This window comes from Pirellulales bacterium (genome assembly GCA_036499395.1).
Classification (GTDB): Bacteria; Planctomycetota; Planctomycetia; order Pirellulales; family JACPPG01; genus JACPPG01.
Window position 1 is genome coordinate 1 of record DASYDW010000062.1, and the last position, 56903, is coordinate 56903.

Annotated in this window: 58 protein-coding genes and 5 tRNA genes; 54 read left to right on the top strand and 9 right to left on the bottom strand. The window is 61.0% G+C overall.

The features are described 5' to 3' along the window. Window positions 1–147 precede the first annotated feature (147 nt). The gene (locus tag VGN12_08725; protein ID HEY4309521.1) at window positions 148–996 is read left to right on the top strand and encodes a hypothetical protein; all 849 of its coding nucleotides are present in this window, start codon (window positions 148–150) and stop codon (window positions 994–996) included. A 23-nt stretch (window positions 997–1019) separates the two neighbouring features. Here the strand turns inward: VGN12_08725 and VGN12_08730 are convergent, their stop codons facing one another. Together VGN12_08730 and VGN12_08735 are read right to left on the bottom strand one after the other, a co-directional pair. Further along, a complete protein-coding gene (locus VGN12_08730; protein ID HEY4309522.1) occupies window positions 1020–1235 on the bottom strand; it encodes a BON domain-containing protein in 216 nt (71 codons plus the stop codon). 251 nt (window positions 1236–1486) lie between these two features. After that, entirely contained in the window at window positions 1487–2779 is a 1293-nt protein-coding gene (locus tag VGN12_08735) for a hemolysin family protein (GenBank protein HEY4309523.1), read from the bottom strand. A gap of 4 nt (window positions 2780–2783) precedes the next feature. Between VGN12_08735 and VGN12_08740 the strand changes: the two genes are divergently transcribed. Further along, entirely contained in the window at window positions 2784–2984 is a 201-nt protein-coding gene (locus tag VGN12_08740) for a hypothetical protein (GenBank protein HEY4309524.1), read from the top strand. A 179-nt stretch (window positions 2985–3163) separates the two neighbouring features. On the opposite strand, the gene serA is transcribed toward VGN12_08740, so the two are convergent. The 5 genes from serA to VGN12_08765 form a co-directional block, all read right to left on the bottom strand. Further along, on the bottom strand, window positions 3164–4792 hold the full coding sequence (gene serA, locus VGN12_08745; protein ID HEY4309525.1) for a phosphoglycerate dehydrogenase: 1629 nt from the start codon (window positions 4790–4792) through the stop codon (window positions 3164–3166). A 267-nt stretch (window positions 4793–5059) separates the two neighbouring features. Beyond that, entirely contained in the window at window positions 5060–5812 is a 753-nt protein-coding gene (locus VGN12_08750; GenBank protein ID HEY4309526.1) for a tetratricopeptide repeat protein, read from the bottom strand. A 271-nt stretch (window positions 5813–6083) separates the two neighbouring features. Further along, window positions 6084–6404, bottom strand: a complete 321-nt coding sequence (locus VGN12_08755) for a hypothetical protein (protein HEY4309527.1) — start codon at window positions 6402–6404, stop codon at window positions 6084–6086. Window positions 6405–6761: 357 nt separating this feature from the next. After that, entirely contained in the window at window positions 6762–7541 is a 780-nt protein-coding gene (locus VGN12_08760) for a DUF3891 family protein (protein ID HEY4309528.1), read from the bottom strand. Window positions 7542–7620: 79 nt separating this feature from the next. Beyond that, the gene (locus VGN12_08765; GenBank protein ID HEY4309529.1) at window positions 7621–9015 is read right to left on the bottom strand and encodes a hypothetical protein; all 1395 of its coding nucleotides are present in this window, start codon (window positions 9013–9015) and stop codon (window positions 7621–7623) included. 679 nt (window positions 9016–9694) lie between these two features. Between VGN12_08765 and VGN12_08770 the strand changes: the two genes are divergently transcribed. The 49 genes from VGN12_08770 to VGN12_09010 all read left to right on the top strand — a co-directional run bounded on the left by VGN12_08770 (window position 9695) and on the right by VGN12_09010 (window position 49539). Next, window positions 9695–11362: a sigma-70 family RNA polymerase sigma factor gene (locus VGN12_08770; protein ID HEY4309530.1), complete on the top strand. Its 1668-nt coding sequence runs from the start codon at window positions 9695–9697 to the stop codon at window positions 11360–11362. A gap of 465 nt (window positions 11363–11827) precedes the next feature. Continuing rightward, window positions 11828–11900 (top strand) — tRNA-Thr (locus VGN12_08775). A 79-nt stretch (window positions 11901–11979) separates the two neighbouring features. After that, window positions 11980–12061: transfer RNA gene (locus VGN12_08780), tRNA-Tyr, on the top strand. A 151-nt stretch (window positions 12062–12212) separates the two neighbouring features. Then, window positions 12213–12283 (top strand) — tRNA-Gly (locus tag VGN12_08785). A 226-nt stretch (window positions 12284–12509) separates the two neighbouring features. Continuing rightward, window positions 12510–12582, top strand: a tRNA-Thr gene (locus VGN12_08790). Between the two features lie 62 nt (window positions 12583–12644). Further along, on the top strand, window positions 12645–13844 hold the full coding sequence (gene tuf, locus VGN12_08795) for an elongation factor Tu (protein ID HEY4309531.1): 1200 nt from the start codon (window positions 12645–12647) through the stop codon (window positions 13842–13844). 73 nt (window positions 13845–13917) lie between these two features. After that, window positions 13918–13993 (top strand) — tRNA-Trp (locus VGN12_08800). Window positions 13994–14239: 246 nt separating this feature from the next. Continuing rightward, the gene (gene secE / locus VGN12_08805) at window positions 14240–14740 is read left to right on the top strand and encodes a preprotein translocase subunit SecE (GenBank protein HEY4309532.1); all 501 of its coding nucleotides are present in this window, start codon (window positions 14240–14242) and stop codon (window positions 14738–14740) included. Between the two features lie 78 nt (window positions 14741–14818). Then, window positions 14819–15580 (top strand): transcription termination/antitermination protein NusG, encoded by a 762-nt coding sequence (gene nusG, locus VGN12_08810; GenBank protein ID HEY4309533.1) that lies wholly within the window; start codon window positions 14819–14821, stop codon window positions 15578–15580. Window positions 15581–15673: 93 nt separating this feature from the next. Further along, window positions 15674–16099 carry a 50S ribosomal protein L11 gene (rplK, locus tag VGN12_08815; GenBank protein ID HEY4309534.1) on the top strand — a complete coding sequence of 142 codons (426 nt, stop codon included), beginning with the start codon at window positions 15674–15676 and terminating at the stop codon, window positions 16097–16099. A 125-nt stretch (window positions 16100–16224) separates the two neighbouring features. Further along, window positions 16225–16905, top strand: a complete 681-nt coding sequence (rplA, locus tag VGN12_08820) for a 50S ribosomal protein L1 (GenBank protein ID HEY4309535.1) — start codon at window positions 16225–16227, stop codon at window positions 16903–16905. A gap of 111 nt (window positions 16906–17016) precedes the next feature. Beyond that, a complete protein-coding gene (gene rplJ / locus VGN12_08825; protein ID HEY4309536.1) occupies window positions 17017–17622 on the top strand; it encodes a 50S ribosomal protein L10 in 606 nt (201 codons plus the stop codon). Window positions 17623–17792: 170 nt separating this feature from the next. Continuing rightward, window positions 17793–18197, top strand: a complete 405-nt coding sequence (gene rplL, locus VGN12_08830; GenBank protein ID HEY4309537.1) for a 50S ribosomal protein L7/L12 — start codon at window positions 17793–17795, stop codon at window positions 18195–18197. 202 nt (window positions 18198–18399) lie between these two features. Further along, window positions 18400–22110 carry a DNA-directed RNA polymerase subunit beta gene (gene rpoB, locus VGN12_08835; protein HEY4309538.1) on the top strand — a complete coding sequence of 1237 codons (3711 nt, stop codon included), beginning with the start codon at window positions 18400–18402 and terminating at the stop codon, window positions 22108–22110. A 173-nt stretch (window positions 22111–22283) separates the two neighbouring features. Beyond that, entirely contained in the window at window positions 22284–26711 is a 4428-nt protein-coding gene (gene rpoC, locus VGN12_08840) for a DNA-directed RNA polymerase subunit beta' (GenBank protein HEY4309539.1), read from the top strand. 205 nt (window positions 26712–26916) lie between these two features. Next, the gene (rpsL, locus tag VGN12_08845) at window positions 26917–27285 is read left to right on the top strand and encodes a 30S ribosomal protein S12 (GenBank protein ID HEY4309540.1); all 369 of its coding nucleotides are present in this window, start codon (window positions 26917–26919) and stop codon (window positions 27283–27285) included. 102 nt (window positions 27286–27387) lie between these two features. Next, the gene (gene rpsG / locus VGN12_08850) at window positions 27388–27858 is read left to right on the top strand and encodes a 30S ribosomal protein S7 (protein ID HEY4309541.1); all 471 of its coding nucleotides are present in this window, start codon (window positions 27388–27390) and stop codon (window positions 27856–27858) included. Between the two features lie 165 nt (window positions 27859–28023). After that, window positions 28024–30093, top strand: a complete 2070-nt coding sequence (gene fusA / locus VGN12_08855; protein HEY4309542.1) for an elongation factor G — start codon at window positions 28024–28026, stop codon at window positions 30091–30093. A 219-nt stretch (window positions 30094–30312) separates the two neighbouring features. Continuing rightward, window positions 30313–30642 carry a 30S ribosomal protein S10 gene (rpsJ, locus tag VGN12_08860; GenBank protein ID HEY4309543.1) on the top strand — a complete coding sequence of 110 codons (330 nt, stop codon included), beginning with the start codon at window positions 30313–30315 and terminating at the stop codon, window positions 30640–30642. 253 nt (window positions 30643–30895) lie between these two features. Further along, a complete protein-coding gene (gene rplC / locus VGN12_08865) occupies window positions 30896–31549 on the top strand; it encodes a 50S ribosomal protein L3 (protein ID HEY4309544.1) in 654 nt (217 codons plus the stop codon). Window positions 31550–31646: 97 nt separating this feature from the next. Further along, window positions 31647–32309 carry a 50S ribosomal protein L4 gene (rplD, locus tag VGN12_08870; protein HEY4309545.1) on the top strand — a complete coding sequence of 221 codons (663 nt, stop codon included), beginning with the start codon at window positions 31647–31649 and terminating at the stop codon, window positions 32307–32309. Continuing rightward, the gene (gene rplW, locus VGN12_08875; protein ID HEY4309546.1) at window positions 32309–32623 is read left to right on the top strand and encodes a 50S ribosomal protein L23; all 315 of its coding nucleotides are present in this window, start codon (window positions 32309–32311) and stop codon (window positions 32621–32623) included. The genes rplD and rplW overlap by 1 nt, the downstream gene beginning before the upstream one ends. 104 nt (window positions 32624–32727) lie before the next feature. Next, complete coding sequence (gene rplB, locus VGN12_08880) at window positions 32728–33585, top strand: 50S ribosomal protein L2 (protein ID HEY4309547.1); 858 nt, start codon at window positions 32728–32730, stop codon at window positions 33583–33585. 88 nt (window positions 33586–33673) lie between these two features. Then, window positions 33674–33958, top strand: a complete 285-nt coding sequence (gene rpsS, locus VGN12_08885) for a 30S ribosomal protein S19 (protein HEY4309548.1) — start codon at window positions 33674–33676, stop codon at window positions 33956–33958. Window positions 33959–34071: 113 nt separating this feature from the next. Next, a complete protein-coding gene (gene rplV, locus VGN12_08890; GenBank protein ID HEY4309549.1) occupies window positions 34072–34419 on the top strand; it encodes a 50S ribosomal protein L22 in 348 nt (115 codons plus the stop codon). A gap of 81 nt (window positions 34420–34500) precedes the next feature. Continuing rightward, window positions 34501–35196 carry a 30S ribosomal protein S3 gene (gene rpsC / locus VGN12_08895; GenBank protein HEY4309550.1) on the top strand — a complete coding sequence of 232 codons (696 nt, stop codon included), beginning with the start codon at window positions 34501–34503 and terminating at the stop codon, window positions 35194–35196. Next, window positions 35135–35551, top strand: coding sequence for a 50S ribosomal protein L16 (gene rplP, locus VGN12_08900; protein HEY4309551.1), 417 nt, complete (start codon window positions 35135–35137; stop codon window positions 35549–35551). Before rpsC ends, rplP begins: the two co-directional genes overlap by 62 nt. A gap of 76 nt (window positions 35552–35627) precedes the next feature. After that, window positions 35628–35837 (top strand): 50S ribosomal protein L29, encoded by a 210-nt coding sequence (rpmC, locus tag VGN12_08905; protein ID HEY4309552.1) that lies wholly within the window; start codon window positions 35628–35630, stop codon window positions 35835–35837. A gap of 94 nt (window positions 35838–35931) precedes the next feature. After that, window positions 35932–36261, top strand: a complete 330-nt coding sequence (gene rpsQ / locus VGN12_08910) for a 30S ribosomal protein S17 (protein ID HEY4309553.1) — start codon at window positions 35932–35934, stop codon at window positions 36259–36261. A 102-nt stretch (window positions 36262–36363) separates the two neighbouring features. Then, window positions 36364–36732, top strand: a complete 369-nt coding sequence (gene rplN / locus VGN12_08915; protein HEY4309554.1) for a 50S ribosomal protein L14 — start codon at window positions 36364–36366, stop codon at window positions 36730–36732. After that, entirely contained in the window at window positions 36732–37082 is a 351-nt protein-coding gene (gene rplX / locus VGN12_08920) for a 50S ribosomal protein L24 (protein HEY4309555.1), read from the top strand. The genes rplN and rplX overlap by 1 nt, the downstream gene beginning before the upstream one ends. Window positions 37083–37121: 39 nt before the next feature. After that, on the top strand, window positions 37122–37763 hold the full coding sequence (gene rplE / locus VGN12_08925) for a 50S ribosomal protein L5 (protein ID HEY4309556.1): 642 nt from the start codon (window positions 37122–37124) through the stop codon (window positions 37761–37763). A 102-nt stretch (window positions 37764–37865) separates the two neighbouring features. Continuing rightward, the gene (locus VGN12_08930; protein HEY4309557.1) at window positions 37866–38051 is read left to right on the top strand and encodes a type Z 30S ribosomal protein S14; all 186 of its coding nucleotides are present in this window, start codon (window positions 37866–37868) and stop codon (window positions 38049–38051) included. A 13-nt stretch (window positions 38052–38064) separates the two neighbouring features. Further along, complete coding sequence (rpsH, locus tag VGN12_08935; GenBank protein HEY4309558.1) at window positions 38065–38463, top strand: 30S ribosomal protein S8; 399 nt, start codon at window positions 38065–38067, stop codon at window positions 38461–38463. Window positions 38464–38528: 65 nt separating this feature from the next. Further along, window positions 38529–39074: a 50S ribosomal protein L6 gene (gene rplF / locus VGN12_08940; protein ID HEY4309559.1), complete on the top strand. Its 546-nt coding sequence runs from the start codon at window positions 38529–38531 to the stop codon at window positions 39072–39074. Between the two features lie 114 nt (window positions 39075–39188). Further along, window positions 39189–39557, top strand: a complete 369-nt coding sequence (gene rplR, locus VGN12_08945; GenBank protein ID HEY4309560.1) for a 50S ribosomal protein L18 — start codon at window positions 39189–39191, stop codon at window positions 39555–39557. A 147-nt stretch (window positions 39558–39704) separates the two neighbouring features. After that, window positions 39705–40163, top strand: coding sequence for a 30S ribosomal protein S5 (rpsE, locus tag VGN12_08950; GenBank protein HEY4309561.1), 459 nt, complete (start codon window positions 39705–39707; stop codon window positions 40161–40163). Further along, entirely contained in the window at window positions 40160–40669 is a 510-nt protein-coding gene (gene rplO / locus VGN12_08955) for a 50S ribosomal protein L15 (protein ID HEY4309562.1), read from the top strand. Before rpsE ends, rplO begins: the two co-directional genes overlap by 4 nt. A 163-nt stretch (window positions 40670–40832) precedes the next feature. Continuing rightward, entirely contained in the window at window positions 40833–42197 is a 1365-nt protein-coding gene (gene secY, locus VGN12_08960) for a preprotein translocase subunit SecY (protein HEY4309563.1), read from the top strand. Between the two features lie 57 nt (window positions 42198–42254). After that, entirely contained in the window at window positions 42255–42830 is a 576-nt protein-coding gene (locus VGN12_08965) for an adenylate kinase (GenBank protein HEY4309564.1), read from the top strand. A gap of 16 nt (window positions 42831–42846) precedes the next feature. Further along, window positions 42847–43620 (top strand): type I methionyl aminopeptidase, encoded by a 774-nt coding sequence (gene map, locus VGN12_08970; protein ID HEY4309565.1) that lies wholly within the window; start codon window positions 42847–42849, stop codon window positions 43618–43620. Between the two features lie 276 nt (window positions 43621–43896). Then, window positions 43897–44010, top strand: a complete 114-nt coding sequence (rpmJ, locus tag VGN12_08975; GenBank protein ID HEY4309566.1) for a 50S ribosomal protein L36 — start codon at window positions 43897–43899, stop codon at window positions 44008–44010. A gap of 174 nt (window positions 44011–44184) precedes the next feature. Beyond that, window positions 44185–44568, top strand: coding sequence for a 30S ribosomal protein S13 (gene rpsM / locus VGN12_08980; GenBank protein ID HEY4309567.1), 384 nt, complete (start codon window positions 44185–44187; stop codon window positions 44566–44568). Between the two features lie 156 nt (window positions 44569–44724). Further along, window positions 44725–45105 (top strand): 30S ribosomal protein S11, encoded by a 381-nt coding sequence (rpsK, locus tag VGN12_08985; protein ID HEY4309568.1) that lies wholly within the window; start codon window positions 44725–44727, stop codon window positions 45103–45105. 94 nt (window positions 45106–45199) lie between these two features. Continuing rightward, window positions 45200–45826, top strand: a complete 627-nt coding sequence (gene rpsD, locus VGN12_08990) for a 30S ribosomal protein S4 (GenBank protein ID HEY4309569.1) — start codon at window positions 45200–45202, stop codon at window positions 45824–45826. Between the two features lie 140 nt (window positions 45827–45966). Further along, on the top strand, window positions 45967–46956 hold the full coding sequence (locus tag VGN12_08995) for a DNA-directed RNA polymerase subunit alpha (protein HEY4309570.1): 990 nt from the start codon (window positions 45967–45969) through the stop codon (window positions 46954–46956). A gap of 73 nt (window positions 46957–47029) precedes the next feature. Then, complete coding sequence (locus tag VGN12_09000; GenBank protein HEY4309571.1) at window positions 47030–47623, top strand: L17 family ribosomal protein; 594 nt, start codon at window positions 47030–47032, stop codon at window positions 47621–47623. Between the two features lie 155 nt (window positions 47624–47778). Further along, window positions 47779–48408, top strand: a complete 630-nt coding sequence (locus tag VGN12_09005; protein HEY4309572.1) for a hypothetical protein — start codon at window positions 47779–47781, stop codon at window positions 48406–48408. Window positions 48409–48621: 213 nt separating this feature from the next. Next, a complete protein-coding gene (locus VGN12_09010) occupies window positions 48622–49539 on the top strand; it encodes a hypothetical protein (GenBank protein ID HEY4309573.1) in 918 nt (305 codons plus the stop codon). Window positions 49540–49705: 166 nt separating this feature from the next. Here the strand turns inward: VGN12_09010 and VGN12_09015 are convergent, their stop codons facing one another. Next, a complete protein-coding gene (locus VGN12_09015; GenBank protein HEY4309574.1) occupies window positions 49706–50698 on the bottom strand; it encodes a ketose-bisphosphate aldolase in 993 nt (330 codons plus the stop codon). Window positions 50699–51161: 463 nt separating this feature from the next. Between VGN12_09015 and VGN12_09020 the strand changes: the two genes are divergently transcribed. From VGN12_09020 to VGN12_09030, 3 genes are all read left to right on the top strand, one after another. Next, the gene (locus VGN12_09020) at window positions 51162–52181 is read left to right on the top strand and encodes a KpsF/GutQ family sugar-phosphate isomerase (protein HEY4309575.1); all 1020 of its coding nucleotides are present in this window, start codon (window positions 51162–51164) and stop codon (window positions 52179–52181) included. A gap of 151 nt (window positions 52182–52332) precedes the next feature. Next, entirely contained in the window at window positions 52333–52854 is a 522-nt protein-coding gene (locus tag VGN12_09025; GenBank protein HEY4309576.1) for an HAD hydrolase family protein, read from the top strand. Window positions 52855–52894: 40 nt separating this feature from the next. After that, complete coding sequence (locus VGN12_09030) at window positions 52895–56026, top strand: hypothetical protein (protein HEY4309577.1); 3132 nt, start codon at window positions 52895–52897, stop codon at window positions 56024–56026. Between the two features lie 35 nt (window positions 56027–56061). Here VGN12_09030 and VGN12_09035 read toward each other — a convergent pair whose 3' ends face one another. Continuing rightward, a complete protein-coding gene (locus tag VGN12_09035) occupies window positions 56062–56829 on the bottom strand; it encodes an alpha/beta hydrolase-fold protein (protein HEY4309578.1) in 768 nt (255 codons plus the stop codon). Window positions 56830–56903 lie beyond the last annotated feature (74 nt).

A 56903-nucleotide genomic window follows, 5' to 3' on the forward strand; every position in this document is an offset into this window, starting at 1 on the left:
TGCTTTTCCCTACCGGCGAGAAGAAGCGAACTCCAGCGTGGTGAGAGAGCCCTGGTCCCCTCGGGCTCTCTCGCCACGGCTTGAGATCGCTTGCGGATCCTGTAGAGCGACATCCTGCGAGCGGTCCTATGTTCCCGGCAACTTTTCATGCAAGCCCGCGATCTCGTTGAACTGGCGGCCTTGGTCGCGCAAAACGGCCATCTGGTAATGACCCACGGAGCGCCATTGCCGGCTCCCTGCCTGGAGCGTTATTGGACCGGTTCGAAATGCCGCCTCGATCGGTGGGGCCGGGCGCTGAAGCGGCTCTCCGAGATTCCGGCTGACGGACATTTGCCGGACGAGTTGCGCAACAGCGTCGGCGTCCTGGAAGAGATCGTCACCGGCGACGTGTTAGGGCGTGTCTGGGCCGGTGTCGTCACGGCGCACGACCGCCGCACGGGCGAGGATGCCGGATCGATCGCGCGCACGATTCTGATGGGGCAGCACGAGGCGCAAAATCGCGCCATGTCGCTGCTGGTCAACAGTCCGCTGATCGACGGCGCGTCGGCCCAGCGGCTCGATCGGCTGCGTCGGCGGGCCGAATGCTGGTCCGACCTGCTGGTCGGCTTCTTGAGCGTCACGGAAGATGTCACCGAGTTCGGCGCCGACTCGCAACGGGCGCGCGACTTCTCAGAGGACTTCCGCGAGGATGGAACGCGGGCCTGGTCTTTGATGTTCGCTTCGCTTCGCGCCAGCTTTGCCACGGCCTTCGAACGGCAAAGCCCGGACGCGGATCTCAACGGCGAGATCGCGGCCGGCGTGATTCTCTGTTTTCAGCCCGAGGTCTTCGACTCGACCGGCCTGCTGCGTCCGCTGTGGATTTCGCGTCTGCAGCACACGACGAACGAGACGCAAGTGATGATCGACTCGCTGTTCAGCGATGAGCGGAACGAGCGCATTGCCGAAGCAAACGTCGGTGACGAAGGGGAATTCGTCCGACGTCGCTTCACGTGCTGATAGTCGAGCCGTGAGCCGCGGGCTTACAGCCAGCAAACTTCGAGCTGGTTTTCGATCTCGTTGACTCCGTCAACGGTCTTCAGCGACTCTTGGGCCATTTGCTTCTGATAATACGAGCGCACTACGCCTCGCAAGATCACGCGGCCTTCGGCCGCTTCGCAACGCAGATTGCGGTGCGGAAGATGAGGATTTCGCTCCAAAACCGAACTCACGCGATCCGCCAAAGGACCGTCCGCCATTTTGCCATTCCTAATTGTTCGAGAACTCTATCGCGGCGCCAGCCAAACATACGTCGCCACGACGATTGCTGCTGGGGCCCGAGCGATATATCGACAAGCTGCGCCGTGTGGGTAAAACGAAGTGGCGTACATAGCACGTAAAATTCGGCGAACATGGCGGTCTGTGCCGGTTGTGCTGATGCTACTGACTGCGTGCTAGCAAACGGCGGTCTGGTGGCAGAAGTTGGGCGGAAAAGTCGCCCACGCTGGAATTAGCCCGCCGTTGCGTCGGTCGGGCCCACGATCGTGACCAGGACCCGATCGATCCTCTGTCCATCCATGTCGACGACTTCGAGCTCGACGCTGTCGAAGGTCGTGCGGGCCCCGATTTCGGGGATTCGGCCCAATTGCCTTAGGACTAGGCCGGCCACAGTGCTGAAGCGGCGTGTGGCGGGGGATTCGACTTGCTTCAGGCCGACCGCCTCGGCCAGGTCGTCGATGCTGACGCTGCCGTCGACGAGCCAGCTTCCATCATCGCGGCGGACGATTTCCTGCTCCTTGTCGCGGCGATGCTCGTCGTGAATCTCGCCGACCAGCTCCTCGAAAACGTCCTCGAGCGTAACCATCCCTTGCGTGCCGCCGAATTCGTCCAGCACGATCGCTAGTTGCGTGCGCTTCTTTTGGAATAAGTCGAGCAACCGGTCCAAAGGCAAAGTCTCGGGCACGAACAACGGCGGATGCAGCATCTTCCGCAGGTTGATCTCGGTGTGCAGGTATTGCTCGCGAAGCAGGTCCTTGATGTGTACGTAGCCAATGATGTGGTCCAGGTCGCGTTCGTAAACGGGCAAACGCGAGAAGCCGGCCATTGCCACGGCGCCGATGATTTCGCCGGCCGGGGTTTCGACATCCAGGGCGTCCAAATCCGTGCGCGGTCGCATGATGTCACGGACCGAGCGATCTCCCAGCCGCAGCGCTTCCATAGCGACTTTCTGCTCGGCGGGGTCGAGCACGCCATGCTCGCGCCCCATCTTCAGCAGATGCTGAATGTCCTCGACGCTGACGGCCGAATCTTCCTGCTTCGGAATGCCCAACAGGAACAGAACTGAATCGGTCGTTATGCCCAGTCCCCATACGAACGGCCGCGCCACTTGCGAAAGAAAGAGCATTGGCGGAGCGACGAGGCGAGCCAGGCTCTCGGCGCGCCGCAGGGCCAGACGCTTCGGGACGAGTTCGCCCAGGATCAGCGAGCAAAAGCTGATCGCCAGGACGACAATCGTCAGGCTGACGACCGGGGCATTGGCCGCGACCCAGGGGATTGGTGCCTCGGCGAGTCGCTCGGTGAGAAAACTCGCCAATCGGGCCCCGCCAAAGGCGGCTGCGAAGGTGCTGATCAGGGTGATGCCGACCTGGACAGTGGAAAGGAATCTATTCGGATTACTTCCCAGCTCGAGCGCCACGCGAGAGGCGCGGTCTCCTTCGTCAGCCTGCTTTTGCAAGCGGCCCCGGCGCGCCGCGACGATGGCGATCTCGGCGGCTGCGAAAAACCCGTTCGCCAGAATCAGCAACAGGATGATGACGATTTCAGCGGTGATCGAGGGAATCGAAAAACCTTGTGTGGGCCTTTCGCCCGCGCAACAAACGAATCGGGCCCGGCCAATCCGAGGCCCGCAGAACCTGAGCGATCTTACCGGCGTGCTGCCACGATTGCCAACGGTCGCTTTGGCCGACCGTCGCGTCTTGGAGTTGTTTCTGGCGATTTCGGTGCTGTGACGTAACGTGATTCACATGCTTATTCCGCCGATGGCGGAAAAAGCATGCCACCTGGACTCTGCCTTCCGGAGCTCGGCACTCGCTCACTGTAGTCGAATTCTGTGAACCCGGTCCCGGCCTCGCAGAGGCCAGCTACAGGAGGAGCCGAGGTCGGCCGCAGACGCCGGGACATACCCGCCTCAGCCGGTGAGCCAACTCGGCAGCTCGCCTGCTTCGGGAAGGCGAACGACCGTGGCACTGAGCATGTCGGGCGAGGCCAACACGTCGGCCACGGCTTCTGGTGACGGCAGGTTGTCCAGGTTCAGCACACCGATCGCCTCGCCGCCAGGGGCCGAGCCGGCGCGGCCGACCGACATCTGGGCAATGTTGACGCGGTGCTTGCCGAAGATCGTACCGACGTGGCCGATGATGCCCGGCACGTCCCGATGGGTGAAGATCATTAACACGCCGTCGAGGTAAGCTTCGAGGCGGTAGTCTCCCAACTGCACCAGGCGGGCCATGTCGTGTCCCAACACGGCGCCGGCGGCCTTGTAGGTGCGAGCCTCGGTGACGAGCTCAGCCAGGATGATCGAGCTGAAGGCGCCCATGTCGGCGCGGGATTGTTCGACGAGTTCGATGCCACGCTCGCGCAGCAGTACTTCGGCGTTGACCATGTTCACCTCGGACTCCATCGAATTCTGGAGCAATCCGGCGGCGAACGTGGCGGTGAGCAACTTGGTTTCCTTGCTCGCGACGTCACCACGATAAAGCAGCCGGCACGCCTTGGCCGGAGCCCGATCGAGTTGCGCCAGCAAACGGCCGAGACGGAAGGCGACCCCCAGTTCCCCCTTGAGCGCGGCGAACTTCTTGGGATCGAGCGAGATCATGTTCACGGCATGGCGCACGGCTCCGGTCGTGAGAAAATCGATCAGCAGCCCAGCCCCTTCGGCGGCCACGTTGGTTTGTGCCTCTTCGGTGCTTGCTCCCAGGTGGGGCGTGGCTAGCACCCCCTTCATGCCGAAAAGCGGGCTCTTCGTGCAGGGCTCCTCGGCGTAGACATCCAAAGCGACGCCGCCGATCTGGCCCGACTTCAGTCCTTCGACGAGTGCTTCTTCGTCGTAGATGCCGCCGCGGGCACAGTTAACCAGTCGGACCCCGCGACGCAGGACGGACAGTTCCTTCTTGCCAACCAGACCACGCGTTTCTTCGGTCAGCGGCGTGTGTACGGTGAGGTAATCGACATGCGGCAGCATATCGGGCACGGTCGAGCAGATTTCAATGCCCAACTCTTGAGCACGATCCTTGGATAGGAACGGGTCGTATCCGAGCAATCGCATCTCAAGCGCTTTGGCGCGAGCGGCGACGGCCTGCCCGATGCGGCCCAGGCCGACGATGCCCAGCGTTTTGCCGGCGAGTTGGGTGCCCATGTACAGGTTGCGGTCCCAGCGTCCTTCGATCAGGCCCTGGTAGGCCGGAGCGATATTGCGAGACAGGGCGAGCATCATGGCGATCGTGTGTTCGGCCGTGCTGAGCGTGTTGCCCGCCGGCGTGTTCATCACCACGATGCCCAGGCGCGTGGCGGCGTTCTTGTCGATGTTGTCGGTACCAACGCCGGCGCGGACGATCGCCTTGAGCCGCTTGTTGCCGGCCAAGGACTCGGCCGTAATCTTCACGCCGCTGCGGACTATGGCGCCGTCGAAGGCGGCCAGGGCTTCGCGCAGGTCATCTCCGGCGAGCTTCGTGCGAATCTCGTATTCGACGCCCGGGGCGGCGGACAGCAGGTCGAGCCCTTCCTGAGCGAGCGGATCAAGAACAATAACGCGATACATAGGCGTAGCCGGCCTGGGTCCAAGCGGGGGAGACAGTGTCGGAGGTCTCGGGCGTGCTCTCACTCGCACAGCGTTTCACCGCGCAGCGAAACGTTCCCGAGCCAGTAGATCGGTGGCCACCCTTCCTGGCGGCCGGCCGGCGATAGGCCGGCGGATACAAGGGCAGGATAGGGATTACCCCAGAGAGGGTCAAGGAGCGGAGCAGGCCAGAATCAGGTTCTGCCGACCCGTCAGCCCGGACCGTCCAGGATCAACTCGGCGACCGTCTTAACGGATGGTCGACGGCGAGGTCGGGTTCACGGCATAGCGCGAACTGCCGGCCTGCGGCGGAGGGGCCGCAGGGCCCAAGGCCGTACGCAGAGCCGCGGCACGGGACGCGACCTCGGGCTGGAATCGGTCGTGCCACAGGGAGCGCTCGTAGTCGCTGAGGGCTTGCGCCGTGTTGCCTGACTCTTCGTGAATTCGCCCTAGCGCCGCCAAGGCGCGCGAATCGTAGGGATCGATCGCCAGTGCCTCGACCAGGTTGTTCTTGGCCGTTTGCTTGTCGCCGAGTTCTTCTGCCAATCGGGCCAGCTCGACCTTCGGCGCGGCTTGCGTGGGATTACGCGTAGCCCAGCCTTGCAGCAGGCGCTGGGCTTCGTCGGTGCGTTGTTGTTCGGCGAGCAAAACCGCCAGGCCTCGGTAGCAGTCGCGATGATTGGGGTCGCGATCCAGACACTGGTTGTACAGACTTTCGGCTTGTACCAGGTCTTCCTTGCAGTTGTTCAACTTGCCCAGCCGGTGGTACGTGGCGCCCAGATTGTAGTAGGCGTCGGGATCTTTCGGATCCGACGTCGTGGCTTGTTGGAACTTGGCAATGGCTTGCGGGTAATAACCCTGCTGATAGAGACGCACACCTGCCGAATTCTGGCTGTTGGCGACCATGCCGCAGCCGGTGGCGCTTGCCAGCAACGAGAGCACGGCGAGCGTCGGCCAAAGCCGCGCGTCGTGGTGCCAACGACGAAGTTGCAAACCTGTCATCACGATTCGTCGCGCCTCCTCGCTCGGGGCCTCTTTCGGCGAATTACCATCGTGCGGCAATCGTGTCGTCGAAGAGAGCCGCGGCTGCCCCGGAATCGGGCGCAAAGCCGCCTATGCGCATTGGTGTAAAGAGAAGCGGGGCGGAGAATAGCGAGACTGCCACGGCGCCACAAGGTCACCCTGGCGCAAGCAAAAGCCGGTCGCGCGCCGCGAGGGCACGGACCGGCTTTTGGTAGTAGCAATGCTGGCGACGCGGCCAGATGAGAATTCTCTATTTGCAGTCGGCCATGACAGCCAGTTCCTGCTTCACGTAGCCGAGGTTGCGGATCACCTCGAGGACTTCGCTGCAGGTGGGGAACATGCGGCCGCTGGTACGCTTGTAATTGTTCATGGCGTTCATGAATTCGACCTCTTCGTCCGTGTAGTCACGCTCGCAGGTCGTGGGGTCAATTTGTCGGCGGCGCGCTACTTTGACGCGACGTTCCAGCTTGCGGCGCTCGACGACCACTGGCGCGGCCGTCTTGGCTCGCCGGTCGGTGCTGCGGTCGCGGCGATCAATCGTGATTTCGCTGTCCCGTTTCGACTTGCTCACGTCTCAACTCCCCAGTCGGATGAATCCCGTGTTACAGACAAACGATCCTGGACGACTACCCTGTTGCCCGAAGCTGAATCGTCTAACCAGGACGGTAAAATATACCGCGCACTTAAAATGCGCAATTTTGTCGGATTGAGAGGTCTCGCGAGTATTTTGCGGTGGCGGGATGTTTTCGGTCGCGCGGCGGGGCTTCGCCGCTCTGGAAGGTATGGCGCAATGGCGCCCATGCGGATGATGCCGGTCGTAACGATTACGACATTGCGGGCAACATGGGATGCGCACTGCCTCGAGTGAGATGCGCGAGGTGGCAATTGGCCCCGACAAGGCCCGAACGTCGCGAATTGGCCCTGCCGGCTAGCCTTCGGCGACGAGCTGAAACACCAGCTCGACCGGTTCGCTCGTGGCGGCGGCGAACGCTTCGCGGGTGCCGTAGAACCCGACGGGCGTGCGATGGGCCCGGATGGCCTGCGTCCAACTCCCCACCCTCAGGGGCCAGGGGCGCACGGTGAAACGCAGGGCGCCGAGCGGGATGAGCGTGACTTCATACCCTTCAGGCGAGGGAAACGATTGCGGCTCTTCGCGAGATGCCGCGCAGAGCCACAGGCTCAAGAGATCGAAGAATTGCAGGTATTCGAGAGCCCGCTCGGCCATCTTGCGGGTGCGCACGCCGGGGTTAGCGAGCTGCCAAGTGGTAAGCCACGCTTCGCGATGCTCGGACTGCTCGTTGAGGAATTGCCGGCTGGTCTGAAAGCGTACCGGGTCCAGGCTCCAGCGTGGCGAGGCCTTTTGCAGTAGCGCCGTGAAATGGCTGCTGACCATGTGCGCGGCCAGGTAGCCGCGTGAACAAGCCAAGAAGATCGAGCGCCGCCAGATCTCGATCGCAACATCCAGCGGCACTTCGACGAAGCTGAGTGGGCGGCCGGCCACGGGGTCGACATCGGGAGCTGCGTCCCAATCCTTCCAACCGTCGTCGTGGTGGCGGATCGCCTGTAGGACTTCGGCTGCGGGTTGCAATTCGGCCAGCGAGGCGTCTCCCCACGATTCGGCCAATGCGCCTGACAGGTGCGCGTGCTCGATCTGCGGAATCAGAATCCAGGAGTCAGTCGAGTAGTTGCGGTCCGGACGACGAAGCATAGCGCCATTCCCCTGAACGATTATAATCCTCCCCCGGATGCCGGGCGGGAACCAAAATCGCAGGGTTTCGGCCCGGCGTCTACTTGCGCGTCGGAGCGGGTGTCGGCTGGGCGGCTGTCTCGGCGGTCGGCTCGGCGGTCGGCTTTACGAATCGCAACGTGGACAGGATCGACTTGTCGGCGTCGCCGAAGCGTTCGACTAGCTCGGATTCGAGTGTAAACGCCAGCACGGTCTGATGCCCCTCGCTGTCCGCGACCAAGTAGTAGTTCCACTGGATCGGAAGCGACTCGACCTTGCCACCGGCAATCACCCGGCACGTCGTATGACCAACCGAGTTCTCGGACTCACCGGCCGACAAAAAGCTTTCGAAGTGCTTGTCCAGTGACTTTTGCACATCCTCTTGGAAGTGCGCCAGCGTGAATCGCTTGCCGGCCTCGACCGGGGCCACGGCCGAAGCATTGCACTGCGCGATCAACTCGCCACGCTCGATCAACCGCAGCGTGACGGCATCGGGCGTGTCGTTGACGACGTGCCAGGCACGGTCGTGCAAGAACTGAAAGTGTCCGTTCTGCGACGTGTATTCGAGCAAGGCCTGTTCGGGAGTCGGTTCGAGATTCACTTCCGCCAGTGCCTGGTCCGAGAGCGCTGGGCTCACAGCACCGGGAGCAATTTTCATTTGCAGGCGGGCCGTGACATCAATGCCGGGTCCGACGCTGCCAATCGACCGTTTCTCCTTGACCAGTAGCGCCAGCCAGGTGATGCGCTTTGACTGCAGGTCGAACTTATATCGCCCTTTGAGCTCGATTTCGGTCGACGCCCCCTCAACGGCGCCGTGTACGGTGCCGGCCAGTTCGAGCTGGGCGGCGTCGGCCGTGGCCTGCTTGAACGTGGTCGTGACGTCGCTCTGGCTGATGGCGTCGAGATTCAAAAGCGCGACGAGCAGGTCTTCGCTGTGTTGCCACTGATCGCCCGGTGCCACGGCGCGGTCTGGCAGCAGCCGTTCGACCAACAGGCTCGAGGCCGGGATTTCAATGAGATCGAGCTCTTCTTGCGACAGCGGAGCGACCGGGCAAAACATGGTCGCGGTCCGCTCGTCAGCGGCCACGGCCAGCAGGCGGCGATCGTCACGCAGCCGGGCCTTGGCGGTTCCTTTGTCGATCTTGATCACCGCGTCGCAACGGCGGTATTGCCGTACGCCGCGGCTGGACGAGGCCGTGGCGGCCGCGGCCAAGCGCTCGTCGTAAACCATCGTGCCGACGACGCTGGTTTTCAGCTGATGGGCCTTTTTGTCTTTCTCGTCCTTGACCAGCAGCTCGCCGCCGACTTCGAGGAGAATCTCGACCTGCGAGATTTCGCCCGCCGCGCGGCCGCTGGTTAGCGTGTACTCCTCGGCGCGCACACTTCGCACGCGGCCCGAGACGATCGAAAGAGCCAAGATCAAGACAACCCGCGGAACGCGGAATTTTCGCAGCATCGAAGGTTTCCTTACCTGATCGGCAGCCGCTCGGGACGTAAGCGACCCAAGGCGCATCCTTACGAATCGCTAAATCGACGTTTTGACCGGGTACAGTTCAAGCGAAATCGACGCGAGCCGGGGGCTAGCACTGCCAGCATCTGAACCAGCGCATGCACGAAGAATTGGCGAAAATGCAAAGTTTCTTCGAAACTACCACTTGCGGGCGGTAAGTCGGCTGCGTAGCGCTAACCTGGGTGGTTCGTGGATGATACGCATTGGCCGGTGCTGGGCGGGGCCACGATGGGGAGCCCAAAAGTCGGAATGCTAGCCGTCGGCACGACTTATGCTCCATCTCCGCACGACTGTCGCTTCCCCGCCTCTTGGAGGGGAAGCAAAGATTTCGAAGTCAAACGCGAACTTTTGATGGTCCACTGGACACTTTGTTACGTAGGACTATTAAATGATTGGGCTCGGCCGGCCGATAAAGGGCCGCGATTTTTGTGAAAGATCACGTTCGTCGGACGGTATTAGGAGGAGAAGTAAGCCGGGTCCAGTCACGCAGGAGTAAAGGCGGTTCGTTCACGCAGAGCCTATGACTGGCTCCGTAGAAAGAACCGTGTGATGTACAGGATATGCTTTGTCGGGCGCAGGAGCCGCAGGGAAAACCGACAGGGTGACAAGGAAGAGGAAGGGTACCATGCATAGCGATTATCTAAGCCCTGCCATCCGTGAATTACGCGATCAACAAGTACGCTTCGCCCCGCGTGAGCGTAAGCTCGCCCAGGTCGATCGGGCCGAGAAGCTGCTCGACGAGCTCGATCCCAAGCGGACGTACACCTACGAATATCTCTTCTACCGGCTGACCGATTTCAGGCCGGAAACCTCGCCGGACGTTCGTTTGTCGGGCCGGCATGCCAAGCACGATCTGCAACTGTTCATCGAGGACGTCTCGGACGCCGCCGATGTCGCGGCTGATGCCGTTCCGGAACCTGTCCTGACAGTCAGCGAACTGAGCAAGCGATTCAAGGTTTCGACCAAGACGATCTCGCGCTGGCGCCGTCAGGGACTGGTGAGCCGCCGCTTCCTGTTCCAGGGGCGCAAGCGGGTCGGGTTCTTGAAGAGCTCGGTGGATCGCTTCGTTGCTAGTAACGAGGACCGGGTTCGCCGCGGCAGCAATTTCAGCCAGCTAACCGCCGAAGAGCGCGAGGCGATCGTGCTCAAGGCCCGTCGCCTGGCCCAGGCCGGCGGCTGCCCTGCCGAGGTCACACGTCGTTTGGCTGAGCGGATGGGGCGAAGCGTCGAGACGATCCGCTACACGCTCAAGCAATTCGACCAGGATCACCCGGAAGCGGCCGTCTTTCCGGAGTCGACCGGGCCGTTGGACGAAGCCACGAAAAAGAAGATTTATCAGCAGTACCGCCGCGGGATTTCGGTCGAGGCGTTGGCCAAGAGCCACTGCCGCACGAAGACCAGCATCTACCGTGTGATTCACGAGATGCGGGCCCTGCGGATCATGGAACTGCCGCTGGATTACATCGACAATCCGCTGTTTGCCCGATCAAACGCCGAAAAGGTGGTGCTGGGTCAGCCCCCCGAGGCCTCGCCGCCGCCGAAGAAGCCGCGGCTGCCGAGTGGGCTGCCGACGTACCTGGCAAGCCTGTACGAAGTGCCGCTGTTGACGCGTGAGCAGGAAGTTCACTTGTTCCGCAAGTTGAACTACCTGAAATACCGCGCCAACAAGCTGCGGTCGACGCTCGATCCGCAGCGGGCGCGCAGCGTGGTGATGGACCAGATTGAGCGCAGCTACGAGGACGCCGTAACGACGAAGAATCAAATCGTCCGGGCGAACCTGCGGTTGGTCGTGTCGATTGCTAAGCGGCACGTGGGACCATCGGACAACTTCTTCGAATTGGTCAGCGACGGCAACATGTCGCTGATCCGAGCGGTAGAGAAGTTCGATTTTGCCCGCGGAAACAAGTTCAGCACGTACGCCAGTTGGGCGATCATGAAGAACTTTGCCCGCACGATACCGGACGAGCTAAAGCATCGGGACCGGTACCGTACGAGCACGAGCGAGATGTTCTCGGCAACCGAGGATGGTCGTTCTGATCAGTACGCCCAGGAAAGTGCCCAGACGCTGCGTGAGCGGCAGATCGGCAAGATCCTGGAGCGGCTGGACGAGCGCGAGCAGAAGATCATCATCAGCCGGTTTGGCCTGTCTCGTGGGCACGAACCCTTGACCTTGAAAGAGGTTGGGGCCGAAATGGGCGTCACCAAGGAGCGCATTCGCCAGATCGAGGCGCGAGCCTTGGACAAGCTGCGACGTGCGGCCGAGGAAGAGCATATCGAGATCCCGGGGTTGTAAAGCTCCGGTCTGGAAAGCGCCGGACTGTAAGCGGTCCAGAATTTGCCACCCGGGGGTTAGCCTTCCGCCGGGAACTTGCTACAATTCGAGAATCGAATTTTGCACGCCGCCAGGGAGATTCTCTGGTGGCGTGTTTTCGTGGCGCCGCAAGTCAGCGGATCTAGCTCGAAAGGAAGGTCGCCCCCGCAGCTCGGTTTCGGTCTTAATGTGCAGGCCGATTCGGTCTTAAAGCTCGGTTAATTGGCCGCCCACCCGGTGGTCAGGCGACGTTAGTTACTTCCTTGGCGGTTTTTTCCTGGTTCGTTAGGCTTCTTGGTTCGTTCAGCCTGGGGGCTCATTGGGATTGTGATGCATTGAGATGTTTGCGCCGCGAAGAGTCGCGGTCGTTTCAAATTCAATGCCGAAGATATTGCAGCGGCGGAGAAGATCATTATATTTACTGGTTTTCGTGGCGGGTTCTCACAGGCTAGCGTAGCTCAATTGGCAGAGCAGCTGATTTGTAATCAGCAGGTTGTGGGTTCAAGTCCCTCCGCTAGCTTCGTCCAGAAGTGTGCGGCGGTGACCGGATAGTTGGCCCCTTTTTGTGAGAATCGTTGCGGGAGAAGTAGAGAGCCGACGGGGGGTTTCCCGAGCGGTCAAAGGGGTCAGACTGTAAATCTGATGGCTATGCCTTCACAGGTTCGAATCCTGTACCCCCCATTACCCCAAGAACCGCGCTAGCGGCGGCGATACTAGGTCGGCAGTAATACGGAAGCGGCCAGTAATACGAGTCAAACGGCGAGAGAGAGTGGCGGCGAGGAGGAGTGGCGGCGAGAAAGAGTGTGTGAGTGGGAGGGCGGATCTGCGAAGTGCGGGTGTAGCTCAATGGTAGAGCAATAGCCTTCCAAGCTGAAGACGAGGGTTCGATTCCCTTCACCCGCTTTGCCGACGGCAGTGATTGCCAACAGCCGGCGGCAGTGATTGCTGGGTAATCAGGGTGAGTGTTGGATTCGTGAAGCGTGTTCGGAGTGTGATCGTAGGAAAGGTAATCGACTGATGTACGGGCCAGGCGGATCGGCGTAAGGCGATTTGACTGCCCCGCCATGCCCACGGCCCGTTGTCGCAAGACGCCGCAGAGTACCAGTGCCGTCTTCATCGGCCGACGCAGGCTGCTGTAGCTCAGCTGGTAGAGCGCGTCCTTGGTAAGGACGAGGTCATGGGTCCGAGTCCCATCAGCAGCTTCTTTTGACGGAATTGCATTAGCAATAAGTAGGACAGCCCAAACAAGGGAGAATGGATAGCAATGGCTAAAGCGAACTTTGAGCGCAAGAAGCCGCACGTCAACGTCGGCACGATCGGCCACATTGACCACGGCAAGACGACCTTGACTGGTGCCCTGATCGCTGTTCAGGCGGCCAAGGGTTTGGCGAGCTTCAAGTCTTATGCGGATATCGCCAAGGGCGGTACGGTCCGCGACGAGACGAAGACCGTCACCATTGCCGTCAGTCACGTCGAATACGAGTCCGAGAAGCGCCACTATGCCCACATCGACTGTCCCGGGCACGCGGACTTCATCAAGAACATGATCACCGGCGCCGCTCAGATGGACGGTGCGATCCTGGTCGTGTCGGCTGCCGACGGCCCGATGCCGCAGACCCGCGAGCACATCCTGTTGGCTCGCCAGGTCGGTGTGCCGGCGTTGGTCGTGTTCTTGAATAAGTGCGATCTGGTCGACGATCCCGAGTTGCTTGAGCTGGTCGAGATGGAATTGCGTGAGTTGTTGACTCACTACGGCTTCCCCGGCGACGACATCCCGATCATCCGTGGCGCCGCTCGTCCGGCCTACGATAATCCGAAGGATCCGGCCGCGAACAAGTGCATCGGCGAGTTGCTCGAGGCGGTGGACGCCTACATTCCGGAGCCGATCCGCGAAGTCGACAAGCCGTTCCTGATGGCGGTCGAAGACGTGTTCTCGATCGAAGGTCGCGGTACCGTGGCCACCGGTCGTATCGAGCGCGGCGTCGTCAACGTCGGTGACGAAATCGAAGTCGTCGGTTTGACGAAGGAAGGTCGCAAGGTCATCGTCACGGGCGTGGAAATGTTCAACAAGACCCTGGATAAGGGTCAAGCTGGTGACAACGTCGGCTGCCTATTGCGTGGTATCAAGCGCGACGACATCGAGCGTGGCCAGGTGTTGGCCAAGCCCGGTTCGATCACGCCGCATACCAAGTTCGAGGCCGAGGTGTACGTCTTGTCGAAGGAAGAAGGGGGCCGTCACACGCCGTTCTTCAGCGGCTATCGTCCGCAGTTTTACTTCCGCACGACCGACGTCACGGGCAGCTCGAACCTGATGGGCGATGCCGAAATGTGCATGCCCGGCGATAATGCTCGTCTGGCGATCGAGCTGATCAGCCCGATCGCGATGGACGACGGTGTCCGTTTCGCTATTCGCGAGGGTGGCAAGACGGTCGGTTCGGGCGTCGTTACGAAGATTCTCGAGTAATTGAGGTAATCGAGCGGTTATCGCGGTGGCACGATCGCCGCCGCGATGACCAGCTTGGCAATAAGGTGATCATAGGGGCGTAGCTCAACTGGCAGAGCGCTGGTCTCCAAAACCAGAGGTTGCGAGTTCGATTCCCGCCGCCCCTGCCATGATTGTTGCGACGGATGGCTGGTCTGAACTGCTCGCCCCGCAAAGCGGGGTCGAACCAGGTTTCGTCGCTGCCGAGAGTGAGTGCGTGGGGAGTGTAGCTGGTGTTGCGTCGGTCGTTGTGTTGCGTTTGGCAGAGCTGAACAAGGTCCGGGCGGCAAGTCGATTGGTCGGCTTGTGGTGGCCCGATCCATCACTGGAGCACGAAGCTCACCTCCGGGGAGTCGTCGCGCTAGGATAGCCGTTCCATGATGAAAGAGGGAAATACCGCTGTCAGCGCCCTGTGGCGCGACCTGTTCAGCCTGGGCTTCTATAAACGAAGTCAGGGCCGGATTGCTCGGCAGGTCACGTTTATCATCCTGGCGGTGATCGTGGTTCTGGCGGGCTGGTCCCTGCTGGATTACATGAGCGACAAAGTGCTGCCGCTGACGAATGTGCTGCTCGCCGATGACGGCGACGGCGGACGAGCGACGTACGACGCGGTCAACGGATACGCTCGTTATCTGGTGCCGATTGCGTTCGTGGCCAGCGGGGTGTGGCTGGCCTTCCGGGCCGTTAACATGGCGTGGATCGCTGACTTTTTGATTGCCGTCGAAGCCGAGATGAACAAAGTCTCTTGGCCTTCGCGAGCTGAGATGTTTCGCGCCACGCTGGTCGTGATTTTCACGATCTTCGGACTGGCGATCATCCTGTTCGGATATGACTTGCTGTGGCGCGGACTGCTGAAATTGCTGGGCGTATTGGGTTAAGGGTGTGGTAAGGGTGTTCCTCGGAATCTCGGGGGCCCGAAAAGCGTGGCGCGGAAAAGCTAGGTCGCGATGGACGAAATGAACCAACCGCTGGATGAGCCGATGGCTGCTGGTGGCGATTCTCCGCTGGAAGTTGGCGCGGGGGAACTGCACGCGACGCCTGAGGCAGAAGCGAGTTCCACGCACGTCGATGTCCACGCTGTAACGGAGGCCGAAGAGTCGGCCGCCGCTGCCAGGGCTCTTCGCCAAAACGACGGCGGTGACGGCACGGCGGCTCCGATCGAAGAGGCGGCGCCCGAGCCGACCGGCGAACGTCATTGGTACATCTTGAAGGTGCAGAGCAACCGCGAAGATTCGATTCGCGACGCGCTGGAGCGCCGGATCAAGATCGCGGGGCTGCAGGGATTTTTCGGCGAGATCATCGTTCCGACGGAAACCGTTTCGGAGTTCAAGGCGGGTAAGAAACGGGTGGTGAAGCGCAAGCTCTATCCCGGCTACATCGTCGTGAACATGGAAATCAACGAGGAGTCGTGGTTCCTGGTGCGCGAGACGCCAGGCATCGGCGATTTCACCGGGTCAGGCGGAAAGCCCAGCCCGATGTTGCCCAGCGAAGTGAGCCGCATCGTCTCGAAGGCGGAAGAGAAGACCGACGAGGCCCCGAAGCTGAAGATCAGCTGTAAGCCGGGGGACCGCGTGAAGATCACAGAAGGGACGTTCGAGAATTTCGAAGGGGACGTCGACAGCATCGACGAACAGAACGGTCGCGTGACCGTGATGATCAATATTTTCGGCCGCTCGACCCCCGTCGAATTGGAATACTGGCAGATCGAGGCGCTGTAGCAAGAGCTGCTGGGCCGGCTGTTATTTGGGCCGGCAGTCATACAGGCCGGCTGTTTTGAATCAACGACAACACTTTTAGAGTGAAGACGGGTCATGGCGAAGCAGATGGTCGCACAGGTGAAGTTTCAGGTCCCCGGTGGCCAGGCAACCCCGGCGCCGCCGGTTGGTACGTCGCTGGGGCGCTTCGGCGTCAACCTGGGACAATTCGTCATGCAGTTCAACGAGAAGACGCGCGACGCCGGCGGCATGCCGATTCCGGTGGTCGTCACGGTCTACAACGACCGCAGCTTCGAGTTCTATACGAAGAGTCCGCCGGCCGCGGCACTGTTGAAGCAAGCTGCCGCGATCGCCAAGGGGTCGGGCGTGCCGAACAAGGAGAAGGTCGGCAAGGTGACTTCGGCCCAGATCGCGGACATCGTGAAATTGAAGATGGCCGACCTCAATGCCCGCGATGTCGAGCATGCTAAGCGGATGGTCGAAGGGACCGCACGCAGCATGGGAATTACGGTCGAAGGGTAACGGTCGAAGATTAAAGACGTTACCTGCGGCAGCGTTACTGAAGACAACGCCGCCGGTAGTAGCGTCGAAACGAACAGCGTCAAAACGAACCACACGCACGTAGCACGAAACCGCGAAGTACAACGATGCCAAAGACCACCAAACGAATGACTGCCGCGATTGCCAAGGCGCCTGGCGAGACGCCGGTTACCGTCGGCGAAGCTGTCACGATTTTGAAGCAGTTCAACACGACGAAGTTCGATCAATCGGTCGAAATCGCGATGCGTCTGGGGATCGATGCCAAGCAGGCCGATCAACTGGTGCGCGGTTCGATCGTGTTGCCGCACGGTATCGGCAAGTCGTTGCGGGTCGTGGTCTTCGCCAAGGGGGACCTGGCCGAGCAAGCTAAATCGGCGGGGGCTGCCGAGGTGGGAGCCGACGAGTTGGCCAAGAAGATCAAGGACGGTTGGACCGAGTTCGACGTGTGCATCGCCGCCCCGGACATGATGGGGTTGGTCGGTCCACTGGGACGCGTGCTGGGGCCGCGCGGTTTGATGCCCTCGCCCCGTGCTGGAACGGTGACGCAAGAAATCGCCAAGACGGTCAAGGAATACAAAGCCGGTAAGGTGGAATTCCGCAACGATGCAACGGGCATCGTTCACGCGGTGGTCGGCAAGCTGAGCTTCGAAGCCAAGCAGTTGGCCGAGAACATTCAAGCGTTCATCGACTACATCCACGGCCTCAAGCCCGCCGGCGTGAAGGGGCATTACGTAAAGAGCATCGCGGTCAGCGGGACGATGAGCCCGGGTGTCCGCATCGCGGCCTGATAACTATCACGACAGAAAACTACTAAGACGCGCACTGCCGGCCAGCGGTTAATTTCCTAACTCCGGGCTGGTGAAGTTGCGAACGCCGATACGAGCGAACACGAGCGAAACATGAGCAAATTCGTCAAAAATCTGTTGATGGATGATCTGAAACAGCGCTGGAACGGGGTTGATGCCCTGCTGCTGGTGTCGTTGACCGGACTCACGGCCAACACCAATAGCGCGTTGCGAAAGCAGCTCCGCGACAAGAACATCCAGATGGTCATGGTCAAGAACAGCTTGGCCCGCCGGGCGGCTGAAGGGACCTCGCTGGCGGCGGGTTTCCAGAGCCTGGAAGGTTCGTTGGCCGCGGTCTGGGGAGGCGAGGACATCGTCTCGCTGGCCAAGGACATCATTCGATTTTCGGACGACAAGCTATTTGCGCCGCTGACGCCTCAAGGGGGCGTCATGGATGGCGAGGCGCTGACGGCCGACCAAGTGCGACAGGTCAGCAAGTGGCCCAGCCGCCAAGAGCAGTTGAGCATCTTGGTGGGTCAGATCTTGTCACCGGGTGCGAATCTGGTCAGTCAGTTGACCAGCGTCGGCGGTGCCCTGGCGAGCCAGATCAAGCAAAAGGGAGAAGGAGAAGAAGGAGCAGACGAAGCGCCCGCTGGCGACGCTCCGGCAGGTGAAGCGCCGGCAGGTGAAGCGCCGGCAACGGAAGCGTCCGCCGGGTAGTGATCGTCGATGAAGCCTTCTTTTTCGAACGCCTTTTTTAGAACGTAAAACGTAAGTCGTAACGCGAATTCGGAACAAATCACCAAACCATAGCCCGTTAACAGTTGCCTTGCCGGAATCTCCGACGTCGGCCCACCGGTAATGCCACAGCGTGAAAGGATCGAACGACCATGACTGAAGCGACCCTGGAATATTCCTCGTCGACCAAGGAGCTCGGGGACAAGATTGTCGAGTTGACGCTCAAGCAGGCCAAGGAACTGAGCGATTACTTGGAAAACACGTACGGCATCAAGCCGGCGGCTGGTGGTGCGGTGGTCATGGCTGGCCCTGCCGACGCTGGCGCTGCGGCTCCGGCGGCCGAGAAGACCGAGTTCGACGTCGTGCTGGAAGCCTTCGGCGACCAGAAGATCGGCGTGATCAAAGTCGTGCGTGCGGCGACCGGTTTGGGCCTGAAAGAGGCCAAGGATCTTGTCGAGGGTGTTCCCAGCAAGATCAAGGAGGGCATCTCCAAGGAAGACGCCGAGAAGCTCAAGAAGGAACTCGAGGGAGCGGGCGCGAAGGTCTCGATCAAGTAGAGCGACTCTTGCGACCACGGGAGCGTGTCCGAGCGCGATACTCGCTTGTGCGAGTCGTGCCAGCTTGGGCCGCGATAGCTTGGCCTCTGTTAACCTTCGAGCGAACCGTAGTTGGGCGATCGACGCGCAAGCGCCTGCGCGCCGCTAGACCGGATTGCCTCGCTCGTGAACGCTTGACGACAACGTAGGAGCACGATTCCACATGGCCACTTCGGCAGAACGACGTCTCCGCCCGCAAGAAGTCCGTCGCTTCGGCTCGATCCAGGAACATCACGGCATCCCCGATCTCACCGAGATCCAAACACGCAGCTACCAGGCATTTCTGCAACTCGAGTCCAGTCATGACGCCCGCAAGGACGAGGGACTCGAGGGTGTGCTGCGCGAGATATTCCCGATCGAGAGCTACGACAAGACGCTGCGCCTGGAATACCTGCGCTACGAACTTGGAAAGCCGCGTTACGAGCCGGATGAATGCCGGCAGTTGCGACTGACCTACGGCCGGCCGTTCAAGGTCTGGCTGCGCCTGACCAAGGAACAGCCGATCGAGGAAGAGGTCTACCTGGGTGACATGCCGATCATGATCGGCGGCGGCGAGTTCATCATCAACGGTGCCGAGCGCGTCGTGGTGAGCCAGTTGCACCGCAGCCCGGGCGTCGACTTCGTCAGCGATATCGAAGGGACCGACAAGCGACTGCATAGTTGCCGCATCATTCCCGAGCGCGGTAGCTGGATCGAGCTGAATGTCAACAAGAAGGACAGCCTGACGGTCCGCATCGACCAGAGCGGCAAGTTCTCGGCGATGATGTTGCTGCGGGCGATGGACGCCAAGTACAGCCAGAATGCGCAGCTCATCCGTTGCTTCTACGAGACGGCGAACGAAACGGTCGTGGACGGGCGCAGTGCCGGCAAGCTGGAAGGCAAAATCGCGGTCAATGACGTCGTCTACCCGTCGTCCAGCGAGCGGGCCGGCGAAATCATCCTGGAAAGCGGCCAGAAGATCACTAAGAACGCGGCCGAGTTGATCTGCACCTCGGGCCTGTCGTCGGTCGAAGTGATGCCGGACGTCAAAGACCCGTTGATCTTCAATTGCTTGCAGGAAGACAACACGGCCAGCCATGAAGAAGCGCTGCTGAAGATCTACCAGCGTCTGCGGCCGGGCAATCCGCCGCAACTGGAGAAGGCGCGCTCGTTGTTCTTCGAGAAGTTCTTCGATACGAATCGTTACCGCCTGGGCAAGGTCGGTCGGTTCCGCATCAATCGCAAGCTGGCGCTGAAAACCCCCGAAACCGAGATGACGCTGCGGCCCGAAGACTTGATCGCCTCGATCAAGTACCTGTTGCATCTGCGTGCGGATGACGCCGGCTTCGAGATCGACGATATCGATCACCTGGGTAATCGCCGTCTGCGCACGATCGACGAGCTGGCCTGTGACGAACTACGCAAAGGCTTCCTCAAGCTGCGCCGCACCGTCCAAGAGCGCATGAGCTTGAAGGACGTCGAGGATTTGACGCCGCGCAGCCTGATCAATCCGAAAAGCATCTCGGCAGCAATCGAATACTTCTTCGGTCGTGGCGAGCTGTCGCAAGTCGTGGATCAGACGAATCCGCTGTCGATGCTCACGCACGAGCGCCGCTTGTCGGCCCTCGGCCCTGGCGGTTTGAATCGCAAGCGAGCCGGCTTTGAAGTGCGCGACGTACACATTTCGCACTACGGCCGTATCTGCCCGATTGAGACGCCGGAAGGAACGAACATCGGTTTGATTTCGAGCTTGGGCATTTACGCCGGCGTCGATTCGTACGGCTTCCTGGTCACCCCGTATCGGAAGGTGAACAAGGGGAAGCTGTCCGACGAGGTCGTCTGGCTGCGTGCCGATCAAGAAAGCGAAGCGTACCTGGCTCCGGCCGATACGCCGGTCGAGAAGGGGAAGATGCAGGGCGAGACGATCATCGCCCGGTACCGTGCCGACTTCGAGTTGGCGCCGATCGACAAGATCGAATACATGGACGTCGCGCCCAGCCAGATGGTGGGCGTGTCGGCCGGGTTGATCCCGTTCTTGGAACATGACGATGCGAACCGCGCGTTGATGGGTTCGAACATGCAGCGGCAAGCCGTGCCGCTGTTGGTGACCGAACCGCCGATCGTGGCGACGGGCATGGAGCGCGACGTCGCGCAGAATTCGGGCATGCTCGTGCGAGCCCGCAAGAAGGGAACCGTCACCTACGTCGATTCCACTCGCATTGAGATCGGCTCGGAAGTCTACCCGCTGCGCAAGTTCGTGGGGCTGAATGAGCGCACCTGCCAGAACCAAAAGCCGATCATCGAACTGGGGCAGAAGGTCGAGAAGGGGGACGTGCTGGCCGACGGTGCCGCCACCTTCCAAGGTGAGTTGGCACTGGGACGCAACGTCCTGGTGGGCTTCATGGCCTGGGACGGCTTCAACTTCGAAGACGCCATTATCATCAGCGAAGACCTGGTGAAGGACGATACGTACACTTCGCTGCACATCGAAGAGTTCGATATCGAAATTCGCGAAACCAAGCTGGGACGCGAAGAGTTCACCCGCGATATTCCCAACGTCAGCGAGAAGGCCCTGCGCAATCTCGATGACGGCGGCATCGTGCGGATCGGTACCTATGTCCGGCCGGGCGACATCCTGGTGGGCAAGGTCTCGCCGAAGTCGAAGACGGAGCTGACGCCCGAAGAGAAATTGCTGCACGCGATTTTCGGTCGTGCCGGCGAAGACGTGAAGAACGACTCGCTGGAAGTTCCCTCTGGCGTGGAAGGAATCGTGATCGACACGCAGAAGTTCTCGCGCCGGCTGAGCCTGTCGGAAGATGAACGAAAGGCGTTCGAAAAAGCCTTGAAAGAGGCCGAATCCGAAGGCAACGCCCGCATCGCCCAGACTTTCGGCGCGATGGTCGAAGAGCTGGAGACGGTTCTGCAGCGCAAGCTGACCGACGAGGAAGGCAACCCGCTGGTGCGCGACCAGGAGCACAAGTTCGTGGCCGAGCAGGCCAGGAACTTCCGCTTGGAGAAGCTGGATATCCGCAGCCCGCAGCGCAAGACCGAGGTCGAGAAGTCGTTCAAGACGCTGTGGCCCACGGTCGAGACGGCGATCGACGATTGCGATCGCAAGCTCAACTCGATGAAGCGCGGCGATGAGCTGCGCAGCGGCGTGCTGCAGATGGTCAAAGTCTATGTCGCGGCCAAGCGTGTGATTTCGGTGGGCGACAAGATGGCCGGCCGTCACGGTAACAAGGGAGTCATCGCGAAGATTCTACCTCGCGAGGACATGCCCTTCTTGGCGGACGGAACACCGGTGCAGATCCTGCTCAACCCGCTGGGCGTGCCCAGTCGTATGAACGTCGGTCAGATTCTCGAGACGCACCTGGGTTGGGCCGGCGCGAAGCTGGGCTTCCAGGCGATTACGCCGGTATTTGACGGAGCGACTGAGGAAGTGATTCGCAACTGCCTGGTCGAGGCAAATCTACCTCGTCACGGCAAGGCGCAGCTGCACGACGGCCGCACCGGCGAACCGCTCGAGCAAGAGACGACCGTGGGCTACATCTACATGCTCAAGCTGCACCACTTGGTGGACGACAAGGTACATGCCCGGTCGACCGGTCCGTACTCGCTGATCACGCAGCAACCGCTGGGTGGCAAGGCCCGCTTCGGCGGACAGCGATTCGGGGAAATGGAAGTGTGGGCGCTCGAGGCCTATGGCGCCGCGTACATCTTGCAAGAGTTGCTGACGGTGAAGAGCGACGACGTCGAAGGACGTACCAAGATTTACGAATCGATGGTCAAGGGAGAGAACACGCTCGAGGCCGGCACGCCCGCCAGCTTCGACGTTTTGACGAACGAGATTCGCGGCCTCGGCTTGAATATGCAGTTGGAGAAGCGCCGCGTATAGCTGCCCTGTGTGCCGGCAATACCCGCATGGCCGGCGCGCAGCGCGTTTTGATTCCAGGTTGACGAGCGATTGGTCCGCAGGGCCTCGGCAGGATGGCCGGGCCGGAGCGGCCGAGTTCGTCAATAGAACAGAGATTTGATCACCGTCCGGTGACCCGATAAGGAGCCCCTAAAGTGAGTACTGGCGAAAGCTCTTACGATCGGATTAACGATTACGCGTCGGTGAAGATCAGCCTGGCCCGGCCGCACGATATTCGTAGCTGGTCGTTCGGCGAGGTGAAAAAGCCCGAGACGATCAACTACCGCACGTACCGCCCGGAAAAAGACGGGCTATTCTGCGAGCGCATTTTCGGCCCGGAAAAGGACTGGGAATGCGCCTGCGGCAAGTACCGCGGGATGAAGTACAAGGGCATGATCTGCGACCGCTGCGGCGTGAAGGTCACGCATAGCCGCGTGCGCCGCAAGCGCATGGGGCACATCGAGCTGGCCGCGCCAGTGGCGCATATCTGGTTCTTCAAGGCTATGCCCAGCCGGTTGGGCAACCTGTTGGACATGAAGACCACGAGCCTGGAGAAGGTGATCTACTTCCAGGATTACGTCGTCGTCGATCCGAAGGACACGCCGTTAAAGCGTCAGCAGTTGCTGACCGAGGAAGAGTATCGCACGGCGCGCGAAACATACGGCGACGGTTCGTTCGACGCCGACATGGGGGCCGAGGCGGTCCGCAAGCTGCTGATGGCGCTCGACCTGGTGCAGTTGTCGCATGACCTGCGCAAGGACCTGGCCGAGACCGGCTCGAAGCAAAAGCAAAAAGACCTGATCAACCGGTTGAAGATCGTCGAGTCGATCCGCGACAGCGACAACAAGCCGGAATGGATGATCCTGGACGTGATTCCGGTGATTCCGCCGGATCTGCGGCCTTTGGTGCTATTGGACTCGGGCAATTTCGCGACTAGCGATTTGAACGACCTCTACCGCCGCATCATCAACCGCAACAACCGGTTGAAGAAGCTGGTCGATCTGAACGCGCCGGAAGTGATCATCCGCAACGAAAAACGCATGCTGCAGCAGTCGGTCGACGCCCTGTTCGACAACAACCGCTGCAAGCGCCCGGTGCTCGGTTCCAGCAATCGCCCGCTGAAATCGCTGACCGACATGATCAAGGGGAAGCAAGGGCGCTTCCGCGAGAACCTGTTGGGCAAGCGCGTTGATTACTCGGCACGTAGCGTGATCGTGGTTGGTCCGGCCTTGCGGCTGCACCAGTGCGGTCTGCCGAAGAAGATCGCGCTCGAATTGTTTCAGCCGTTCATCATTCGCCGCTTGAAGGAGCTCGGCCACGCCGACACGATCAAGAGCGCGAAGAAGATGCTGGAGCGCAAGGATGACGAGGTGTGGGATATCCTCGAAGAGGTGATCCGCAACCATCCGGTGCTGTTGAATCGTGCTCCTACGTTGCACCGCATCGGCATTCAGGCCTTCGAGCCGACGCTGGTCGAAGGCAACGCCATCAAGCTGCACCCGCTCGTATGCCGCGGGTTCAACGCGGACTTCGACGGTGACCAGATGGCGGTGCACTTGCCGCTGTCGATCGAGGCCCAGGTCGAAGCTCACGTGCTGATGATGTCGACCAACAACATCTTCAGCCCGGCCAATGGCGCGCCGATCATTAGCCCGTCACAGGACGTCGTGATGGGTTGCTATTACATGACGATGTCGTTGCCGGACCGTCAGGGGGACGGCATGTGCTTCAGCTCGTTCGCCGAGGTCCACCTGGCGTACTCGTTGGGCAAGGTCGACACGCACGCGCGGATCAAGGTCAAGCTTCCCCCCTCGCGCCGTCTGAAGACCGAAGGGGAACAGGAAGGCGTGGCGGGCGCGCTGATCGAAACAACCGTCGGGCGCGTCATGTTCAACGACGTGCTGCCCGACGGGATGTACTTCTACAACATTCCGATGCGGTCCAGCGAGTTGGCCAAGGTCATTTCGGACTGCTATGCGATCCTAGGCCGGCGAGCCACGATCGACTTGCTGGACGACATGAACCGGACGGGCTTCCGTTCCAGCACTAAGAGCGGTCTGTCGTTCGCCACGGACGATTTGATCACGCCGCCGACGAAGTCGAAGATTATCGGCGACGCGGAAAAGACGGTGCTCAAGTTCCAGAAGTTGTATCAACGCGGTGTGATCACCGAGGTCGAGCGCTACAACCAGGTGCTGGACGCCTGGACGCACGCTCGCGAACGGATCACGACCGAAATGATGGCCGAGCTCGAGAACGATCAACGGGCGCCGGGCTATGTGAACCCGATCTACCTGATGGCGCACTCCGGTGCCCGCGGTGGTGTCGAGCAGATTCGCCAGTTGGCCGGTATGCGTGGTTTGATGGCCAAGCCGTCGGGTCAGATTATCGAGACGCCGATCAAGGCGAACTTCCGCGAAGGCTTGTCGGTGCTCGAGTACTTCAGCTCGACGCACGGTGCCCGCAAGGGTCTGGCCGATACGGCCTTGAAGACGGCCGACAGCGGTTACTTGACGCGTAAGCTGGCCGACGTGGCGCAAAACGTCGTGATCACGATGGAGGATTGCGGCACGACCCAAGGTATCACCAAGGGTGTGATTTACCGCGGCGAGAAGGTGGAAGTGCGGTTGGCGGATTCGATCCGCGGCCGCGTGAGCCGGGCCAACATCGTGAATCCGATCACGGACGACGTGCTGGTTCGCGAGGACGAACTGATCACCGGGGAAATCGCCCGCCGTATCGAAGAGCTGGGACTGGAGAAGATCCAGGTCCGCAGCCCAATGACTTGCGACGCGACCCTGGGTGTCTGCCGGCGGTGCTACGGCATGGACCTTTCGACCAGCTCAATGGTCGAAGAAGGGATGGCCGTGGGTATCATCGCCGCGCAAAGCATCGGCGAGCCGGGCACGCAGTTGACGATGCGTACGTTCCACATCGGTGGTACCGCGGCCCGCGCGGTGGAAGAGAGCGAAATCCGCGCGAAGAAGCAAGGTATCGCGAAGTTCACTCGCTTGAAGGTCGTGCGCAATGACGAAGGTCAGCAAGTCGTGCTGACGCGGAACGGCGAAATCTCGCTGTTGGATCCCAAGGGACGCGAGCTGGAAAAGTACGAAATTCCCGCGGGTGCCAACCTGATGGTCGACGAAAACCAAGAGGTGCAGATCGGCGCCGTCCTCTGCCAATGGGATCCGCACAGTATTCCGATTCTGGCCGAGGTGGGTGGTAAGGTCCGCTACGAAGACGTCATCGAAGGCGAAACGATGCGTGCCGAGCGCGATCCGAGCGGTCACCAACGCAAGATGATCATCGAGCACAAGGGTGAGTTGCACCCGCAAGTCGTGCTGGAAGATTCGAGCGGCAAGATCCTCGACTTCTATTACATGCCCGAAAAGGCACATATCGAAGTGAACGAAGGGGACCAGATTTCTCCGGGTACCCTGCTGGCCAAGACGCCGCGCGAAGTGTCCGGTACGCAGGACATTACCGGCGGTCTGCCGCGAGTCACCGAGATTTTCGAGGCTCGCAAGCCGAAGGATCCGGCCGTTATCGCCGAGGTCGACGGCACCGTCGAACTGTTGGGCGAGAAGCGCCGCGGCAAGCGGACCATTGTTGTACGCAGCGAGACGGGCATCGAACGCGAACATCTGGTGTCGCACGGCAAGCACTTGCGCGTTCATGCCGGAGACTTCGTTCGGGCCGGCGAGGCGTTGGTCGACGGGCCGCTGGTGCCGCACGACATTCTCCGCATTTCGGGCGAAGAGGCCGTGCAGCACTACCTGGTGCGCGAAATTCAGAACGTTTACCGCAGTCAGCGCGTGGATATCGATGACAAGCACATCGAGATCATCGTGGCTCAGATGCTTCGCAAGGTGCGCATCGAGAGCGTCGGCGATACGGGGCTACTGCCGGGCAGCGTGATGGACCGCTTCGAGTTCCGTGCCGTGAATCAGAATCTGACCGGCTGCTCGAAGATCTCCGAGAAGGGGGATAGCGATTTCGCCGCCGGATCGATCGTACCGAAGGACGCCTTAGAGCAAGTCAACGCCCAGATCGAGGCGCTCGGTGGCGACTCGGCCAAGGGAACCCGTCCGAAGCCGGCCACGGCCAGCACGCAGTTGTTGGGCATTACCAAGGCTGCGGTGCAAAGTGCCAGCTTTATCTCGGCCGCCAGTTTCCAGGAAACCACGAAGGTGCTGACCGAGGCGGCCTTGGCCGGCAAGGTCGATCGCCTGGTGGGTTTGAAGGAAAATGTGATCCTTGGACACTTGGTGCCTGCCGGTACCGGTTTCCACACGTATCAAGAATCCGAAGTCCGCATTCGGCCCGAGGCGCTCGAAGCCTTGGCCGCCGAAAAGGATCGGATCCTCACCCGCAGCTTCCCGCTGTTGGAAGGGGGCAACGAGGGGAACGGTACGCCATCGGGGGACGGTGCCCGCAAGGACACCGCCACGAGCGCTCCGGCGAGCCATGCTCCTTTGAGTAGTTTTCCGTCGAGCAGTACTCCTTCGAGTAGCGTGCCGTCGAGTCTCGACGCATTGCTGGGCGGAGGGGGGGCTGATTCGGGGGGAGACGTCGAAGAATAGGTCGAGCGACGAGTAGAGATTCGAATCTGTCGTGATGTATACCGATCGTCGCCCGAGGCTTGTCTTGACAGCCCCCGGGGATCGGGTAGCTTAAGCAGTTCCCTCATAACGGACTGGTTTCGCCCTGGCGAATCCGGTTCGAGTTGTAGGGTTTGTAAATATTTGACGGATCGCCGGCCCATCGCCGGCAACGTAGAGAACTCGCATGCCAACGATCAATCAGCTCGTGAAGAAAGCGCGTCGCAAGCCGCGCAAGTTCAGCAAGTCGCCAGTCTTGGAGCGCTGCCCGCAGAAGCGCGGCGTGTGCCTCCAGGTCAAGACGATGACGCCGAAGAAGCCGAATTCCGCCCTGCGGAAGATCGCTCGCGTCCGCCTGAGCAACAGCAAGGAAGTTACGGTTTACATTCCGGGCGAAGGGCACAGCTTGCAAGAGCACTCGATCGTGCTCGTGCGCGGCGGCCGCGTCCGCGACTTGCCGGGTGTGCGCTATCACGTTGTCCGCGGTGCGCTTGATACGCTGGGCGTATCGGGGCGTAAGCAATCGCGCAGCTTGTACGGGGCGAAGAAGGGTTAATGCCCTGTTTGCCGGCGTGCTGTTGCGAATGCGTGCTGCTTGCACAGCGATTGAATTTAATTACCGAATATTTTCTCTGAAGATCGCGACGGAATACTTGCCATGGGTCGTATTACTGCCAGCCGTAAATCGCTCGCTCCTGATCCGCGTTACGGCTCGCTGCTGGCCTCGAAATTCATTAATTGCCTGATGCACGACGGCAAGAAGAGCACCGGCCAACGGGTCTTCTACGGGGCGCTCGACATCGTCCGGGATAAGGTGAAGGATGTCGAGCCGATTGACGTCTTCACGCAGGCCGTGAGCAACGTCAAGCCCGAGGTCGAGGTTCGCTCGAAGCGCGTGGGTGGTGCCGCTTACCAGGTGCCGATGCAAGTGAACCGCAATCGCCAGCAATCGTTGGCCATTCGCTGGATTCTGCTGGCGGTGCGTGAGAAGAAGGGGCGCCCCATGCACGAGAAGCTGGCCGAAGAATTCGTGGCTGCGTTCCACCGCGAAGGTGCGGCCGTTTCGCGTCGCGAGAACGTTCACCGCATGGCCGATGCCAACAAGGCGTTCGCGCACTTCGCCTGGTAATTCGTCGACAGATATCATCGCCGCGTCGGGGGCTTGGGCCCCACGCGGCGTTATTTTTGCGCTAGCGTATTTTTGCGTTTGCCCGGACTTGCCGTGAGACGCCTGGGCAGGCGACGCACGAACGGGTCGGCCCTACATTTTCAATCTTTCCCGCGGCTTGCAGCCATGGCGCGACAACTCACCCAACTTCGCAATATCGGCATCATCGCACACATCGATGCCGGCAAGACGACGCTCACCGAGCGGATGTTGTTCTACAGCGGCGCCACGCATCGTATGGGTGATGTGGACCGCGGCAACACCGTGACGGACTACGATCCGGAAGAGCAAGAACGCGGCATTACGATCAATTCGGCCTGCGTCACGTTTCAGTGGCGGGACGTGGTCGTCAACCTGATCGATACGCCCGGGCACGTTGACTTCACGGCCGAGGTCGAGCGCAGCTTGCGCGTGCTGGACGGGGGCGTGGTGGTCTTTAGCGCCCGCGAAGGGGTCGAAGCGCAAAGCGAAACCGTGTGGCGGCAGGCGGATCACTACCAGGTGCCGCGCGTGGCGTTCATCAACAAGATGGACCGCGAAGGGGCCGATTTTTTTGGCACTTTCGACGAGATTCGCAAGCGGCTGGAAGGCAACCCGCTGGCGATCCAGATTCCGATCGGCGTCGGCCCGCCGCACATGCCCGAGGCCTTTCGCGGCGTGATCGACCTGGTGCGCATGAAAATGCTCACGTTCGTCAAAGAGAGCCAGGGGTCCGAAGTCGTCGAGCACGACATCCCCGAAGATTTGCACGCCGAAGCCGAACTGTGGCGCGGGCAGATGCTCGATCAGCTCTTCGATTACTCGAACGAGTTGGGCGAGTTGTTGCTGGCCGAAGAGCCCGTTCCCGAGGAATTGATCCGCAGTGTGATTCGCTCGGCCACGATTCACAGCCTGGTCGTGCCGGTGTTGTGTGGCTCGGCACTGGATCATGCGGGCGTGCAGCCGGTGCTGGACGCGGTCGCTTATTACCTTCCCAGTCCGGCTGACAAGCCGGCGGTCGAGGGAACGGACCCGAAGAAGCCGGATCGTACGTTGTCGCGCAAGCCAGCGACGGACGAGCCTTTTTGCGGCCTGGTTTTCAAAATTCAGGCCGACAAACATGGCGACCTGCACTACATACGGGTCTATTCCGGCGAGCTAAAGGGAAACACCCGCGCTTACAATCCACGCACCGACAAGAAAGAAAACGTCAGCCAGTTGTGGCACATTCAGGCCGACCGGCGCGAACAGGTCGAGCGTGTCGAGGCGGGTGACATCGTCGGCATCATCGGCCTGCGCAACTCGGTGACCGGCGACACGTTGTGCGATCCGAAAGAGCCGATCCTGCTGGAATCGATTGCCTTCCCCGAAACCGTGATCTCGATGGCGATCGAGCCCGAGAGTTCGGCCGAGCGTAAAAAGCTCTCCGACGCGCTCGATATGCTGAAGCGGCAGGACCCCACGTTCCGCGCCCAGGAAAGCGAAGAGACGGGTCAGACCCTGATCAGCGGCATGGGCGAGTTGCACCTGGAAGTGATCAAGCACCGGCTGCTGCGCGACTTCAAATTGAATGTGCGCGTCCATAAGCCGCGAGTCAGCTATCGCGAGACGGTGCAAAAATCGGTTGAAGCAACGGGCGAATGTCACCAGGCTGTGAGCGGGCAGCAACTTTTCGCCAAGGTGCGCATCCGCGTCGAGCCCTTCGAAGGGGACGTGCCCGTCATGGTCACGACCGCGGCCGGCGATTCGATTCCGCCCGATTTTCTGGGGCCGGTGCTCGAGGTTTTGACGCAGCAAGGCGAAGGGGGCGGGTCGCTCGGCTATCCCCTGATGAAGGTGAAAATCACGGTCGTGGGGGGCGAAGCCCGCGAAGGAGAATCGAACGAGCTGGCGTTTCGCCGTGCCGCGGCGGATGCCTTTCACAAGGCGCTGGCGGCCGCGGGGATCGTGCTTTTGGAGCCGATCATGAAGCTGGAAATCGTGACGCCAGAAGAATATATGGGCGATTTCGTCTCCGATCTGCAGCAGCGTCGGGCGACCATCACCCACACGTTCAATCGCGGTCGCAATACCGTGATCGAGGCCGAGGCGCCGCTGGCGACGCTGTTCGGCTACTCGGGCGCCATGCGTGGATTGAGCCAGGGGCGGGCGTCAGCGTCACTTTCGCCCGCGCATTACGGAGCGGCGCCGGCGGCGGTGCTGGACTCGTTCTTGTAGGGGGCGGGCTACTTGAGCGAGCGGGCCGGGCATGATTTCGGACCGGAATTGCCGGTTACGGGAACCTCGCCGGGCTCGAAAATCTGATTGTGGGAGGGGTTTACAGCCCCTGTGAAAAACCTTAGGATTTGCGGTTCGCCCTTCGCGGGGGATAGTTCGCGACTGCGTGTGTAAACCTGTGTTTGGCAACTCGTCGCACGGCTGTTTGAGGAGCGTTTAGTGGCTGGTCATTCGAACGAGACGATTCGCATCAGAATGGAAGCGTATGACCATTCAGTCCTCGATCAAAGTGCGGCGGAAATCGTCGACACGGCGAAGCGCACTGGTTCGGAAGTACACGGCCCGATTCCGCTGCCTACGCGGATTGAGCGTTACACGGTGTTGTCCGGACCGCATATTGATAAGAAAGCGCGTCAGCAGTTCGAAATTCGAACTCACAAGCGCTTGATTGATATCGTGCAGTCGACAGCTAAGACGATCGAGGCATTGAACAAGCTGAGTCTGCCCGCTGGGGTGGATATCAAGATCAAGGCGTCGAGCCGCCACTAACGTAAGTGGCTCGTGCTGCGAGTATCGGCTTGAGGGTGGGTGATCTGGCAGTCGCATGAGCGGGTGGCTCGGTGTGACGTGTCGGCCCAGGGCTCAGCGGGTACTGGTTCAAAACGAAAGAAATTACAGAGTTACTTGTATGCACCGGATGCTGGGCGGGTAAACCGCGGCCATTTCGGCTGCTCGTTCCCGTCGGCGACCTGACGACAAGGCAAATGCGATGGTCAAGGGATTACTCGGCCGCAAGGTCGGGATGACGCAAATTTTTGACGAGTCCGGGAAAGTGGTCCCGGTAACCGTGATCGAGGCCGGCCCCTGCCGCGTCCTGCAGATCCGCACCGCTGACCGCGACGGCTATGAGGCCGTGCAGGTCGGTTTTGGTGATAAGCCTCGTCGTTTGGCCAGTCGCAGCCAGCGTGGTCATGTCGCCCGACTCGAAAGCAAGCGCAGTAAGCGGCTCTCTGCCGCGGGGGCCGAATTGGCTCCCAAGCCGGACTGCGAACCCCAGCGTTTCGTTCGCGAATTTCGCGGCGCTGTTTCTGATGCCACGATCGGCCAAGAGTTGAAGGTTGACGTGTTCGCCGATGTGAAGTCGGTCGATGTCACGGGCATCTCGAAGGGGCGTGGTACCGCGGGTGTCATGAAGCGACACGGCTTCAGCGGCCAGCGCGCGACGCACGGCGTGAAGAAAGTGCATCGTCACGCAGGTTCGACTGGATGCAATACGTTCCCAGCCCGCGTTTTCAAAGGTCGCCGGATGGCTGGCCGCTACGGTGCCGAGCAGAATACCGTCCGCAACCTGAAAGTGGCGGGCGTGGACTTGGAAAACAACTTGTTGTTGGTGCGTGGCGCGATCCCGGGCCCCAATGGCGGCTTCGTCGTGATTCGCCAGACCAATATCCTGTAGAGTGCCATCCGCTGAGATGGCTGGCTGCCCGAGTGCTGGACGGCCACGAGTGATGTGTAAGCAAACAACGAATTGACTTTCGCCAACGAGTGCAGCGATGACACGCCTTCCGGTATACGACAAGACGGGTAAAGAAGTCGGCTCGTACGACATCGAGCCGTCGGATTTGGCGCCGCGCATCAACAAGCAGTTGCTGCACGACGTCGTGGTCATGTATCAGGCGAATCAGCGTCAGGGCACTTTCCGCACGAAGTCGCGCGGTGAAGTGGCCGGCAGCACCAAGAAGATGTATCGGCAGAAGGGCACGGGCAACGCCCGCGCCGGTTCGCGTCGCAGCGGTGTTCGGCGTGGCGGCGGACATATCTTCGCCAAACGGCCGCGCGATTTCTCGTACCGTTTGCCTCGCAAGGCCGTGCAGTTGGCGACGCGGATGGCCGTGGCGTCGAAGATTCGTGACAGCGAGTTGGTTGTCATCGAGGATCTGTCGTTCGCCGCTCCTAAGACCAAGGACATGGCGGCCATTCTCAAGGCGTTGAAGTGCGGCAGTCAAAGCTTGCTGGTCGCGACGGCTGCCCACGATGAGAACGTCTACAAGAGCGCCCGCAACATTGCCGACGTGACGGTTTCGCCTGTGGCGGGCCTGAATGCTTTGAACGTGTTGTTGCCGCGCAAGATGCTGGTGACCCGTGCCGCACTGGACGCCCTGCGTAAGCGGGCGAGCGAGCAGTCGAGCGGATCGCATGCCAAGGAGACGACATAATGCCTGAGCAGCAAAGCCACGATACGCACATCCTGTTGCAACCGCATCAGATTATCCTGCGCCCGCTGGTGACGGAAAAGGGAATGCACCGCTCGACGCGGTACAACGCTTATGCGTTCGAAGTCAATCGCCTGGCGACCAAGATTGATGTGCGACGCGCCGTCGAAGAATTGTTCAACGTGAAGGTCGAGCGTGTTCACACGCAAAACCGCAAAGGAAAGCCGCGTCGCTCGCGATTTCGCAGTGGACGCACGAAGGACTGGAAGAAGGCGATCGTGACGCTCAATGAAGAGCATCGTATCGAGTTCTTCTAGGCCGAAGCTGTTTTCCGAACCGTAGCGAAGTGCCTGTGAATTTTGTGTGGTAGCGAGGCCGTTAGTGCCCGCCGCCCGAGACTGGAAAGCGAAAGGCTGGCCAAATGGGCCTACGAAAATACAAGCCGACCACTGCCGGACGCCGCGGCGCCTCGGTCAGTGATTTCGCCGAGCTGACGCCGGGTTATGTGCCCGAGAAGACGTTGCTGCGCCCGAAGACAAAGACGGGCGGACGCAACAACCAGGGCAAGATCACGGCACGTCATCGTGGCGGTGGCCATAAGCGGCAGTACCGCTTGATCGATTTCCGTCGCAACAAGGACGGCGTTCCCGCACTCGTGCATTCGGTCGAATACGATCCGAACCGCAGTGCCCGTATCGCACTGTTGCACTACGTGGACGGTGAAAAGCGGTACATTCTGGCCCCCAACGGTTTGAAGCAGGGTGACCAGGTGCAAAGCGGTGCCGAGGCTCCTCCTTCGGTTGGCAATTGCCTGCCGATGAAGAGCATCCCGCTGGGCATGACGATTCATAACATCGAGTTGCGACCTGGTTGCGGTGGCGTGCTGTGCCGTTCGGCCGGTACGAGCGCCGTGTTGGCCGCTCGCGATGCGGGCTGGGTGCAGTTGACCCTTCCCAGTGGTGAAATTCGCCGTGTGCCGGCGGACTGCCGGGCCACGATCGGTGCGACGAGCAATGCCGACCACATGAACGTGGTGTTGGGCAAGGCTGGTCGTAAGCGTTGGTTGGGGCGCCGCCCGCACGTGCGTGGTACCGCGATGAACCCGATCGACCATCCGCACGGTGGTGGTGAGGGTCGTACCAAGGGTGGGCGTCATCCGGTCAGCCCGACCGGCAAGCCGGCCAAGGGTGGTGGAACCCGCAAGCCGCGCAAGGCTTCGAACTCGGCGATTGTTCGTCGTCGTCGTTCGCGCCGCTACGGACAACTGAAGCTGCACTAAAAAAATACGTTCGAGAAATAAAACAGTCACATCGGCAAACAGTCAGGCCGTGAAGTAGAGCCCTTACAACGGGCGGAGCCAACGAGCGATGGGAAGATCACTAAAGAAAGGACCGTTCGTCAACGCCAAGCTGTTCCACAAGGTGGAGCAGATGGAGTCGTCGGGCGGAAAGCAGCCGATCAAGACGTGGGCCCGGGCCTGCACGATCGTGCCGGAGTTCGTTGGTCACACGTTCATGGTTCATAACGGCAAGCTGCATTTGAAGGTCTTCGTGACGGAAGACATGGTCGGACACAAACTTGGTGAGTTCTCTCCGACTCGCACCTTCCGCGGCCACGGCGGCAAGTCCAAGAAATCCGGTCCGGGAGGCTGATGTCTCGCGGTGGTCGGCCTGAGGATGGTTTTCTTTCGAGATAGTTTTTTCGACGCAGTGATTAACGACGGGTGGTTCTGCCAGGTGGCAGTGCCGGCAAGAGGATAGAAGACATGGCCTACGAAGCAACGCATCGATTCGCCCGCATCAGCGCCCGCAAGGTGCGGCCGATCGCGGACTTGATTCGCGGCAAGCACGCCGACGAGGCGCTGGACATTCTCCGCTACATGCCCCACCGCGGTGCGCGAATGCTGGAGAAGGTTTTGAAGAGTGCGCTGGGCAACGCCGAAGATCGCCGGGCCCAGAACGTGCAGAACCTGGTCGTGGTCGACGCGCGGGTCGATGGCGGACCGATGTTCAAGCGTGTTCGACCCCGTGCCCGCGGTATGGCGTTCATGGTCAAGCGGCGGATGTCGCACATCCACATCAAGGTAGCGGACTTGTTCGCCCCGGCTGAATAAACGCTGCTTTACGGCGGCGAAATAAACGAATCACTTGTCAGGCGTTCCTAACTCGAACCTGCCAAACAAACACGAGATATTATGGGTCAGAAGGTAAATCCCGTCGGTTTTCGCACGGGGATCATGATCGGCTGGAAGAGCCGCTGGTACGCCTCGAAGCGTGAGTTCAGCGATCTGTTGATCGAAGATCAGAAGATTCGCGCTTTCGTCAAGGACAAGTACCGCTACGCCGGCCTGCCGAAGATCGAGATCGAGCGGACCCGCGACGAGGTGAAGGTTATTCTCTTTGCCGCCCGGCCGGGCATCATCATCGGCCGCAAGGGGCAAGAGGTCGAACGGTTGCAGGCCGAGTTGCAAGAGCTGGTCGGCCGGCGAATCAACATCAAGATTGAGGAAATCGCCCGCCCCGAAATTCAAGCGCAACTGGTCGCCGAGGACATCGCCGAACAGTTGGCCAAGCGAGCCAGCTTCCGCCGCACGATGAAGCGGGCGATGGAACAGACGATGGAAGCGGGTGCGAAGGGGATCAAGATTCAATTGGCCGGCCGGCTGGGCGGTTCGGAAATGGCACGACGCGAAAAGCAAAGCGTCGGTTCGATTCCGTTGTCCACGCTGCGTGCCAAGATCGATTACGGTTTTACTGAAGCCAAGACCGCGCAGGGACACATCGGTGTCCAGGTGTGGGTCAACCAGGGTATGTACGAGGAAGATAACAATGGCGCTGATGCCCAAGAGGGTCAAGCACCGAAAAAGCCAAAGAGGACGTATAAAAGGTAACGCCACGCGTGGCAACCGCGTTGTCTTCGGCGAGTTCGGCTTGCAGACGACGCAGGGGGGCTGGATCCCAGCGGCCACGCTGGAAGCCGGCCGTATCGCCGCGCAGCAATACCTTCGTACCGAGGGTCGGTTGTACGTTCGCGCGTTTCCGCACAAGCCCATTACGTCGATCCCGCTCGAAACCCGCATGGGTAAGGGTAAGGGAGAGCCGGAATATTGGGCCGCGGTGGTGAAGCCCGGGAATATCTTGTACGAGATTTCCGGCGTCACTGAGGACGCTGCGCGACTGTGCTTTCGCCGCTTGGCGCACAAGATGCCTGTGCGCGTACGGTTGATTAAGCGTCGTCCTTTGTAAGCACGCAAACGATAAGCGATACGTACCTGGCCGAGTAGATCGGCCACTAAGCAATAACGACTGAGTGAGCACGGCGATGACGAAGGCCACTGAACTCCGCGAAATGAGCGACGAGCAGTTGACCCTGACTTTGCGCGAGACAGCCGAGAATTTGTTTCGGCTGCGGATCAAGGCGCAGACTGAGCGGTTGGACGCGCCCAGCGAATTGCGGAAGCATCGCCGTTTGATCGCGCGGCTGAAGACGATTCAGACCCAGCGCGAGCAAAAGGCCGCCGCCGGCAAATAGCCGCGGTGGTCGAGGCGACTGCCCGGCCGCAAACGATCAGCAATAAAAGCCCCATACATTCCATCGAGTCACAGGTCAGTACGAGGATTGACGGATGCCGAAGAAGATCGCCATTGGCGTCGTAACGAGCGACAAGATGGCCAAGAGCCGCCGCGTGGAAATTCCGCGGTTGGTGAAGCATGCCCGATACGGAAAGTACTTGCGTCGCAAGACCGTTTGCCACGTGCATGACGAGAAGGAAGAGTCGTCGTTGGGAGATACCGTCGAGATCAGCGAGTGCCGGCCGATGTCCCGTTTGAAGCGGTGGCAACTGGTTCGCGTGGTCAGCAAGAGCCAGGCGGTGGATATCGCAGCGATGCGGGCGGCGGCGAAGTTGGAACAAGCCGAGGCGGAAGCTGCCGGCGAGACAAAAGCCCCCGAATAGGGCGGTGCCGAGTACGGCAGTGCCAATGATGCACAGCCGGCTCGTGACGTACAGCGATTGATCAAGCGACCGGAAAGTTCGATTCAGCAGCAGGTGTGAATCATGATTCAGATGCAGACCCGACTCAACGTGGCCGACAACACCGGCGCGAAGGAAGTCACGTGCATCAAGGTGCTCGGTGGATCACGGCGCCGCACGGCCGGCCTGGGTGACATCGTGGTTTGCAGCGTGAAGAGCGTGATCGCGGGAAGCGACATGAAGAAAGGTGCCGTGGTAAAGGGAGTGATCGTCCGCTGCAAGCAGCCGACGCGTCGCACCGACGGCAGCTACGTCCGCTTCGACCGCAATGCTCTGGTGCTGATCGACAACGATAAGAATCCGCGTGGTACTCGCATCTTCGGCGCCGTGGCGCGTGAGCTGCGGGAACGAAATTTCATGAAGATCGTCAGTTTGGCGTCTGAGGTGGTGTGATGCACATTCGCGTTGGTGACACGGTTGAAGTGATTTGCGGCGATGGCCGCGGCCAGCAGTCTAAAGTACTGTCGGTCGATCACAGCGCCGGCAAGGCGATCGTCGAGGGCGTGAATCGCGTCTACAAGCACATGCGCCGCAGCCAGCGCAATCCGCAAGGCGGACGCTTGTCGAAAGAGATGCCGGTGCAGCTTTCCAACGTGATGTTGGTCTGCCCAGGTTGCGGCAAGGCGTCGCGAACCGGTGCTCGCCGGGCTAATGACGGCAGCAAAGAGCGGTTCTGCAAGAAGTGTGGAGCGAACGCGGGTCAAATCGCGCCATCGCCGTCGAAGTCCGCCAAGAAGAAATAGCGACTGCTTAGAAGAAATTGTGCGAGGGGAGTGAAGGAAATGTCTGCTGCGAAGAAGAAGACGTCGGATGAAAAGGATGAGCAGCGACCGAGTGGTCCGTTGCCGCCGCCGCGTCTGCGCAACCGATACGATCAAGAGGTCCTGCCCGCGCTGTCCAAAAGCCTGGGGCGGAAGAACCTGCTGTCGCTTCCCAAGGTGAAGAAGGTTGTCGTAAACATGGGCGTGGGGGCTGCCATCACCGAGAAGAAATATCTCGAAGAGGCGGTCAGCGCGATTACGCAAATCACGGGACAGAAGCCGCTGATCACGCGCAGTCGCGTGGCGGTGTCCGGTTTTCGTCTCCGCGAGAACATGGACATTGGCTGTAAGGTGACGTTGCGTGGGACGCGGATGTGGGAGTTCCTGGATCGTTTGATCTCGCTGGCGCTGCCCCGAGTGCGCGACTTCCGCGGCTTGAATCCGAACGCGTTCGACGGTCACGGCAACTACAGCCTGGGCTTGTCCGAGCAGTTGGTGTTCCCGGAATTGAATCCCGACAAGTACACCCGCGTGCAAGGCATGAACGTGACGATCGTCACGTCGACCAGCAGCAACGACGAAGCACGCGAGTTGTTGCGGGCGATGGGACTGCCGTTCAAGGTGGAAGAGGAAAAGCAAGCCAAGGCCGGGGTTGCAAGCTAAGGCCGGGCTGGTTGGGGCGGTCGATACCGCCCGGCCCTGGCACGATGTATCGCGCCGTTAGACGCGCTAAAAAACTAACAGCCGAAACGTACTGGATCACGCATGGCAAGTAAGTCAAAGATCGCGAAAGCCCAACGGGTGCCTAAATTCTCATCGCGTCGCGAGTCGCGTTGCAGAATCTGCGGCCGGCCGCGGGCCGTGTATCGCAAGTTCGGTATCTGCCGAATCTGCCTCCGGAATCTGGCTGACAAGGGTTTGATTCCCGGTCTGAAGAAGGCAAGTTGGTAAAGGGATCCCCACGATTATGATGACTGACCCCATCGCCGACATGTTGACCCGCATCCGCAACGCCGTGCGCGTTGAACGGCCCGTGGTCGAAATGCCGCTGTCGAAGGTTAAGCGAGGACTCGCGGAAGTTCTCAAGCGCGAAGGCTATATCTGGGACTGGGAAGAGTTGGACCAGGACCCCGGCAAGCAGTTGCGTTTGCACTTGAAGTATGGTCCCAACGGAGAGATGGTCATTCGCCATATCAAGCGAGTGAGCAAGCCGGGCCGTCGCATTTACAGCGGCGCCACCAGCCTGCGACCAGTGCTCAACGGTTTGGGAATTTCAATAATCAGCACCAGTCGCGGCGTGATCAGCGACCGCGAAGCCCGCCAGCGCAATCTCGGCGGCGAGGTACTGTGCGAACTGTGGTAAGCGTGACGCGCCGCCAGGCTGCCGCGCATTGCTGCGTGTGAGAACGAATTTAAAAGGCAAGAATCATGTCGCGGATCGGAAAGAAGCCCGTTGCTGTTCCCGCCGGCCTGAAGGTCGAGGTCGCGAAGCAGCGCATCGCCGTGGAAGGCCCGCTGGGTAAGCTCGACTGGAACTTCCGGCCCGAGGTGGCGGTGGCGTTCGACGACAAGACGCGGGTCCTGGAGATCACGCGCGGCGACGATTCGCGTCAGTCGCGCGCCTTGCACGGGCTGACCCGGGCGATGATCCAGAATATGGTGGACGGTGTCACCAAGGGTTACGAGAAGAAGCTTGAGATCGTCGGCGTCGGATACCTGGCCGCGGTGCAGGGCGCCGTCTTGCAGTTGCGAGTCGGCTTCGCCAACGAGGTGCATTTGAAGATTCCGGCCGGTCTGAAAGTGACCTGTCCGGATCAAACGCACGTCGTGATCAAAGGGGTCGACAAGCAAATGGTCGGCCAGTTCGCGGCCGAAGCGCGATCCGTGCGGAAGCCAGAGCCTTATAAAGGCAAGGGCATTCGTTACGACGGCGAGCAAGTACGTCGCAAGGCCGGTAAGGCAGTGTCGAAGTAGTAGTGGAATTGAAGAAGTAGTTGGAAAGTTCATGGGGTCGCTGGTCGGACGGTTTTTCACCGCCTGACGGTCGGCCTCGAGATACGAGACGCTCAGGCGTCGGGCGATAATCAGATGAATCACGAGAAGACAAACGCTCACCAACGGCTGCGGCGGCGCTACCGCGTGCGGAATCGCATCAAGGCGGACGCCACGCGTCCTCGGCTGGCGGTTTTCCGCAGCCACAAGCACGTGCATGCCCAGATCATCGATGACAACCAGGGGCATACTCTGGTTGCTGCCAGCACGTCGCAAAAGGACCTGGCGAGCACGGTGAAGTACGGCGGCAACAAGTCCGCGGCGCAGGCCGTGGGGCGCGCGATTGCCGAACGAGCACTGGCGGCCGGCATCAAGGACGTGGCGTTCGATCGTCGCGAGTATCAATATCACGGCCGTGTCGCGGCGCTGGCGCAAGCCGCACGCGAAGCAGGTTTGAATTTCTAAAGGGTTGTTTCAAGACGTCTCACCGCGGCGGATCGAACAGTCCACTCGGTGAATCGCGAAACTAATCGGGAGACTGGTGTGGCTAAAGAAGGCAACACGCGTAGAGACGGCGGCTCTCGTAAAGAAGGCGGCTCGCGAGGCAGCGACCTGATCGAAAAGGTCGTGCAGATCCGCCGTTGCGCGGCAGTGGTCAAGGGTGGACGCCGCTTCAGCTTCTCGGCGATCGTCGTCGTGGGCGATGGCCGTGGCCGGGTCGGCTGGGGCTATGGCAAAGCGAACGAAGTCCCGCCGAGCGTCGAAAAGGCGACCAAGGATGGCTCCCGCAAAATGGTCACCGTCTCGGTCACCGAGGGGTCGATCCCGCACACAGTCCAAGGCCGCTTCGGCGCCTCGCACGTGATCCTGGTTCCGGCCAGCGCCGGCACCGGCGTGATCGCGGGCTCGAGCGTGCGTGCCGTTTGTGAAGCTGCCGGCATCCACAACATTCTGACAAAGAGTTTTGGTTCCACGAATCCTGCCAATCTGGTCAAAGCCACGATTGCCGCCCTGACCAGCCTGCAGTCACGTCAAGACGTGGAGCGGCTGCGCGGAGTTTCCCTCACATGAACTTGCACGACGTCAATCGCGGAATCCACAAGCACAAGAAGCTGAAGCGCGTCGGCCGTGGCCCCGGTTCGGGGCATGGCAAGACGAGCGGTCGCGGCCATAAGGGACAGGGCCAATTGGCGGGCTGGACCTCGCACCCGGCGTTCGAAGGGGGACAGTTTCCTGTCGCCCGGCGCGTACCGAAGCGCGGCTTTCATAACAAGTTCGCCGACGTCATTAAGGCCGTTAACCTGAGCGAATTGAACGAAGTCTTCAAGTCCGGCGACGACGTCACGCTCGAGCGTCTGAAGGAATCGGGCCTGGCCAGCGGCCGGTTCGACGAGCTAAAGATTCTCGGCAACGGCGAGCTGACGAAGAAATTGAAAATCAGTGCCCATCGCTTCAGCGAAGCGGCGCTCGAGAAGATCAAGAAAGCCGGCGGCGAGGCCATCGTCCTGCCCGGCAAGGCCCCCGTGGTTAAGGGGCAGCGGAAGAACAAAGACGCCAAGAAGGCCGCCAAGAGCTAGCACGCCCATCTGGCGGGCGGCACTCGTCCGAAGTTAGAATCGGCGAAGTTGGAATCGGACCGCCGAAACCGCGGTGCGCCTGGGACGTTCGAGCACCTGCACGATCACCATTTTGTTGCCGGCAAGGATTGTCGGCATCTTCGCAGGAAGGATGGAACGAGCCATGTGGGAAAAAATTCGCGTCGTTTTCACCATCCCCGAGTTGCGCCAGAAGATTCTGCTGACGCTCTTGTTTCTAGCGATCTATCGCGTCGGCTGGTGGATTCCGCTGCCGATCGTCGATAACGCCAAGATGGCCGAGTTCTTCGGCTCGCAGGGCGAGGGTGGCCTGGGCACGATGCTCAAGCAGGTTGCCACGTTCAGCGCCACGACGCTCGACCAGGCGACGATCTTCGGCCTGGGGATCATGCCATACATCTCGGCCTCGATTATTTTCCAACTGCTGTCCAGCGTCTGGCGACCGCTCGAGGAATTGAAGAAGGAAGGCGAGAGCGGGCAGAAAAAGATCAACGAATACACACGCTATGCCACGGTCATTCTGTGTCTGGGGCAAAGCTGGTTCTACGTGCGCTACCTGGTGTCGAGCGATTTTGTGCGGCCCGAGTTCCTCGTTAACGGGCAATTATCGCTGAGCTGGTATTTGGTAGCCGTGATGACGATGACGGCCGGCACCGTCTTCTTAATGTGGCTGGGCGAGCAAATCGACGAATTCGGCATCGGCAACGGCATCAGCTTGTTGATCATGGCCGGCATTCTGGCCCGCATGCCGGCGGCCGGCTTCGACCTGATGCGTCCCTTGTTCCAGAACGGCTTCAAGGGACTATCGCTCGGCGGCGGCGCGGATCAGATGGGGGTCGAAAAGCTGATCGTGCTCGTGGCCCTGTTCGTGGGCGTGATCTGCGGCGTGGTGTTCATCACGCAAGGCCAGCGGCGCATCCCGACGCAAAGTGCCAAGCACGTGCGCGGGCGCCGCGTTTATGGCGGTACCCGGCAGTACCTGCCGCTGAAGGTGAATCAGGCGGGCGTGATGCCGATCATTTTCGCTAGCAGCTTGTTAATGTTTCCGGGGCTGCTCTTCACTTGGATCGCCAGTCTGCGACCGGAAAGCGGCCTGCTGCGCGACATCGCCAACGCGTTCTATAACCACTCGTCATTCCTGTACAACTTGATGTACGTGCTGTTGATCTTCTTCTTCTGCTATTTCTGGACGGCAATCTCCTTCAACCCGAAGGACGTCTCGGACAATTTGAAGAGCCACGGCACGTTCATTCCCGGATACCGGCCCGGTAAGCGGACGGCCGATTACCTGGAAAAAGTGATGATTCGGATCACTTATGTGGGGGCCGGGTTCTTGGCGATCGTGGCGATATTGCCGACGATCGTGTCCAACTCGATCAACATCAACTACCAGCTCGCCAGTTTCTACGGAGGGACCGGTCTGCTGATTGCGGTCAGTGTCGCATTCGACCTGGTGCAAAAGATCGACAGTCACCTGGTGATGAGAAACTATCGGGGCTTGCTCGAGTAGTCGAGCGCGTGGGGGCAGGGCGTGCGGGCGCTGTGCCTTTGGGGGGCGAGTAGCAAGATGAGAATTGTCTTTATCGGCCCACCTGGCGCCGGCAAGGGAACGCAAAGCGAGCGCCTGGTGTCGCTGTTGGGGATTCCCCATCTGTCGACCGGTGAGATGTTTCGCGAAGCCCGATCGAAGCGCTCCGCGCTGGGGCGCGCCGCGGAAGAATACATGATGGCCGGGAAGCTGGTGCCGGATGACCTGGTGCTGGAAATGGTCAGCCTGCGGTTGAAGCAGCCTGACTGCGCGGCCGGCGCGCTGTTCGACGGTTTTCCCCGCACAGTCCGCCAGGCGGAGTCGTTGGATCAGATATTGAAGGCCATCGGCGCGGATTTGGATTTGGTGTTGGAGCTGCGCGTCGACGACGAAGTGGTGAAGCACCGACTGAACACTCGTGGCCGGACGGACGACGAGTTGGTGGTCATTGCCGAGCGTCTGAAAACGTATTGGAATCAAACGCGGCCGCTGTTGAACTTCTACAGTCAGCGTGGAGTTTTAGAAACGGTCGACGGCCAGGGAACGGTCGACGAAGTGTTCGCAAGGATTGCGTCGGCGGTTACCAAGCGGAAACCGCAAAGTACGGACGCCTGAAGGGGACCGCTCGATCGTGCTCACGTTACGTTCGCCGCGAGAAATCGGCTTGATGCGCAAGGCTGGCCTAGTTGTGTGGGAAGCCCATCAGATCGCCGCGCGCCTGGTGCGACCCGGTATCACGACGGCCGAGATCGACGCCGCGATCGAGGCATTCTTCGCCGAGAAGCATGCCGAACCATTGTTCAAAGGGGTGCCGGGCGTGGTCCCCTTTCCGGCCGTGACGTGCATCTCGGTGAACGAAGAGGTGGTCCACGGCATTCCCGGGCCGCGCAAGCTGGCCGAGGGGGACTGTGTCAGCATCGACACCGGATGCCGCGTCGAGGGGTGGTGTGCCGACTCGGCGATCACGCACCCGGTTGGCCGCGTCGAGCCCCGTGTGACAAAGCTACTGGAAGTCACGAAGGGGGTTCTGGATCTGGCCATCGACCTGATGGGCAAGAAGCAACTGTGGAGCGAAGTCGCGGCCGAGATGGAAACATACGTCAAGGACGCCGGCTTCTCGGTCGTGGAAAACTTTGTCGGCCACGGCATCGGGCGCGAGATGCACGAAGAGCCCCAGGTGCCGAATTTCGTCAGTAAGCAACTACGCCGCAGCGGCGATTTCGAGCTGCGGCCGGGCCTGGTCATCGCGGTCGAGCCGATGGTGAACACCGGGACCAAGCGTGTTAAAGGAATGCCCGACCATTGGACGCAGGTGACCCAGGACGGGCTCCCCAGCGCCCATTTCGAGCATACGATCGCCGTGACCGAGAAGGGAGCCGTGCCGTTGACGGCAGGGCCTCCGTAGAAACCGGCCCGGAGGGGCAAGTTTCGCCTCGGTGCTTGTTTGCTAAAGGGCTTTTGGGCAGGGCTTGCCTGCCGTAGGGGCCGACTTGGCACGCAGTTCGGGCCTGAGGGGTGTGCCAACAAGAGGCGGCGATCCGGGGCATTGGAAAACTGCGGCGTGGGGGCCTTGTGGGCTGAGGCTGAATCCGTTTATACTTATTCGCTTTCGATTGTACTTCCAGCGAGCACCTGCTCTGCAGTTTCTGCGAGCTGCTGTTCGAACGTTAAGGCCACGGCTATGAAAATACGCGCGAGTATCAAACGGATTTGTGAAAGCTGCAAGATCGTGCGTCGCCGCGGGGTGGTGTTCGTCGTTTGCAGCAATCCACGACATAAGCAGCGTCAGGGGTAGGGTTTTCGCCGCCGAGCGGGGGCGATTCTCTGGATCGTCCCGTGGTTGGTCGCCCTGGTGGTTGCGGCCGGCGCGGTTGAGCGAGTTGATAGCGTGAACGAGATGCCGCGTCTTAGAGTCACGGCATATAAGACATACAGTTTGGAACTTATTTGAGTTTGGGAGTGAGGTTTTATGCCGCGCTTGCTCGGCGTTGACATCCCCAGCGATCGTCCGACCGTGATTTCGCTGACGTACCTGTACGGCGTTGGCCCGAAGGTTGCGCGTGAGTTGTGTCACAAGGCGGGTATTGATCCCCACATTCACGCCCGCGAGTTGGGCGAGGACGAAGTGGCGCGGATCGCAGCCTTGTTGGACAAGGACTACGTCGTCGAAGGGCAGTTGCGGCGGCAAGTCGCGCAGAATATCTCCCGCTTGCGCGACATCGGTTGCTATCGGGGCATCCGTCATCGCCGCGGGTTGCCGGTTCGCGGTCAGCGGACGCGTACCAACGCCCGCACGCGTAAGGGTCCGAAGAAGACGGTTGCCGGCAAGAAGGGTGTGAAGGATCTCAAGTAACGCGAGCTCGCGTCGCGAGGATCGCTGCAAGGCAGATCTTGTGCAGTGTGTCCTGTGACGAAAGGTTCGTGTACAAGTCCTGCGACACAGGGCTGACAACGCAGATACGCACGACAAAAAGCCAGAACAGCAAAACGACCAGAAGAACGGTTCGACATGGGAAAGAGCAAACGACGCAAGGTACGCCGCAACGTCACTCTGGGAGTGGCGCACGTCCGCGCGACCTTCAACAATACGACGGTCACGATCACCGACAGCAAGGGGGACACCCTGTGCTGGGCGAGTGCCGGTACGAGCGGTTTCAAGGGGAGCCGCAAGAGCACTCCCTTTGCCGGTCAATGCGCCGCGCAGCAAGCCGCCGAGAAGGCCTCGAAGTTCGGCGTCAAGGAAGTCGAGGTCAAGGTCAAGGGTCCGGGCAGCGGTCGTGAAAGCGCCGTCACCGCCCTGCAGGCCGCTGGCTTGACCGTGAAGAGCATTGAAGACGTGACGCCGCTGCCGCACAACGGCTGCCGCCCGCCGAAGAAGCGTCGCGTTTAGTCAGGATTGATAAAAGAGACAGCGTTAAAGAAGATTCGCAGGTTATCGCCACCGGCGATTCCACCGACCAGGCACTCGATAGTAATTCAAGAATATGGCTCGTCATACTGGACCTGTTTGCCGATTGTGCCGCCGCGAGGGGCTGAAGTTATTCCTCAAGGGCGTGCGCTGCGACACTCCGAAATGCGCCGTCGAGCGCCGCGGCACCCCGCCGGGGCAGCAGCAGGCACGCCGCGGCAAGATGACCGATTACGGTCTGCACTTGCGTGAGAAGCAGAAGGTCAAGCACTATTACGGCGTGCTGGAGCGTCAGTTTCGCACTTATTTCAGCGAGGCGGAACGGTCGCGCGGCAATACCGGCGAAACGTTGATGAGCCTGCTGGAGCGCCGGCTGGACAACATCGTGCACCGTTTGGGCTTCGGCCAGAGCCGTGCCCAGGCACGGCAGTTGGTCGCCCACGGGCACATCACCGTCAATGGACGCCGAGTCGATATTCCCAGCTACCTGCTAAAGGCGGGGGACGTCATCCGCGTGAAGAATCGCAAGAAGAGCTTGCAAGCCGTGCAGGCGAATCTGGCCGAGACGAACCGCGAAATCCCCGATTTTCTCAGCCGCGTGGAAGGTCCCATGCCCGAGGGCCGTATGAACCGGCTCCCCGAGTCGTTGGACGTTTCCATTCCGGTCGAGACTCAACTGATCATCGAGTTGTGCTCGAAGTAGAGCACGACTCGTCGTCCGGCGGGCCCAGCGGGTCCGCGGGACACCCCTTACTGTGTATGTACTGAAGTCATCGCCGTCGGCAATGCTGCTTGGGCCGGTCGTGCGTGTTCCCTCAAGCCGCTGTTCCAGGGAGGCTTGTAATGCGAATTCGTTGGCGCGGGTTTGAACTGCCCAGTGTCGTTACCTGTGATCACAAGACGCTAACGTCGTCTTACGGCAAGTTAGTCGCTGAACCGTTTGAGCGCGGTTTCGGCGTGACGATCGGCAATAGCTTGCGCCGTATCCTTCTCTCGAGCCTCGAGGGAAGTTCGATCACCCAGATCAAGATCCAAGGCGCGCAGCACGAGTTCAGCACTCTGCCCGGCCTCGTCGAGGATATGACCGACGTCGTGCTGAACGTCAAATCGCTGGTGGTGAAAAACCACAGCGAATCGACCCGTGTCATCCGCATCGAGAAGAACACGAAGGGGCCGGTCACCGGTCGTGACGTGCAGACCGACGACGCGGTCGAGGTGATCACCAAGAACCAGTTGATCGCCACGATGACCGACGATGTGCCCTTCGTGGTCGAGATGGTCGTCGAAAACGGCCGCGGTTACATTCCGGCCAGCGAGCATACGCCGCAAGTGCAGGAAATCGGCATCATCCCGGTCGATGCCGTGTACAGCCCGGTGGTCCGCGTGCGTTACGAAATCGAAGAGACGCGCGTCGGTCAGAAGACCAACTACGACAAGCTGACGATGGAGATCTGGACCAACGGCTCGGTCGGTCCCGAGATGGCCTTGGTCGAAGCGGCGAAGATCTTGCGCAAGCACCTCAACCCGTTCGTGCAGTACAGCGAGCTAGGCTCGTCGGTGCATGCCGAGGGGCGCTCGGGGGGCGGCGTGACCGACGCGGCGATCGAGTCGAAATTGAACATGAGCCTGGCCGAACTGAACTTGTCGGTGCGGGCCACGAACTGCCTGGAATCGGAAAACATTCACACGGTGCGCGACTTGGTGATTCGCACCGAGGACCAGTTGCTGGACGTGCGCAACTTCGGCGAGACGACGCTGAGCGAAGTACGCGACAAGCTGGTCGAGTTGGGGCTGCGGCTGGGAATGCGATTGCCCGCCTCGATGTCCACCTGATCAAACAACACGTGCGGGTCACGGCTTACGGTTTGCCTACTCGCCAAGACAACTTCTAGACGTAGATTCGACCATGAGACATCGCCGACGTGGACGCGTACTGGGACGATCCCCAAGCCATCAGCGAGCTTTATTGCGCAACTTGGCCAGCGCGCTTGTGCTGACCGAGCGCGACGCCGAGCTCGACGATAACAAGCCGAAGGTCACAGGCCGGATCATCACGACCCTGCAAAAGGCGAAGGAAGTTCGTCCGCTGGTCGAGAAGTGCGTGACGATTGCCTGTCGCAGCATTCCCAAGCAAAAGGCTGCCGGCGAATTCGGTACCGCGGCCTCGCGCAATTCGGCCGAATGGCGTACGTGGCGCAAAAGCGAGCGGTATCACGAATGGAACAAGGCCATGTCGCCGGTCGTCGCCGCACGGCGTCGCGTCTTGGAGTTGCTCGGCGACAAGCAGGCCGTTCGTATCCTGTTCGCTACAATCGCGCCCCGCTACACGGAGCGTCCCGGTGGCTACACCCGCGTCGTACGGCTGGCGAAGCCGCGTCTGGGTGATAATGGCACGCGGGCCATGCTGGAGTTCGTCGGTGTTCGCGACCGAGTTGCCCAACGTTCGCCGGCCCCACGGTTTGAGTCGCAGGGCGAAGGCGCAGCAGCCAAGGCTGAGTAGCACCAGCTTGAGCGATGGCCAGCAAGCCCGGTAACCGATGCCGTTGGCAATAGCGCTGTCCTTGTGCCTGACGTAATCCTTTGCGTGACGTGTTGCTGGCAATTGCGCTCGTCTGTCCGCAGTGTTAGCTTGTCCACAGCACGGAGGAGACGTTTGTGGGCCGCGCTCTCCGCTCGTCCGATCCTTCCACGGTTGCCGACCCGCGCGGCTTGGATTTCACCCGGCATATGCGTGTCGTCTGCCGCGACATCACGGTGCGATTAGCCGAGTTCCAGCATGTCGACATTGATCGCGTGGCCCTGCGCACCTGCCAGACGCGCAATCGGGCCCATCACGGCGTGCATGCCAGCCTGACGCCACTGCGATTCGAAGGGGGGGCCCGCACTACGACCCGTCGGGGGCGCACCTGGTCGATCCGGCCGATCGTCGGCGAGGACGGGCGCGAGATGTTGTACCTGTTGAGCTTCTACCTGCCGCGGTTTTGCAATCAGCCGCTCGTGGAAAAGGTGTCGACGATCATACACGAGCTATGGCACATCGGGCCGGCCTTCGATGGTGATCTGCGGCGGTTTCCGGGGCGCTATTTTGCCCATGGGCGCAGCGAGGCCGCCTTTCACCGGCAAATGCGCGAGCTGGCGGCAAACTGGCTGGCGCAATCGCCGGATCGGCAGTTGTTCGCGTTCTTGGAACCTGACTTTCGCGGCCTATGCCAGCAGTACGGCGCCGTTTACGGAGCGCGGATTCCGACGCCCAAGCTGGTGCTGCAATCGGCGGCGTCGGCGTAGCTTTGTTCTGGCGCGCCGTACCTACGCTTCGCCCAGCCTATTGCCGATAAGACGCGTTTTGCCCAGCTTGCCTGCGACGAGCAGTTCGCCTCGGTTCAGCGGCCAAGCTGCATTGACGTGTCGGTTGGCCGGCGGCTACTCTCCGGCCTCGCAATCGCGAGCGTTCTGCGTTTCTCTTCACTCCTTTCTGGCCTACGCATGCTGCAGGCAAGCGTGTCGACCTTATTGCGCGCGCCATGCTACTGGGCGCTATCGCTGTCGCTATTGGTCGGTTGCGCGCAGGTGAATGCCACGGGCAAGTCGCCGCTGGCGCCGCCGCGGATGGCGGACGACACGATTGCCTTGGAGAAATGTACGATTCGCTTCGCCCATGCCGATCCCGATCTGGATGATCAAGTGTGGCGCGAAATCGACGAAGAATGCCTGCCGTCGGCGCTTCGAGCGCGGCTGGCGGCGAATGGTTTTCGCGCGGGCGTGATCGGCGCGCACCTGCCCACGGCGATCGAAAAAGTCGTCCGCGAGAATGTCACGGCGCCGACAAGGAACGAGCCGGCCGAAGTGCAGGCACAACCTGAAGAAGAACTGGGCGTGCTCGACATGAAGCCCGTCGATCTGTTATCCGAGCCCAAGGTGCGCCGCAGCCTGTGGCAAACCCGGGCCGGCCATCCGGGGATCATCATCACAGCTGGCGAACGGGCGCGCATTCCGAACGTGGCGGTTCTGGTGCGTGGCGAAGACGGCCACGTGACGGGCCGCAATTACGAACGAGTGATGGGCGCCCTGTCGATGAAAGCGATGGCCGAACACGACGGCCGGGTGCGCATCGAGGTGATTCCCGAACTGGAACACGGCGAGCCGCGGTCACGGTTCGTCGCCGGAGATGGAATGATCAAGGCAGACTACCGCCCCGAGACCGTGCTGTTCAAGGATCTGCAGATCAACGCCTTGCTGGCGCCCGGCCAGACGTTGGTGCTGGGAACTCGGGCCGACAAGCCGGGAAGCCTGGGCAGTCACTTCTTCACCGAGCAAGGCTCCGCCGGAACGCTCGAGCAAAAGATGCTATTGGTGCGTGTCGAGCACTCGCCGGGGGACGATGCATTCCGCAGCGGCGAGATTCCGGACGCGCAATGATCGGCGCCGCGCGTTGACAATCGACGCGGCATCTCAGCCGGCAGCGGGTTTTGTTGTATTCAGCGCCGAATGAAAACCCAGGGTCGAAGACCCCAGCTACAGTAAATCGCACCGAGAGTCGCAGATCTCGGCTACAGGATTACAGATCGACGACAGCCACGGTTGCTTAGACGCGGACGCCCAGCGCGGCGCGCACGTTTTCCAGTTGACCGGCCGATCCGAGCATCTGATTCTTGGCGCGGATGAAGCCGGCGTATTCAGCCATGAAGGGCTTGCCCGCCGTGCGCGGATCGAAGTCGTTCGGCTTGTCGCGGAACGTCTCGCGATAGACGGCGCACCAAACCAGGCGACCATCGGTATCGATGTTCACCTTGGTGACGCCAAGCTTGGCGGCCGGCAAGTAATCCTTCTCCTGCACGCCACTGGTGGCGGGCAGGTTGCCGCCGGCGCCGTTGATGCGATCGACCCATTCCTTGGGCACGCTGCTCGAGCCGTGCATGACCAGGGGAAAGCCCGGCAGGACTTTCTTGATGGCCTCGATGCGGTCGAAGTGCAGACCTTGCTTGCCGCTGAACTTATAGGCGCCGTGCGAGGTGCCGATCGCCACGGCCAGCGAATCGCACCCGCTGCGGGTTACGAACTCGACGGCCTGATCCGGATCGGTCAGGCAGGCGTGATCGGCCGAGACCGAGATATCCTCCTCGACGCCGCCCAGCATGCCTAATTCCGCCTCGACCGAAATACCCTTGTCGTGGGCTCGCTCGACAACGCGACGCGTGATGGCGATGTTCTCGTCGAATGTTTCGTGCGACGCGTCGATCATGACCGAGGAATAGAAGCCGCTATCAATGCAGTCATAGGCGACCTCCTCCGTGCCATGGTCGAGATGCACGGCAAAGATCGCTTCGGGGAACACATCCTCGGCGGTGCGAATCATGGCCTCGAGGAAACGCTTGTCCGTAAAGCCGCGGGCACCACGCGAAATCTGAATGATGAACGGCGCGCTCAGCGCTGGATTCGCGGGCTCGTCGTTGGAGCCCTTCTTCCCGACGCAGCCACGGAACAGGCCGACCGTCTGCTCGAGGTTGTTGATGTTATAGGCCCCCACCGCATACTTGCCGTAGGCCTGCTCGAACAGATCTTTCGTCGTAACAATCATGGGAAATCTCCGTGTTTCGCGTATTCACGCTTGGCTGAGGGACTGCGGGCAACGTGCGGCGTGACGCGACGGTCGGGCAGGCGAAGCGATTGGGCGTGCGGACTTTCCAGTTTAGCGAAGCGCCCGCCCCTGGGCCATGACCCGACGGGACCCTAGAAAGCGGGTCGCTCCGCGTGCCAGGAACGCCCCCACCAGTGGCGTATGCGAGAGTTGCTGGCGGCTAAGCGGGGGCTGCTGGCACTGCGGAACGTTAGCTGGCCTAGGGGCCGCGCCGGCGGACATGTTTGGCGGTGGATTCTGGCTCCCAAACTGGCCTCAACGAGCCCCCGAGCCGTCGTCGGTGCGAGCAGGCAAATCCGACCGGCCGACAGGCACGATTACCTTGTTCGAAAAATGCCATCGGGCTAGAATCACCCGCCCTAATGTTTTGACTGCTAGCACGACCCGTCAAGGATGACTGTCGATGACCAGCGACGCCGCTCGCCGTCTGACTCCGCTGACCACGTTTGAGCAACTGCGCTACGCCCGCGACATCATCGATTTGGAGTCGCAGGCTCTCTCGAAAATCGCGCAGCGTTTGGGACCCGAATTTTGCGATGCTACGCGCTTGCTGCACGAGTGCGCGGGAAGCGTGATCGTGACCGGCATCGGCAAGGCCGGATTGATCGGGACCAAGATCTCGGCAACGTTGGCTTCGACCGGGACGCGCAGCATCTTTCTGCATCCGGCCGAGGCCGTACACGGCGACCTGGGCCGCATCCGCCCGGACGATGTGGTGCTGGTTCTTTCGCAAAGCGGCGAGACCGAAGAGGTCACACGGTTGCTGCCGTCGATCGTGCGGCTGGGAGTGCCGATTATCGCGCTGACGGGACGGACGACGAGCACGCTGGCGCGAGCGGCGACGGTGCTGTTGCCCTTGGGCCCGCTGCAAGAGGCCTGCCCGCTGGGCATGGCGCCCAGCACCAGTACCACGGCGATGCTCGCGCTGGGAGATGCCTTGGCTTTGGTCACGATGCGCTTGCATGGCTTTGGGCATGAGGATTTTGCCCGCGTTCATCCGGCCGGCGCCCTTGGCAAACGTCTGGCGCGCGTCGAAGAGCAAATGCGTTCGTTGGCCGAATGTCGTGTGGCGCGCGACGCGGCAATTGTTCGTGACGTGTTCGCGGCGATCGTTCGCCCGGGACGACGCAGCGGGGCCATCATGCTGGTGGACGATGCCGGCGCACTGACCGGCATCTTTACCGATAGCGATCTGGCGCGGCTTTTCGAACAGCGACGCGACGATGCCATCGATCAACCGATTCGCAATGTCATGACGCGCGATCCTTGCGCGGTGCCGGCCGGCGCAATGCTGACCGATGCCGTGGCGATCTTGGCCGAGAGAAAAATCAGCGAACTGCCTGTGATCGATGCGCGGCACGCGCCGGTGGGCTTGCTCGACATTACCGACGTGCTGGCAATGATGCCGGACGAGGCCGCGTGACGTCGCACGTTCTCGGGGAATGGAGCAGCTCGCGTTATCGCTGCCCCATTTTACCGCGGCGCAGCGAGGCGACTGGTACAATCGTCAGAGTTTCTCGCGCGGGAACAGGCGACAAAACAACGACGAACCAGGGCAACACACAGGTGCGTAGATGAGTGTGGACAAGCAATGCCAGCCGATTGAACTGATCCTGGTCGACGTTGATGGGGTGCTGACCGATGGCAGCATCATCTTCAACAACGAAGGGATCGAGATCAAACAATTCCACATTCAGGACGGCTTGGGGATTCGCTTGTGGCAGCGGGCGGGTGGGCGTTTCGGCATCATCACCGGACGCACGTCGCACATCGTCAACCTGCGAGCCAAGGAATTGGGGATCGGCATCGTGCGCCAGGGGACCGAGATCAAATGGGGCGCGGTGAGCGAAATCCTGCACGAATTGAACGTGACGCACGAGCAGTTGTGCTACATCGGCGATGACCTGCCTGACCTGGCGACGATCAAGCTGGCTGGGCTAGGGGTCGCCGTGGCGGACGCGTGTGCCGAGGTGCGCGAGGCGGCCGATTTTGTGACAACCGCTCCTGGCGGGCGCGGCGCCGTGCGCGAGACCATCGAATTGATCCTCAAGGCCCAGCGCCGCTGGGACGAACTGATTCAGGCTTATGCCTCGTAGCAACCCGGCTCCGGCTGAGAACGCGCTCGACGAGTCCATCGTGAGTGAGCCTGCGCGCCCGGCCGAGATTCCGCGCACGGGGCTGCCGTGGAAGCGCGTCGGCGGCAGCTTTCTGATGATGGTCGGGATCTACTGGTTCTATGCGTTGGCGATCGTGCCATTCATCGAGCCCACGGCCGAGCCACGACCGGAATTCGACAACATTCATGTGCAGGGCACGGCGGGAACGAACGTCGTCGAGTTGCAGCGACGCGCGCTCAACCCCTGGTTTGCGCCGGGCGATTGGGAGCTGAGTTCGCCGAAGGTTTTCGAGTCGCCGCGTGGCAAGCTGTTGGCACGAGATTACAAGTCGCTCCCTGATGGCCGATTGCACATCTGGCCATGCACGCTGATTTTCATGTCCGAAGAAGACGCCGAGAACGAGGCGGAGCGCAATCGCCGCGCGGTAATTCTGCAAGCGCCCGAGGGAGCGATCTTGCGGTTCGATACGCCGGTTGATTTGAAGCAGATGAAAATCGGCAAACTGGTGGGCGGCCACATGAACGGCCCTATCACGATCCGCAGTGACCAGCGTCTGCCGGGGCCGCAGGACGACCTGTTGATTACGACGCGCGATGCCGAGTTGATCGCGGACAAGATTGTCACGCCGCATCCGGTCGACTTTCGTTTGGGGCCCAATCGTGGAAACGGCCGGGACCTGGAGATCGTGCTGGCCCCGTCGGCCAATCCGGCGCCGAATTCGCCAGCGCCTGGCTTTGGCGGTGTTAATTCGATCACGTTGAAAAAAGATGTTCGCATGCGGCTTTACCCGGGGCAGGCGGATATGTTCCCAAGTCCGGCCGGGAGCTCGCCTGCGCAGCCGACCCCGCAGGGCAGCGCTGATCCGCAAGATAATCTGCCGGTGGACATCACTTGCGACGGGGCTTTCAAATTCGACGTGACGCGCTTCGCCGCGATCTTCAACAAGAAAGTCGACGTGGTGCGGGCCAATCTTGATGGGCCCAGCGATCAATTGACTTGCGAAGTCCTGTCGTTGTTTTTCGAACCGGCGGGAGGGGCCACGGCCGATGTGCAGTCGAAGTCGCCACGCCCCGCGGCCCTCTCCAAACTCGAGCCTAGCCGGATCGAGGCCGAAGGGGATCCGGTCGTGATTCGCTCTCCCTCGCGCGGCATTCAATCGCGCGGCACGCGGCTGGAATTCGATCTGAAGAAAAATGCCGGCGGCATGCAGGGGCCAGGCTGGCTCAAGGCGGTTCGTCCCGGCGACGCGAGCGCGCGTCCAATCGAAGCGACGTGGACGCGCGAGCTCGAATTCGGTCCGTACGAAGGAGCGCAATGCGCGAAGCTGGTGGGTGACGCACACGTCGAGTCGGCAGGCGTCGGAATGCTAAACGCCGAAACGATTCGGCTATTCATGATCGAAGACATGGACACGCCCGCTGATGCCTCGGGGCGGCGACGGTTGGTGCCGGATCGCTTGCAGGCATTCGAGCGCGTGCATTTCGAGTCTCCCACGTTGCTGGGGGATGTTCACCATTTGCAAGTCTGGCTGCGTCGCCCCGCGCCGCGCCCCGGCACCGCGATTGGCAAGGCTGGCGCTGCGGCTCGCAAAGCGGGCGCAACGGCTGTCGCGGCCACGACGGGCGCTGCCGGTCCGGTTCGACAGATGACACCCGCGGGCATGGCTGGCCCGCACACGGGCGCGGCACCACCGGCTGCCCCGATAGCGCCAGGACGCCAGGTACATGTGGCCGGCGAGTTGTTGCAGGTCGAAGCACTGGTCGGCGAAGTGTCGACCGACGTGACGCGCATTCATATCGAGCGGAACGTCCGGCTGCGCGAGACGCAAGTTGCTGAGCCCGGCACGCGACCGTTGACGATGCAAGGTGACCAACTCGACGTCGATCAACCGTTCCCGAATCAAGCCGTGGCGCACGTGGTCGGAAATCCCGCGCATATCGAAGCGCGCGAGATGACCATCGACGGCAACGACATTCACATCGATCGGGCGAACAACCGCGCCTGGGTCAATGGTCACGGCATCATGACGATCATGGTCCCGCCGCCGCAGACGACCCAGGCGCCTGGTCCGCCGCGACCGCTCGAGATTACCTGGAAGGGGCGGATGGATTTCGACGGACGTGACGCCAATTTCCAGGACGGCGTGGTCGTGGTCACGCAGCAGGACAAGCTGACGCCTGAGGGGCTTGCTCAATCCGAGCATCAGCGGCTGACGTGCAACCTGCTGCAGGCAATGTTCGAGCCGCGCGTGGTGTTCGATCAGATGGACCCGCGCGCCCGACCGCAGATCCGGCAGGTGCTATGTCGGCAAGACGTGGCGCTCGAACAGCGGACGCTGCAGGCCGGACGGCTCAGCTCGTTAGAACGAATGATCGCCATGGACCTGGCCGTCGAGCCGGCCACCGGCAACATGAACGCGAATGGACCGGGGTGGGTGCGGCGAGTTTGGATCGATACCGGCACCGGCCCGCGAATGCCCGGCGCCGCGGCGCAACAACCAAAGCCACCGCAACCCAACCCGCAGGCAAACGGCCCACGACTGGCCTACCTGGGAGTGAACTTCCAGGGAAGCCTGAGCGGCAACCAAACGCAGCAGACGATGGATTTCCAGGATCGCGTGCGTTGTGTCTACAGCCCTGCTCAGGATTGGGACACCGTGGTCGAGGCCGACGATCCGGAAAGGCTCGTCGAGGGCGCCATGCTGATGACCAGCGATCGCCTGCAGATAATGCGAACTCCGGGGGCCACGACCGGGAATACGCAGCCGTTTGAAATCACGGCCACGGGCAATGCTCGATTGGACGGACGAGCGAACCCCGGGGCGAACAACGATAAGGCGGACCCCAACAAACCGAAGAGCCGTGGCCAGACATTCTCAGCCAGCGCGGCGCGCCTGAATTACGTCGCCGCGAAGGAGCTGATGATTCTGGAAGGGGATGGCCGGAACTATGCGTATCTGGCGCGGCAAGTACGCGTCGGATCCCCTTGGGATGAACAGAGCGCGGGCAAGTTCTTGTTTTGGCCGTCGCTGAATCAGCTCGAAGTGCAGGATGCTCACTCTCTGCACCTGCAAAATCTGGAAACCGGCGCGGCGCGGGGGAACCGGCAACCAAACGCTGCCGCGGCGCCTCCCACCACGCAGCGAAAGTAACAGGCTCGCAGGGCCGTGTGCATGGGCGCCAAGGGTCACACCAAGCGCAATCGTTCGCGCTCCAGCCGGGTGGCGATGTATTCGAGCGCCTGAGGGGCCATGTGATCGTAGTACGTCCAGGTATGTCCGCCGGCCCGCGTTTCGAGATCGCAGTCGTACGGAATGCCGCTGGCCGCCAGTTTGGAGCGCAGCCGCTCGGTGCTTTCGTGCCAGCGATAGTCCAGCGGATCACAACAAAACCACATGTTGCGCGGCCAGTTCAATGGATGAACGTAAAGCGTCGCTGTTTCCTGGCGGATGGCCTCGGGCGAGTCGTACATCTCGAACAGCGTGCCGTCTTCCCCTTCCTCGTAGTAGCGCAACTGATAGTCGATCGCCGGCGCCATGGCGGCCACGATCGGGAACTGCGCGGGAAATCGGAACGAGAATCGCAGCGCGCCTTGCCCGCCCATGCTCGTCCCCAACAGCGCGATGCGCGGGGGAACGGCTCCCCAGCGTTCTTTGATGAAGGGGAGGACGCTGTTGAGAACGTATTGCTCAGCAGTGACGGCCGGGTCGAACTCGCGGCAGATCCGGTTTGCCCACCAACTGCGCATCGTTATCGGGACGACAACGCGAAAACCGTGTCGGGCGAATTCGTTCGTAAACGCCGGATTCTCGTGCAGCGTCTTCACGTGGACGCCGTGCAGATAGATGACGGTGTAGCCGTGCTCGCTCGGGTGCGGTGGTTCGTAGATTTCGGCCTCGTGCCCGGCGATCGGCACGCGGCTCCAGCCCGGCAGGGAATTGTTAGGACTCGACATGGCTGGCGGGCAGGACAGATAGGAACGGAATGGTTCGCGGGACGTGGCTTTCGGGCCGAGGGCAGTTTAATCCG

Bases quoted from the DNA above. Each gene is read 5' to 3' on its own strand.
- VGN12_08725 (HEY4309521.1), top strand. From the start codon at position 148: ATGCAAGCCCGCGATCTCGTTGAACTGGCGGCCTTGGTCGCGCAAAAC.
- VGN12_08730 (HEY4309522.1), bottom strand. From the start codon at position 1,235: ATGGCGGACGGTCCTTTGGCGGATCGCGTGAGTTCGGTTTTGGAGCGA.
- VGN12_08740 (HEY4309524.1), top strand. From the start codon at position 2,784: ATGATGACGATTTCAGCGGTGATCGAGGGAATCGAAAAACCTTGTGTG.
- serA (HEY4309525.1), bottom strand. From the start codon at position 4,792: ATGTATCGCGTTATTGTTCTTGATCCGCTCGCTCAGGAAGGGCTCGAC.
- VGN12_08750 (HEY4309526.1), bottom strand. From the start codon at position 5,812: ATGACAGGTTTGCAACTTCGTCGTTGGCACCACGACGCGCGGCTTTGG.
- VGN12_08760 (HEY4309528.1), bottom strand. From the start codon at position 7,541: ATGCTTCGTCGTCCGGACCGCAACTACTCGACTGACTCCTGGATTCTG.
- VGN12_08765 (HEY4309529.1), bottom strand. From the start codon at position 9,015: ATGCTGCGAAAATTCCGCGTTCCGCGGGTTGTCTTGATCTTGGCTCTT.
- VGN12_08770 (HEY4309530.1), top strand. From the start codon at position 9,695: ATGCATAGCGATTATCTAAGCCCTGCCATCCGTGAATTACGCGATCAA.
- tuf (HEY4309531.1), top strand. From the start codon at position 12,645: ATGGCTAAAGCGAACTTTGAGCGCAAGAAGCCGCACGTCAACGTCGGC.
- secE (HEY4309532.1), top strand. From the start codon at position 14,240: ATGATGAAAGAGGGAAATACCGCTGTCAGCGCCCTGTGGCGCGACCTG.
- nusG (HEY4309533.1), top strand. From the start codon at position 14,819: ATGAACCAACCGCTGGATGAGCCGATGGCTGCTGGTGGCGATTCTCCG.
- rplK (HEY4309534.1), top strand. From the start codon at position 15,674: ATGGCGAAGCAGATGGTCGCACAGGTGAAGTTTCAGGTCCCCGGTGGC.
- rplA (HEY4309535.1), top strand. From the start codon at position 16,225: ATGCCAAAGACCACCAAACGAATGACTGCCGCGATTGCCAAGGCGCCT.
- rplJ (HEY4309536.1), top strand. From the start codon at position 17,017: ATGAGCAAATTCGTCAAAAATCTGTTGATGGATGATCTGAAACAGCGC.
- rplL (HEY4309537.1), top strand. From the start codon at position 17,793: ATGACTGAAGCGACCCTGGAATATTCCTCGTCGACCAAGGAGCTCGGG.
- rpoB (HEY4309538.1), top strand. From the start codon at position 18,400: ATGGCCACTTCGGCAGAACGACGTCTCCGCCCGCAAGAAGTCCGTCGC.
- rpsL (HEY4309540.1), top strand. From the start codon at position 26,917: ATGCCAACGATCAATCAGCTCGTGAAGAAAGCGCGTCGCAAGCCGCGC.
- rpsG (HEY4309541.1), top strand. From the start codon at position 27,388: ATGGGTCGTATTACTGCCAGCCGTAAATCGCTCGCTCCTGATCCGCGT.
- fusA (HEY4309542.1), top strand. From the start codon at position 28,024: ATGGCGCGACAACTCACCCAACTTCGCAATATCGGCATCATCGCACAC.
- rplC (HEY4309544.1), top strand. From the start codon at position 30,896: ATGACGCAAATTTTTGACGAGTCCGGGAAAGTGGTCCCGGTAACCGTG.
- rplD (HEY4309545.1), top strand. From the start codon at position 31,647: ATGACACGCCTTCCGGTATACGACAAGACGGGTAAAGAAGTCGGCTCG.
- rplW (HEY4309546.1), top strand. From the start codon at position 32,309: ATGCCTGAGCAGCAAAGCCACGATACGCACATCCTGTTGCAACCGCAT.
- rplB (HEY4309547.1), top strand. From the start codon at position 32,728: ATGGGCCTACGAAAATACAAGCCGACCACTGCCGGACGCCGCGGCGCC.
- rpsS (HEY4309548.1), top strand. From the start codon at position 33,674: ATGGGAAGATCACTAAAGAAAGGACCGTTCGTCAACGCCAAGCTGTTC.
- rplV (HEY4309549.1), top strand. From the start codon at position 34,072: ATGGCCTACGAAGCAACGCATCGATTCGCCCGCATCAGCGCCCGCAAG.
- rpsC (HEY4309550.1), top strand. From the start codon at position 34,501: ATGGGTCAGAAGGTAAATCCCGTCGGTTTTCGCACGGGGATCATGATC.
- rplP (HEY4309551.1), top strand. From the start codon at position 35,135: ATGGCGCTGATGCCCAAGAGGGTCAAGCACCGAAAAAGCCAAAGAGGA.
- rpmC (HEY4309552.1), top strand. From the start codon at position 35,628: ATGACGAAGGCCACTGAACTCCGCGAAATGAGCGACGAGCAGTTGACC.
- rpsQ (HEY4309553.1), top strand. From the start codon at position 35,932: ATGCCGAAGAAGATCGCCATTGGCGTCGTAACGAGCGACAAGATGGCC.
- rplN (HEY4309554.1), top strand. From the start codon at position 36,364: ATGATTCAGATGCAGACCCGACTCAACGTGGCCGACAACACCGGCGCG.
- rplX (HEY4309555.1), top strand. From the start codon at position 36,732: ATGCACATTCGCGTTGGTGACACGGTTGAAGTGATTTGCGGCGATGGC.
- rplE (HEY4309556.1), top strand. From the start codon at position 37,122: ATGTCTGCTGCGAAGAAGAAGACGTCGGATGAAAAGGATGAGCAGCGA.
- VGN12_08930 (HEY4309557.1), top strand. From the start codon at position 37,866: ATGGCAAGTAAGTCAAAGATCGCGAAAGCCCAACGGGTGCCTAAATTC.
- rplF (HEY4309559.1), top strand. From the start codon at position 38,529: ATGTCGCGGATCGGAAAGAAGCCCGTTGCTGTTCCCGCCGGCCTGAAG.
- rplR (HEY4309560.1), top strand. From the start codon at position 39,189: ATGAATCACGAGAAGACAAACGCTCACCAACGGCTGCGGCGGCGCTAC.
- rplO (HEY4309562.1), top strand. From the start codon at position 40,160: ATGAACTTGCACGACGTCAATCGCGGAATCCACAAGCACAAGAAGCTG.
- secY (HEY4309563.1), top strand. From the start codon at position 40,833: ATGTGGGAAAAAATTCGCGTCGTTTTCACCATCCCCGAGTTGCGCCAG.
- VGN12_08965 (HEY4309564.1), top strand. From the start codon at position 42,255: ATGAGAATTGTCTTTATCGGCCCACCTGGCGCCGGCAAGGGAACGCAA.
- rpmJ (HEY4309566.1), top strand. From the start codon at position 43,897: ATGAAAATACGCGCGAGTATCAAACGGATTTGTGAAAGCTGCAAGATC.
- rpsM (HEY4309567.1), top strand. From the start codon at position 44,185: ATGCCGCGCTTGCTCGGCGTTGACATCCCCAGCGATCGTCCGACCGTG.
- rpsK (HEY4309568.1), top strand. From the start codon at position 44,725: ATGGGAAAGAGCAAACGACGCAAGGTACGCCGCAACGTCACTCTGGGA.
- rpsD (HEY4309569.1), top strand. From the start codon at position 45,200: ATGGCTCGTCATACTGGACCTGTTTGCCGATTGTGCCGCCGCGAGGGG.
- VGN12_08995 (HEY4309570.1), top strand. From the start codon at position 45,967: ATGCGAATTCGTTGGCGCGGGTTTGAACTGCCCAGTGTCGTTACCTGT.
- VGN12_09000 (HEY4309571.1), top strand. From the start codon at position 47,030: ATGAGACATCGCCGACGTGGACGCGTACTGGGACGATCCCCAAGCCAT.
- VGN12_09015 (HEY4309574.1), bottom strand. From the start codon at position 50,698: ATGATTGTTACGACGAAAGATCTGTTCGAGCAGGCCTACGGCAAGTAT.
- VGN12_09020 (HEY4309575.1), top strand. From the start codon at position 51,162: ATGACCAGCGACGCCGCTCGCCGTCTGACTCCGCTGACCACGTTTGAG.
- VGN12_09025 (HEY4309576.1), top strand. From the start codon at position 52,333: ATGAGTGTGGACAAGCAATGCCAGCCGATTGAACTGATCCTGGTCGAC.
- VGN12_09035 (HEY4309578.1), bottom strand. From the start codon at position 56,829: ATGTCGAGTCCTAACAATTCCCTGCCGGGCTGGAGCCGCGTGCCGATC.